56 protein-coding genes, 2 tRNA genes and 1 other annotated feature (2 of these 59 cut by a window edge) are annotated in these 57,671 nt (G+C 44.5%); of the genes, 8 read left to right on the forward strand and 50 right to left on the reverse strand.

Annotation, left to right across the window (positions count from 1 at the left end; translation table 11 throughout):
* The 17 genes from ACV3PA_RS14110 to ACV3PA_RS14190 all read right to left on the reverse strand — a co-directional run.
* Positions 1 to 72, reverse strand: the 5' portion of a protein-coding gene (locus ACV3PA_RS14110; protein WP_053452782.1) for an L-lactate dehydrogenase. The gene continues 885 nt to the left of window position 1, outside the view; 72 of the gene's 957 nt are visible here — the first part of the coding sequence; its start codon is at positions 70 to 72; its stop codon lies off the left edge, out of view.
* A gap of 165 nt (positions 73 to 237) precedes the next feature.
* The gene (locus ACV3PA_RS14115; RefSeq protein ID WP_456125113.1) at positions 238 to 1,017 is read right to left on the reverse strand and encodes a DUF92 domain-containing protein; all 780 of its coding nucleotides are present in this window, start codon (positions 1,015 to 1,017) and stop codon (positions 238 to 240) included.
* Entirely contained in the window at positions 1,011 to 1,556 is a 546-nt protein-coding gene (locus tag ACV3PA_RS14120) for a 5-formyltetrahydrofolate cyclo-ligase (protein ID WP_053452780.1), read from the reverse strand. The genes ACV3PA_RS14115 and ACV3PA_RS14120 overlap by 7 nt, the downstream gene beginning before the upstream one ends.
* Positions 1,557 to 1,621: 65 nt before the next feature.
* On the reverse strand, positions 1,622 to 1,771 hold the full coding sequence (rpmG, locus tag ACV3PA_RS14125) for a 50S ribosomal protein L33 (RefSeq protein WP_012369771.1): 150 nt from the start codon (positions 1,769 to 1,771) through the stop codon (positions 1,622 to 1,624).
* A 104-nt stretch (positions 1,772 to 1,875) separates the two neighbouring features.
* Positions 1,876 to 4,059, reverse strand: coding sequence for a 1,4-alpha-glucan branching protein domain-containing protein (locus ACV3PA_RS14130; RefSeq protein WP_053452779.1), 2,184 nt, complete (start codon positions 4,057 to 4,059; stop codon positions 1,876 to 1,878).
* Between the two features lie 32 nt (positions 4,060 to 4,091).
* Complete coding sequence (locus ACV3PA_RS14135) at positions 4,092 to 4,817, reverse strand: DUF4912 domain-containing protein (RefSeq protein WP_456125114.1); 726 nt, start codon at positions 4,815 to 4,817, stop codon at positions 4,092 to 4,094.
* Between the two features lie 107 nt (positions 4,818 to 4,924).
* On the reverse strand, positions 4,925 to 5,587 hold the full coding sequence (phoU, locus tag ACV3PA_RS14140) for a phosphate signaling complex protein PhoU (protein WP_050678392.1): 663 nt from the start codon (positions 5,585 to 5,587) through the stop codon (positions 4,925 to 4,927).
* Positions 5,588 to 5,605: 18 nt separating this feature from the next.
* Complete coding sequence (gene pstB / locus ACV3PA_RS14145; protein ID WP_456125979.1) at positions 5,606 to 6,382, reverse strand: phosphate ABC transporter ATP-binding protein PstB; 777 nt, start codon at positions 6,380 to 6,382, stop codon at positions 5,606 to 5,608.
* Positions 6,383 to 6,477: 95 nt separating this feature from the next.
* Positions 6,478 to 7,386, reverse strand: coding sequence for a phosphate ABC transporter permease PstA (pstA, locus tag ACV3PA_RS14150; RefSeq protein WP_053452777.1), 909 nt, complete (start codon positions 7,384 to 7,386; stop codon positions 6,478 to 6,480).
* Between the two features lies 1 nt (position 7,387).
* The gene (gene pstC, locus ACV3PA_RS14155) at positions 7,388 to 8,329 is read right to left on the reverse strand and encodes a phosphate ABC transporter permease subunit PstC (protein WP_053452776.1); all 942 of its coding nucleotides are present in this window, start codon (positions 8,327 to 8,329) and stop codon (positions 7,388 to 7,390) included.
* 89 nt (positions 8,330 to 8,418) lie between these two features.
* Positions 8,419 to 9,363 (reverse strand): PstS family phosphate ABC transporter substrate-binding protein, encoded by a 945-nt coding sequence (locus ACV3PA_RS14160; protein ID WP_456125115.1) that lies wholly within the window; start codon positions 9,361 to 9,363, stop codon positions 8,419 to 8,421.
* 225 nt (positions 9,364 to 9,588) lie between these two features.
* Entirely contained in the window at positions 9,589 to 11,661 is a 2,073-nt protein-coding gene (locus ACV3PA_RS14165) for a peptidoglycan D,D-transpeptidase FtsI family protein (protein ID WP_053452774.1), read from the reverse strand.
* Positions 11,662 to 11,795: 134 nt separating this feature from the next.
* A complete protein-coding gene (locus ACV3PA_RS14170) occupies positions 11,796 to 12,404 on the reverse strand; it encodes a superoxide dismutase (RefSeq protein WP_053452773.1) in 609 nt (202 codons plus the stop codon).
* Positions 12,405 to 12,497: 93 nt separating this feature from the next.
* The gene (locus tag ACV3PA_RS14175; RefSeq protein WP_053452772.1) at positions 12,498 to 13,958 is read right to left on the reverse strand and encodes an alpha-amylase; all 1,461 of its coding nucleotides are present in this window, start codon (positions 13,956 to 13,958) and stop codon (positions 12,498 to 12,500) included.
* A 116-nt stretch (positions 13,959 to 14,074) separates the two neighbouring features.
* Positions 14,075 to 14,148: transfer RNA gene (locus ACV3PA_RS14180), tRNA-Ile, on the reverse strand.
* A gap of 11 nt (positions 14,149 to 14,159) precedes the next feature.
* A tRNA-Met gene (locus ACV3PA_RS14185) sits at positions 14,160 to 14,233 on the reverse strand.
* 128 nt (positions 14,234 to 14,361) lie between these two features.
* Positions 14,362 to 16,005 (reverse strand): Na/Pi cotransporter family protein, encoded by a 1,644-nt coding sequence (locus tag ACV3PA_RS14190; protein WP_053452771.1) that lies wholly within the window; start codon positions 16,003 to 16,005, stop codon positions 14,362 to 14,364.
* 208 nt (positions 16,006 to 16,213) lie between these two features.
* Between ACV3PA_RS14190 and ACV3PA_RS14195 the strand changes: the two genes are divergently transcribed.
* From ACV3PA_RS14195 to ACV3PA_RS14210, 4 genes are all read left to right on the forward strand, one after another.
* Positions 16,214 to 16,696: a hypothetical protein gene (locus ACV3PA_RS14195; protein WP_053452770.1), complete on the forward strand. Its 483-nt coding sequence runs from the start codon at positions 16,214 to 16,216 to the stop codon at positions 16,694 to 16,696.
* A gap of 170 nt (positions 16,697 to 16,866) precedes the next feature.
* Positions 16,867 to 17,976: a flavodoxin-dependent (E)-4-hydroxy-3-methylbut-2-enyl-diphosphate synthase gene (gene ispG, locus ACV3PA_RS14200; RefSeq protein ID WP_023467533.1), complete on the forward strand. Its 1,110-nt coding sequence runs from the start codon at positions 16,867 to 16,869 to the stop codon at positions 17,974 to 17,976.
* A 98-nt stretch (positions 17,977 to 18,074) separates the two neighbouring features.
* On the forward strand, positions 18,075 to 18,644 hold the full coding sequence (locus tag ACV3PA_RS14205; RefSeq protein WP_456125116.1) for a hypothetical protein: 570 nt from the start codon (positions 18,075 to 18,077) through the stop codon (positions 18,642 to 18,644).
* 209 nt (positions 18,645 to 18,853) lie between these two features.
* Positions 18,854 to 19,822 carry a GGDEF domain-containing protein gene (locus ACV3PA_RS14210; protein ID WP_456125980.1) on the forward strand — a complete coding sequence of 323 codons (969 nt, stop codon included), beginning with the start codon at positions 18,854 to 18,856 and terminating at the stop codon, positions 19,820 to 19,822.
* Positions 19,823 to 19,900: 78 nt separating this feature from the next.
* Here ACV3PA_RS14210 and ACV3PA_RS14215 read toward each other — a convergent pair whose 3' ends face one another.
* From ACV3PA_RS14215 to ACV3PA_RS14235, 5 genes are all read right to left on the reverse strand, one after another.
* The gene (locus ACV3PA_RS14215; RefSeq protein WP_456125117.1) at positions 19,901 to 21,724 is read right to left on the reverse strand and encodes a bifunctional diguanylate cyclase/phosphodiesterase; all 1,824 of its coding nucleotides are present in this window, start codon (positions 21,722 to 21,724) and stop codon (positions 19,901 to 19,903) included.
* Positions 21,725 to 21,869: 145 nt separating this feature from the next.
* Positions 21,870 to 23,300: an NAD(P)H-hydrate dehydratase gene (locus ACV3PA_RS14220; RefSeq protein ID WP_456125118.1), complete on the reverse strand. Its 1,431-nt coding sequence runs from the start codon at positions 23,298 to 23,300 to the stop codon at positions 21,870 to 21,872.
* 94 nt (positions 23,301 to 23,394) lie between these two features.
* A complete protein-coding gene (locus tag ACV3PA_RS14225) occupies positions 23,395 to 23,826 on the reverse strand; it encodes a Fur family transcriptional regulator (RefSeq protein WP_053452766.1) in 432 nt (143 codons plus the stop codon).
* The gene (locus ACV3PA_RS14230) at positions 23,798 to 24,667 is read right to left on the reverse strand and encodes a metal ABC transporter permease (RefSeq protein ID WP_053452765.1); all 870 of its coding nucleotides are present in this window, start codon (positions 24,665 to 24,667) and stop codon (positions 23,798 to 23,800) included. Before ACV3PA_RS14230 ends, ACV3PA_RS14225 begins: the two co-directional genes overlap by 29 nt.
* Positions 24,664 to 25,431, reverse strand: a complete 768-nt coding sequence (locus ACV3PA_RS14235; RefSeq protein ID WP_053452764.1) for a metal ABC transporter ATP-binding protein — start codon at positions 25,429 to 25,431, stop codon at positions 24,664 to 24,666. Before ACV3PA_RS14235 ends, ACV3PA_RS14230 begins: the two co-directional genes overlap by 4 nt.
* A gap of 215 nt (positions 25,432 to 25,646) precedes the next feature.
* Between ACV3PA_RS14235 and ACV3PA_RS14240 the strand changes: the two genes are divergently transcribed.
* From ACV3PA_RS14240 to ACV3PA_RS14250, 3 genes are all read left to right on the forward strand, one after another.
* On the forward strand, positions 25,647 to 27,185 hold the full coding sequence (locus ACV3PA_RS14240; RefSeq protein WP_053452763.1) for a Ppx/GppA family phosphatase: 1,539 nt from the start codon (positions 25,647 to 25,649) through the stop codon (positions 27,183 to 27,185).
* Positions 27,182 to 29,335, forward strand: coding sequence for an RNA degradosome polyphosphate kinase (locus tag ACV3PA_RS14245; protein ID WP_456125119.1), 2,154 nt, complete (start codon positions 27,182 to 27,184; stop codon positions 29,333 to 29,335). Before ACV3PA_RS14240 ends, ACV3PA_RS14245 begins: the two co-directional genes overlap by 4 nt.
* A gap of 65 nt (positions 29,336 to 29,400) precedes the next feature.
* Positions 29,401 to 29,571 (forward strand): XapX domain-containing protein, encoded by a 171-nt coding sequence (locus ACV3PA_RS14250; RefSeq protein WP_034785920.1) that lies wholly within the window; start codon positions 29,401 to 29,403, stop codon positions 29,569 to 29,571.
* Positions 29,572 to 29,625: 54 nt separating this feature from the next.
* Here ACV3PA_RS14250 and ACV3PA_RS14255 read toward each other — a convergent pair whose 3' ends face one another.
* The 8 genes from ACV3PA_RS14255 to ACV3PA_RS14290 all read right to left on the reverse strand — a co-directional run bounded on the left by ACV3PA_RS14255 (position 29,626) and on the right by ACV3PA_RS14290 (position 37,959).
* The gene (locus ACV3PA_RS14255) at positions 29,626 to 29,808 is read right to left on the reverse strand and encodes a FeoB-associated Cys-rich membrane protein (protein WP_053452761.1); all 183 of its coding nucleotides are present in this window, start codon (positions 29,806 to 29,808) and stop codon (positions 29,626 to 29,628) included.
* Between the two features lie 13 nt (positions 29,809 to 29,821).
* Positions 29,822 to 31,801 carry a ferrous iron transport protein B gene (gene feoB, locus ACV3PA_RS14260; RefSeq protein WP_053452760.1) on the reverse strand — a complete coding sequence of 660 codons (1,980 nt, stop codon included), beginning with the start codon at positions 31,799 to 31,801 and terminating at the stop codon, positions 29,822 to 29,824.
* Positions 31,798 to 32,034, reverse strand: coding sequence for a FeoA family protein (locus ACV3PA_RS14265; RefSeq protein WP_053452759.1), 237 nt, complete (start codon positions 32,032 to 32,034; stop codon positions 31,798 to 31,800). The genes feoB and ACV3PA_RS14265 overlap by 4 nt, the downstream gene beginning before the upstream one ends.
* A gap of 171 nt (positions 32,035 to 32,205) precedes the next feature.
* A complete protein-coding gene (locus ACV3PA_RS14270) occupies positions 32,206 to 32,823 on the reverse strand; it encodes a hypothetical protein (RefSeq protein ID WP_053452758.1) in 618 nt (205 codons plus the stop codon).
* A 21-nt stretch (positions 32,824 to 32,844) separates the two neighbouring features.
* The gene (locus ACV3PA_RS14275) at positions 32,845 to 33,747 is read right to left on the reverse strand and encodes a deoxyribonuclease IV (protein ID WP_053452757.1); all 903 of its coding nucleotides are present in this window, start codon (positions 33,745 to 33,747) and stop codon (positions 32,845 to 32,847) included.
* 98 nt (positions 33,748 to 33,845) lie between these two features.
* Positions 33,846 to 35,198 carry a DEAD/DEAH box helicase gene (locus tag ACV3PA_RS14280; RefSeq protein ID WP_053452756.1) on the reverse strand — a complete coding sequence of 451 codons (1,353 nt, stop codon included), beginning with the start codon at positions 35,196 to 35,198 and terminating at the stop codon, positions 33,846 to 33,848.
* Positions 35,199 to 35,245: 47 nt separating this feature from the next.
* Positions 35,246 to 36,199: a sugar ABC transporter substrate-binding protein gene (locus ACV3PA_RS14285; protein ID WP_053452755.1), complete on the reverse strand. Its 954-nt coding sequence runs from the start codon at positions 36,197 to 36,199 to the stop codon at positions 35,246 to 35,248.
* The gene (locus ACV3PA_RS14290; RefSeq protein ID WP_456125120.1) at positions 36,196 to 37,959 is read right to left on the reverse strand and encodes an ATP-binding protein; all 1,764 of its coding nucleotides are present in this window, start codon (positions 37,957 to 37,959) and stop codon (positions 36,196 to 36,198) included. The genes ACV3PA_RS14285 and ACV3PA_RS14290 overlap by 4 nt, the downstream gene beginning before the upstream one ends.
* Before the next feature lie 144 nt (positions 37,960 to 38,103).
* Here ACV3PA_RS14290 and ACV3PA_RS14295 point away from each other — a divergent pair, with 144 nt between their 5' ends.
* Positions 38,104 to 39,051: a 4-hydroxy-3-methylbut-2-enyl diphosphate reductase gene (locus ACV3PA_RS14295; RefSeq protein ID WP_053452753.1), complete on the forward strand. Its 948-nt coding sequence runs from the start codon at positions 38,104 to 38,106 to the stop codon at positions 39,049 to 39,051.
* 95 nt (positions 39,052 to 39,146) lie between these two features.
* On the opposite strand, the gene ACV3PA_RS14300 is transcribed toward ACV3PA_RS14295, so the two are convergent.
* From ACV3PA_RS14300 to ACV3PA_RS14395, 20 genes are all read right to left on the reverse strand, one after another.
* Complete coding sequence (locus tag ACV3PA_RS14300; RefSeq protein WP_456125121.1) at positions 39,147 to 40,259, reverse strand: Nif3-like dinuclear metal center hexameric protein; 1,113 nt, start codon at positions 40,257 to 40,259, stop codon at positions 39,147 to 39,149.
* The gene (locus ACV3PA_RS14305; protein ID WP_326933864.1) at positions 40,259 to 40,978 is read right to left on the reverse strand and encodes a tRNA (adenine(22)-N(1))-methyltransferase; all 720 of its coding nucleotides are present in this window, start codon (positions 40,976 to 40,978) and stop codon (positions 40,259 to 40,261) included. Before ACV3PA_RS14305 ends, ACV3PA_RS14300 begins: the two co-directional genes overlap by 1 nt.
* A 117-nt stretch (positions 40,979 to 41,095) precedes the next feature.
* Positions 41,096 to 41,437, reverse strand: coding sequence for a cytochrome c550 (gene cccA / locus ACV3PA_RS14310; protein WP_053452751.1), 342 nt, complete (start codon positions 41,435 to 41,437; stop codon positions 41,096 to 41,098).
* A gap of 153 nt (positions 41,438 to 41,590) precedes the next feature.
* Entirely contained in the window at positions 41,591 to 42,676 is a 1,086-nt protein-coding gene (rpoD, locus tag ACV3PA_RS14315; RefSeq protein WP_023467512.1) for an RNA polymerase sigma factor RpoD, read from the reverse strand.
* Positions 42,677 to 42,710: 34 nt separating this feature from the next.
* Positions 42,711 to 44,507, reverse strand: coding sequence for a DNA primase (dnaG, locus tag ACV3PA_RS14320; protein ID WP_053452750.1), 1,797 nt, complete (start codon positions 44,505 to 44,507; stop codon positions 42,711 to 42,713).
* Between the two features lie 146 nt (positions 44,508 to 44,653).
* The gene (locus ACV3PA_RS14325; protein ID WP_053452749.1) at positions 44,654 to 45,463 is read right to left on the reverse strand and encodes a pyruvate, water dikinase regulatory protein; all 810 of its coding nucleotides are present in this window, start codon (positions 45,461 to 45,463) and stop codon (positions 44,654 to 44,656) included.
* A gap of 12 nt (positions 45,464 to 45,475) precedes the next feature.
* The gene (locus tag ACV3PA_RS14330; protein ID WP_029341036.1) at positions 45,476 to 46,105 is read right to left on the reverse strand and encodes a transcriptional regulator CcpN; all 630 of its coding nucleotides are present in this window, start codon (positions 46,103 to 46,105) and stop codon (positions 45,476 to 45,478) included.
* Between the two features lie 21 nt (positions 46,106 to 46,126).
* Positions 46,127 to 48,187 (reverse strand): glycine--tRNA ligase subunit beta, encoded by a 2,061-nt coding sequence (glyS, locus tag ACV3PA_RS14335; protein WP_053452748.1) that lies wholly within the window; start codon positions 48,185 to 48,187, stop codon positions 46,127 to 46,129.
* Positions 48,180 to 49,070, reverse strand: coding sequence for a glycine--tRNA ligase subunit alpha (gene glyQ, locus ACV3PA_RS14340; protein WP_029341034.1), 891 nt, complete (start codon positions 49,068 to 49,070; stop codon positions 48,180 to 48,182). The genes glyS and glyQ overlap by 8 nt, the downstream gene beginning before the upstream one ends.
* Positions 49,071 to 49,139: 69 nt before the next feature.
* Positions 49,140 to 49,312 (reverse strand) — a binding site (T-box leader).
* A gap of 46 nt (positions 49,313 to 49,358) precedes the next feature.
* Positions 49,359 to 50,108: a DNA repair protein RecO gene (gene recO, locus ACV3PA_RS14345; protein ID WP_053452747.1), complete on the reverse strand. Its 750-nt coding sequence runs from the start codon at positions 50,106 to 50,108 to the stop codon at positions 49,359 to 49,361.
* Between the two features lie 3 nt (positions 50,109 to 50,111).
* A complete protein-coding gene (era, locus tag ACV3PA_RS14350; protein ID WP_053452746.1) occupies positions 50,112 to 51,020 on the reverse strand; it encodes a GTPase Era in 909 nt (302 codons plus the stop codon).
* Complete coding sequence (locus ACV3PA_RS14355) at positions 51,013 to 51,411, reverse strand: cytidine deaminase (RefSeq protein WP_023467498.1); 399 nt, start codon at positions 51,409 to 51,411, stop codon at positions 51,013 to 51,015. Before ACV3PA_RS14355 ends, era begins: the two co-directional genes overlap by 8 nt.
* 48 nt (positions 51,412 to 51,459) lie before the next feature.
* The gene (locus tag ACV3PA_RS14360) at positions 51,460 to 51,810 is read right to left on the reverse strand and encodes a diacylglycerol kinase family protein (protein ID WP_053452745.1); all 351 of its coding nucleotides are present in this window, start codon (positions 51,808 to 51,810) and stop codon (positions 51,460 to 51,462) included.
* Complete coding sequence (ybeY, locus tag ACV3PA_RS14365) at positions 51,807 to 52,283, reverse strand: rRNA maturation RNase YbeY (RefSeq protein WP_053452744.1); 477 nt, start codon at positions 52,281 to 52,283, stop codon at positions 51,807 to 51,809. Before ybeY ends, ACV3PA_RS14360 begins: the two co-directional genes overlap by 4 nt.
* Complete coding sequence (locus tag ACV3PA_RS14370; protein ID WP_053452743.1) at positions 52,280 to 54,337, reverse strand: HD family phosphohydrolase; 2,058 nt, start codon at positions 54,335 to 54,337, stop codon at positions 52,280 to 52,282. The genes ybeY and ACV3PA_RS14370 overlap by 4 nt, the downstream gene beginning before the upstream one ends.
* Positions 54,338 to 54,373: 36 nt before the next feature.
* A complete protein-coding gene (locus tag ACV3PA_RS14375; protein WP_053452742.1) occupies positions 54,374 to 55,336 on the reverse strand; it encodes a PhoH family protein in 963 nt (320 codons plus the stop codon).
* Between the two features lie 170 nt (positions 55,337 to 55,506).
* Positions 55,507 to 55,977, reverse strand: a complete 471-nt coding sequence (locus tag ACV3PA_RS14380; protein ID WP_053452741.1) for a hypothetical protein — start codon at positions 55,975 to 55,977, stop codon at positions 55,507 to 55,509.
* A 13-nt stretch (positions 55,978 to 55,990) separates the two neighbouring features.
* Entirely contained in the window at positions 55,991 to 56,974 is a 984-nt protein-coding gene (floA, locus tag ACV3PA_RS14385) for a flotillin-like protein FloA (RefSeq protein WP_053452740.1), read from the reverse strand.
* A complete protein-coding gene (locus ACV3PA_RS14390; RefSeq protein ID WP_053452739.1) occupies positions 56,971 to 57,480 on the reverse strand; it encodes an NfeD family protein in 510 nt (169 codons plus the stop codon). The genes floA and ACV3PA_RS14390 overlap by 4 nt, the downstream gene beginning before the upstream one ends.
* A gap of 182 nt (positions 57,481 to 57,662) precedes the next feature.
* Positions 57,663 to 57,671, reverse strand: partial view of a GatB/YqeY domain-containing protein gene (locus ACV3PA_RS14395; protein WP_035409225.1) — the 3' end only. 438 nt of this gene lie beyond the right edge of the window; 9 of the gene's 447 nt are visible here — the last part of the coding sequence; the start codon falls outside the window, past its right edge — the gene reads right to left on this strand; it ends in the stop codon at positions 57,663 to 57,665.

The raw sequence follows: 57,671 nt of genomic DNA on the forward strand, positions 1-57,671 counted from the left end.
ATAGGCAAAGCTTGAACCGACTGCTCCGGCTCCAATAAGTGCTACCCGTGTCACTTTCGCATGTAATTCCATATCGTTATGTCCACCCTTTCATTCGTCCTAAGAGTTTGTTAACTATCTCACAAATAAATTGTAACATTTTTCACATTCTTTGTAACATGTGAAATTAATCACATTTGTCCATTTTGTGTCATTGATATCCTAACATAAGGAATTACAGCTTCGTATACCTTCCAGTTACCAGAATCGGACGATGATAAACCCGATTCCACTTGCAAGACCGCTCGTCATGACGTTCACGGCATCATTTCCAAGAAATCGAATACCTGAGACGTACGTTGTCGGTTGTCCATGATGCTCTCTTTTTTCGGTGCGTTCTCCACAAACCGGACATCGATAAACACGTTGCCACACGGCGCCAAACATCGTATCGAGTAGACTTCCTAGTATACCGATGCCGATCACAAGTAAGACATGTGTCACAGTAAGAGAAAATATCCACTGCGCCGCTAATGCGATGAAAGCAGCTCCAGCAATTGTACCGATCGTTCCGATAAGTGACATCGCTCCACTCGTTCCCGCTGGTACCCGTCGAAATGTTTTTAAAGACCATGGATCGCGCCTAGAAAGTGGACCAATTTCAGAAGCCCACGTATCGGAATTAGATGCCGCGATGACGAATAAAAATAATAACTGATACGCCGTGTCCATCGTTATCGCATACGCTAGTGCAGCGACGAAGGCTACCCCACCATTCGCAAGTACTTGCCATCCGTCACGCGCACCGTCTTTTTCAACGATTGAGTCGACGGATCGTTTTTTAGATTGTCCGACCTTCGATAAAAGACTCGAGCTCCCAAAAAAGAGCAAGAGTACCACTAGTCCCTTCCAACCGAATCCAAATGAGACACCAGTTCCGACGACCATCGTCATGACGGCACCACTTGTCGTCAATAAACGAAAATATCGTCCGACCAAGGCAAGGGCGAGGCAAAATAAGATCGTGACGCTTAACATCGAATGACCTCTTGGTCAGTGACGATGAGGTTGACTGGGATATCGAAAGCTTCCACTTCAAAATCAGGAAGGAGCTGTTCTGAGAAGGCCATTGACACTTTACACCCTGTATAGGTCACGAGTGCTCGATCGTAATAGCCACCGCCCCATCCTAATCGATAACCATCCCGGCGATAGGCACGTCCCGGAACAAGGCAAAATTCTGCTTGATCAAGTGAAGCACGACGTGCCGAGTCAGTCGGTTCAGCAATCCCCATCTGATTTTGTTGTAATTGATCTTCTGGTCTATATTCATAAAAGACCATCTCATCTCCAACTACTTTCGGAATCAAGACGATCTTGTCCTCTTGCCATGCTTGTTCAATCAACATTCTCGTATCACATTCATTTCGAAAAGCTAACGTGATTGCCACACACGTCGCTTGTTGCCATTCAGGTAACAATAAGACATGTTCGTGGATAGATCGCTCCTTCTCCGCGCGATCCTCGATCTGATCGAGCCGTTCTTTGATCAGACGGCGTATTTCTTTTTTATTCATGACTGTCTTCCTTTCTAAAAATCCACAAAAAAAGCCATCACACGAAGTGACGGCTTCCATCTCAATTATTTCACTTCACGGTGAAGTGTGTGCTTACGGAGACGTGGGTTGTATTTCTTCAACTCAAGACGCTCTGGGTTGTTACGCTTGTTCTTTTTAGTGATATAAGTACGGTCACCAGTTTCAGTGCAAGCTAATGTGATTTTAACGCGCATGGGATTCCCTCCTATCTAGCTCTCGATGTATCAAGTGATTTTGCTTTACATAAGGTTAAGCATACTCAAGTATCGTACCAAGAAAGGAAAGGAATTGCAACTGTTCATCCGTTCTTTTTCGGATTCGTCACGTGTTGATATGGTTTTTCAAGGTTCTCTTCAAAACGAAGGGGTTTCTTTTCGACATGATACTCTTGTTCCACCCCGTGGCGTGACTCTTCTCGTTCTAAATAAACAACGGAAGAATGACGTAAAGCATCTCCCTCAAGACGTTTAATGGCGACGACAAGACCACCCGAACGATCTGGTGAGCGCTCACTCTCTAAATCATAGACATTACTGACGAGAGGGATGTTTTTTACTTTCGAAAAAGCTTGCGCGGCTGACGCAGTATCCATATTGAAGTTATGAACGACTTGGAAATCAACGATTTTACTTAATGCTTGAGCCTGACGTAAAAATGCTAGATTTAATGCCGCAAGTTGATTGTACGTCTGAACGAGCGGTAATCCACTTACTTGAACTCCGTAAACATGCACACCATCTTGTAGGCGGTACGCCTCTGCGTGTTCTGTAACGACGTAGACATTTTCTCCAGCAGCTGCGAGTCGTTTAGCGAGATTTTCAGCTGGTCGTTCTGACGTGTCATACTGTCGCACAAACAATAAGATGGCGTCTGTATTCCAAGATTTTTCGCGTTTGACCGCTACATAGTAATCATGCGCCGTCAAGAAGACATCCGGTTCGATATCTGTATCTTGAAGGAATGGATATTCTCGATAACGATCATCCAACCACTCCATCGTCAGCTCTTCCGCATCGAGACGTCGCTCTGTCTCTTCGAAACGAAGAACATGTTCTCGGAAACGATTTGCCGCATATTGTGCCGTCGTCTGACCGTCTAAAATGAACGGCCAGTCGCTTGAGACTGCAAGCAAATATTCTCGAATGAGTTGACGCTTTGCTTTGACAGTCAATGCATCTTGATGACGATTTCGCGCCACGACGCCCGCCAATCTTTTTTCAAGTTGATGAAGATGACGAATCATCCAGTCATTTCGTTCATTAATCCAGACTTCCGCATATCCTTTACGTCCCCATGTTCCCATTGCAACATGAACAGTATCGATATCTTGGAAGTGACGTTCAAGGAAAGTAGCAGGTGAGATCGATTCAATTTCTTGATCTTCTAAACGCTCCATCGCTTTACCGAGGAAGTCAGGTCCTTCAAACCACCAGTGACCAAACAGTTCCGCATCGAATGGTGCTGTTACAAGAAACGGTGGAAAATCTTGTGCTTGATACGTATCTAAATGTTCGCCGAGTGCTTGTGCGAAATCTGCTGCGTGCTCACTCGTCCGTTGCCACGCCCAATCGCGAACGTAGTAGTCTTTTTGATCCGTTTCACCGGTTACACGATGCAACTTCAACCCGGTATCGTATCGTAATCCTTCCGGATGCATGAATTCGGCGATTTGATCCCATTCACGATCATATGCAAGGTCCCGATAAAATTCACGGTAATCCGGGTGACCTGGGTATCCGATGACGGAACTCCAAATCTTTCCTGAGATGATTTGATCGCGAGGGAAAAGTGCTACGCCGTGCGGAGAATAGACGGGAGCTCCGATTCCGTGTGCTGGTGACGGATCCGCGTTTAAAATCGAATGTTCGTCAACAAACGTGTAACGAATACCTTCCTCATACAAAATACGATCAAGGCCAGGCGTATACGCACACTCTGGCATCCAAAGACCAGATGGACGGAATCCGTAATGGCGTTCGAAACAATTCAACCCTGTCTGAATTTCAGATCGTGCCGCTTGTTCAGATAACATGTGTGGACTGAAACCGTGTGTCGCTGTACAGGTAATCAAGTCAAGGTAACCTTGTTCTTTGTAATGACGGAAGGCACGATTCAAGTCCTTTTCCCAGTGAAGGAACGTATTTAATAGATCATGATACCGATCTTGATAGAACATAAGAGCATCTCTTTCTTTTTGATCGAGGTCTCGCTCTAGTTCTTGATTGATCAATCGCAATGTATCCTCGATATGCTCAATATAACGCTCTTGAATCAATGGGTCTGCCAACATCTCGATGACAGGTGGTGAAATACTGACTGTCCATCCGAGCGGACGTGACAAACGATCGACTTCCCAGAGCAACGGGATATAAGTTTCTGATATCGCTTCGTACATCCATCGTTCTTCTAGACGATGTGCCTCTTCGTGACGGATATATGGTAAGTGTGCATGTAAGACGAGTGAAAAATATCCTTTTCGCATAGCTTCTCTTCCTTTCCCTCTCTCTAATTCCATTACCGGACGCGATCGAAATAGGAATACGGACGTAATACTTCGACCCATTCCGGTTGTTCGACCTCTCCATATTGCCAATGTTGGACGACTTCAGCGAAACGTCCATCTGTGACTGCTTCGTCGCGCGGTGTCTCAACGGGTTTCGAACGCAATACTGGAACGAAGTCCCCATCAATCGTTTGAATGCCCCATTCAATGATGTATGTAGTATTCGGGGTTACCGGTCGTACGAACCAAGCGTTCGTCATCTCCGGTAGTTCAAACTGGTACGTTCGGTTCGCTTGTCCTTGTTCGTAATCAACGAGAGTGACATCAATGACGCGTAACTCTTTTCGGAACGAATCGAACGATGTATGGTAATGCGTCTCGAGTAACTGTTTCGACAGTTCAGACAATTCCCAGTAGACGTATAAAGCTGTCGGTGACTGAACGATAGCATGAAGAATATCATCTTCATAGTGCGTCGCCATTCCAAATGCGTCGCGCTCTAGTGATGGCATCACTTGTACAGACGGTACGACATCAAGTACTGGTGCCGTCGATTTTTTCGTCTGCTTGACCGTTTTTGATTTTACTTTTGGTGCTTCTGCAGAAGGTTGTTCTGTTAGTGATTTACGGTATTTAGTCCAAGCATATTTGATCTTTCCTTCAGTCGTATCTAATTGAGCTGCGATTTGTTTTATTGTCAGCCCTTGTTCTTTCATTTTAATGATTTGCTCAAGCATTCCCAATCACCTCTCTGTCATTATTCACTTCTTTCCTATTCTACAAACGTGTTTCGAATCCCTTTACAAAAAAAGTAGGCAGAGGAAATTCCTCCTGCCTACTTGGTTCATCCGTTTAAATCATAGTGTTTTCCTTTTTCGAGATAGATCAGATGCTCACCGACGTTCGTCAAGTGGTCACCCATCCGCTCGATGTAGCGACAAATATTCGTAAACTGCATGACTTCATCGACGACGATCGGTTGCAGGGACATATGACGCATATACTGACGAAGCGCCTTATATGTCGTCTCATCGATGACGTTATCAAGATCAGACAACGCTTTTGCCTTTTCGACGTCTCCGTCACGATAGGCGACGATTGCTGTTTCCGTCATGTCTAGTAATGTCTCGAACGCTTCCTTCAATAAGGAGATATCAATGACGTATGGGAATGTCTCGACGCGAAGAACCGCTTTTGAGATATTACCTGCATAGTCAGCAATCCGTTCAAGATCCGACGAAATTTTCATCGCCGTGATGATTCGTCGTAAATCCGTTGCAACCGGTTGTTGCTTCGCGATTAAGAGAATCGCATCATCATTGATTTCGAGTTCAAGATCATCGAGTTCATTATCGTTCTCGATGACACCTCGCGCGATGTCCTGATCGTATTTTTCGAGAGCTTCTGCCGTCGTTGCGATTTGTTGCATCGTCTTACGTGCGAGTAAAAAGACTTTTTGATCAAGTATTGCAAGGTTTTCTCCAAAAATCGTACGGTTCGCTGCCATTCGTCTCGTCTCCCCTTCTTATCCGAATCGTCCTGAAATATAGTCTTCTGTCCGTTTGTCACTCGGATTTCCAAAGATCCGATCTGTTTGATCGAACTCAACAACTTCACCATTCAAGAAGAATGCCGTTTTGTCCGACACACGTGCAGCTTGTTGCATGTTGTGCGTCACGATGATGATTGAGTAATCTGATTTCAACTCTTGAACGAGTTCTTCTACTTTTAATGTAGAAATTGGGTCAAGTGCCGATGTCGGTTCATCCATTAGGATGACGTCCGGTTCGATTGCGAGACAACGGGCGATGCAAAGACGTTGTTGCTGACCACCAGAAAGGCCATAGGCATTTTCGTTCAAGCGATCTTTAACCTCGTCCCAGATTGCCGCACGGCGTAAACTACGTTCAACGATCTCGTCGAGGATTTTTTTGTTTTTGACACCATGGACACGAGGACCATAGGCGATATTATCATAAATCGATTTTGGGAACGGGTTCGGTTGCTGGAAGACCATTCCGACAGACGTTCGTAATTCTTCGACACCGTACTCTTTATCAAAGATATTACGGCTGTGATACTCGATCGCACCATTCGTCCGTACGATTGGAACAAGTTCAACCATCCGATTCAACGTTTTGATGAACGTTGATTTACCACAACCCGAAGGTCCGATGATTGCCGTGACTTCATTTTTCTTGATATCTAGATTGACATCTTTTAACGCATGGTCATCTCCGTACCATAAGTTCAAGTCTTTCACGTTATAGACGCTTTCGCGTGCTGCTACTGGCTGGTTCATGCGCTCCGCCCCTTCTGTAACGACTGATTTCGTGTTCAGCTTCATATCCATCATCTGTCTTCCTCCTTAAAAGAAATCCCTTCTATCTAGTTCGATTAGTAACGTTTTGAGAATCGGTTCCGGATCCAGATTGCAATCGAGTTCATCGTCAAGAGGATGACCATCAAGATGATGATTCCTGCCGCTGCAAGACCTTGGAAATCTGCTTGCGGACGACTTGTCCAGTTATAGATTTGGATCGGCAGTGCTGTGAACTCTGAGAAAATACTTTCTGGCGCACGAGCAATAAAAATCGCAGCTCCCACCATGATAAGTGGTGCTGTCTCACCGATTGCTCGAGATACAGCTAAGATAATCCCAGTAATGACACCCGGTAACGAAGCCGGAAGGACGACTTTGAACGTCGTTTGCCATTTCGATGCACCGAGTGCGAGTGATGCATGACGCATCGCTTGTGGAACAGCACGAATCGCTTCTTGTGACGATACGATGACGACTGGAAGACTCATTAACGCAAGCGTCAATGCTCCAGCAATCAGTGTTGAACCGAAGCCCATGTTTCGAACGAAGAACGTCAATCCAAGTAAACCGAAGACGATCGATGGAACACCAGCAAGGTTCGAGATGTTGACTTCAATAAACGAAGTCATTCGACTCTTTTTCGCGTACTCTTCTAAATAAATCGCAGCTCCGACACCAATGATGAAAATCATCGGAATAATTAAGAGCATCAAGAAGATTGATCCCATCAATGCCGGATAAATCCCAGCACGTTCAGCACGACGAGATGGTGCATTTTGAAGAAATTCAAGTGATAACCATGAAGCACCGTCACGGATGACACCGAACAGGAGAATACCTAGGACGACGAGACCGAAGAACAGTCCAGCAAGGAAAATGACTTTTGTGACGTTATTGACGACGAGTCGCTGGCTAATTGATTTCTTGACCGCGACTGGATCGATGAATTTTTTCGAGACAGGTTGCTTTTCTGGTAAGGCCATCTTAGTACTCCTCTCTGAAGCGGCGTGTGATCCAGTTCGCAAGTAAGTTCATCACTAATGTGAAGACGAACAAGAGTGTACCGACCGCATAGATACTGTAATATTCGACTGTTCCAAATCCAGCATCACCCAAGGCGACCTGAACGATATATGCTGTCATTGTCTGGACTGGCTCAAGTGGATCAACTGCTGCTGTTGGATTCGAACCACCAGCGATCGTCACGATCATCGTTTCACCGATTGCACGTGACATTCCGAGAACGATTGATGCAATGATACCTGACAAGGCAGCTGGAACGACAACTTTCAATGCAACTTCAAGGCGGGTCGAACCGAGGGCGAGCGCACCGTCACGAATTTTCTTCGGTACAGAGCTCATCGCATCCTCAGAAATCGAAGCAATCATCGGAATGATCATGATCCCGACGACAATCCCCGGGCTGAGCGCATTATAGATTTGCAGACCTGGAATCAACTTGACGAGTAATGGTGTAACGAACGTCAATGCGAAGAATCCGAAGACGATTGTTGGAACACCTGCTAATACTTCAAGAATTGGTTTTAAGATACGGCGTGCGCGGTCTGACGCGTACTCACTTAAATAAATCGCAGACGTGAGGCCGATCGGCACGGCAACTAGCATCGCAATCACGGTAATCTCAAGCGTTCCGACGACAAGTGGCCAAATTCCATACTCAGGTTGTGAGTTGAGTGGATACCAGCTCGTACTACCGAAGAATTCCTTAAACGGAACAACTTCGAAGAAATGCTCTGTTTCAATGACTAACGTGAGAATGATGCCGATGGTCGTAACGACCGAGACGAACGCACAAAGGAATAACACGATCGGCATGACGCGTTCCATGACGTTTTTCATACTGTATTTTTGTTGTCGGTTCTGTTGAATCAGCTCGCGAACCGATTTGTTTTGTGTTGAACTCATCCTTCTTCACTCCCTACTCTTCTTGACATGAGAATGTGACCCAACCGGTACAGACTTCCCCGGTTGGGCCATCTTCATGACTCAATGATTTATTTCATTGCATCTTCAATTGCTTTTGCGTTTTCATCGTAACGATCTTGCGGCATTTTGATGTATCCGACTTCTTCAGCAAGATCACCAGCGTTTTCGTTCGTGAATTTCACGAAATCTGCGACTTGTTTTTTATCTTTCATTGATTTGTTATTGACGTACGTGTAAATTTCACGTGCCAGTGGATACGAAAGATCTTTGATTGTTTCTGGTGTTGGATCAACTGCATCTTTTCCTTCAGCAGAAAGTGGAACTTCTTTCAACTTATCTTTATTCTCTGCGTAGTATGCATATCCGAAGTAACCAATAGCACCTTTCGTTCCTTCGACACCCTTAACAAGAACGTTATCGTCCTCAGATAATTGAACGTCTTTTCGCATGTCCTTCTTCTCAAGTACTTTTTCCGAGAAGAAGTCGAACGTTCCTGAATCTTTCCCTGGGCTGAAGAATTTCAATGGTTCAGCCGGATAAGAAGAATCAACATCTTTCCACGTCTTGACGTTTGGATCGAGCCAGATTTTTTCAAGTTGGTCCATCGTAAGTTCTTTTACCCATGTGTTTTCTTTACTGACTGCGACAGTCAAACCATCATATGCGAGTGCAAGTTTTGTATATTCAATGTTATTCTTTTTTGCTTCAGCTGCTTCTTCTTCTTTGATTTCACGCGAAGCATTTGAAAGATCTGTTTCACCAACGACGAATCGTTTGAATCCACCACCTGTACCAGAAACACCGACTGTAACGTCAACATCAGGTTGCTCAGTCGAATATTCTTCACCGACAGCTTCCATGATCGGGAAGACTGTAGAAGAACCGTCGATTGCGATTTTTCCTTTTAAATCAGATGAACTAGCAGAACCGCCTTTATCGTTACCACATGCTGCCCCCACTACTGCGATTGATGCTACCGTTGTGATGAGTGCTGTTTTTTTCATCCAAGACATGATTAATTTTCCTCCTCGAAAGTATGTCGCTGACGATGCTACGACTTTTTATCCGTTTTCCTTACAAGACTTATACTACGGATGAACTATTAAAACGAAATGAATCCAACGTAAAAGAATTGTAAAGGTGTGTTTTTTAGTGTTTACAATTCGAAATCCATTAGAAAAAAAGGTCAATACAAACAAAAAAACGAGAGTGAATAATCACTCTCGTCTTCCATCTAGTTAATTTGGCTTAGTTTGCCACGGTACGTCCTTGACATTGAAATATGCTTTGACAAGGTCATGACCGATTTTCGAGTTGACTGTTTCCTGTTCCATATAAGGAAGGAACACGGCCCATGCCATCTCTGGATTATCATACGGTGCCCAGCCAACGAGATTCGAGTTCAATGAACGAACTGGTTGTCCGCTTCCGTCACGTAAGGCGATTCCGTCATCACCATAGACACTAACCTGTGCTGTACCCGTTTTCGCGGCAGCATCGATTCCTGTTTGCGCGATGACTTTCGCCGTACCACGCTCACCTTTAACGACACGATGTAATCCTTCACGGACGTGGTCGATATTATCTTGACTCACTTCAATCCGGTTCAAATAATTCGTCTTAAAGCTGTAATCGACTTTTTTAGTTCCTTTTTCAATTGAATTTGAAGCCAGTACTTCTTTTAGGAAGTGTGGCTGAACACGATAACCACCATTCGCAAGCGTTGAGATGTATTGCGCGACTTGTAGAGGTGTAAAGGCGTCATACTGTCCGATGACTCGGTCCATGAGTAAAGTAACACGGTCCGGTGTCCCTTGAACACCTTTTGCTTCATACGGTAAGTCAACACCCGTCGTCACACCAAGCCCGAACTGACTGTAGTAGTTCTGCATGATTGCAGCAGCTCCATCGACACTAGCTCCGGCAATACCGTTACTTGGATACTTGGCCATTCGCATCGCAATATTGAACATGTAGACGTTGGACGATCGTTCAAGTGCAGTTAAATCTGTGATCGGACCCATATTGACATACGATCCTTTTTTAGTACCACCAATTGTAATTGGAGCATCGTTGATGACTTCATTTTGACGAATGACACCTTCTTCGAGTCCCATCGCAACCGTTGCACCTTTGATCGTCGAACCGATTTGAAGTGAAGTCAATACGTTGTTGATCGCTACATCCGAAAACTTACCGGTTGCAGGATCCAACTTTTGACCAGACATCGCTAAAATCTCACCTGTCTGCGGATTCATGACGACAGCATATCCTTCTTTTAAATAACGACTGCCCATTCCACGACCCATTTTGATTGCTTGTTGCATGATTTTGTCGACTTGTTTATTGTATTCCGCGTCAACAGTCAGAACGAGATCTTTACCAGACTCGCCTTCCTCGCGTTTTGGATCACCGACCGGTTCTCCATTGAACGTTTCATACACATCGTATGCCGGTTTCCCGCGTAGCAGGTCTTCGTATTGTTGCTCGAGGAATGATGTTCCGACACGGTCATTCAAGCTATAGCCTTTTGCTTTGAACTCGGCTTGTTGTTCTGCTGGAATCTTCGAGTATTTACCGAAGATGTTCCGGAGTGTTCCTTCATACGGATAAGACCGTTCATAAAACGGTTCGACTGATACACCCTTCAGATCTTCTAGGTTCTCATCAATAATCGCCATCTCTTTTGCAGACGCACCGAGTTTGACGAGCTGCGGATCAAGCGCATAACCAACTTCCATATTGTGTTTGATCGCGATGACTTCCATCGTTTGATCATCGTAATCGATATCCTCTTTTGTGATAGCATCTAAACGAATTTGATCTTGCTCCGGAATCGAAAGCTTACTTTGCGCTTCTACTGAAGGATACTTCTTTTTGACGGCTGCTTGGTAACGACGATCGGACTCCTTCGTATTCGTCGCTACCCAGAAGTCTTTCACATCTCGTTCCGTAACTTTCCAGTCTTTTTTCGGTAAATCAATGATTGCCGCAAGACGTTGCGCAATTTCAATTCGTTCATCGACTTTCGTCGTTTGTGCCCGGCGATAGACGATTGAGTATTTAGAAATCGTATCAACAAGAAGACGACCGTCTCGGTCATAAATCTTTCCGCGCGGTACTTCATATTTCGATGCGATCATTTCTGTTTTTTGGACTTCCCTCGAAATTTTCTCACCATTAACGATTTGTACGACTCCTAGACGGAAAATCAAAATCGCAAACAATAAAAAAACGACGAAGAACATTAAATTCAGACGAAGCGGCAGATGATTACGCCGTCTTCCTCGTACAGTGATTCGTTTAGCCATGGCGTACTCCCCTATCGTTCAAAAGTCATCTTGTTTCATTATATAGAAGGAAACTTTCCATAACAACCTATCCCATGATTTTCCGCATTAAAAAAAGCGTATCGTTCACAATTGAACGATACGCCATTTTCAGATTACTTCGCGTCAGCGTAAAGCTTCGCTACATGATCCCAATCAACAACGTTGAAGAACGCATTGATGTAATCAGGACGACGGTTTTGATAGTTGAGGTAATACGCATGTTCCCAAACATCAAGACCGAGGATTGGTGTTTTACCTTCCATGACCGGTGTATCTTGGTTTGGTGTCGAAACGACTTCCAGTTTTCCACCGTCAACGATTAGCCAAGCCCAACCTGAACCAAAGCGAGTTGTTGCTGCTTTTGCAAACGCATCTTTGAACGCATCGAATGATCCGAATGCTTCGTCGATTGCTGTTGCGAGTTCCCCTGTTGGAGCAGCTCCATCGTTCTTCTTCAACAATTTCCAGAAGAATGAATGGTTCCAGTGACCGCCACCGTTGTTACGGACTGCCGTTTGAATGTTTGCTGGGAGAGCATCCAAGTTTTGAAGAAGTTCTTCAAGTGACTTTCCTTCATGTTCTGTACCCTCAAGCGCCGCATTCACGTTCGTGACATACGTGTTGTGGTGTTTCGTGTGGTGAATCTCCATCGTACGAGCATCGATATGTGGCTCAAGCGCATCATAAGCGTAGCCGAGTTCTGGTAATTCAAATTTTGACATGTTCATGTCCCCCTTTGTACTATTTTCGAAAACTTCAATACCCTTTAAGACTAGCAAAAGAACATGTGTTGACGCAAGTCAAGACCCTCGGATTTACTCGACTTCTCGTGGAGCAAAAACTGAGACGCCACCACCCGGAACCGGGAAGACACCGAATCCTTCTTCATCGATCACGACAGGGTGATCTTGATGATTCGTATAGTCAAACCATTCTTGTCCCGCACGTTCTTCACCGACGAACATGCGCTTTTCACACATATCAGCATTCGATAGCAAGACAGCACAGCCAGAGTTCTCGATTTCTTCAACGCCTCGACGAACCCATCCGACGCAATGCGGATCATCAAGATAATCCTCTTGGTCACCATATGCTTTGTGATAACGCGCATACAATAAAGCATCGATCATTTCTTTTTTACCTTCTACTGGGTGTGGTCCTTGAACACCATAATAATCACCATAGAAGACACATGGATAGCCGTCTTTACGAAGTAAAATCGATGCATAAGCATGCTGTTTGAACCAGTCATCTACCCATGATTCGAGTGATTCACCTGGTTGTGAATCATGATTGTCGACAAACGTGACGGCGTTCGTCGGATGTGATTCAACAAGTGTGTCAGCAAATAATGTCGTTAAATCAAAGTCTTGTCCCTGATTCGAAGCTTCATGGAACTTATAATGAAGTGGAACATCGAACAAATCGATCGTGTAGTCGACACTATCGAGGAAATGACGGCAATCATCGAGATCGGATTTCCAGAACTCGCCGACCATATAGAAGTCACCTTCACTTTTTTCAATCATCGATTTTGCGAATTCATGAACGAATTCATAGTTGATGTGTTTAATCGCATCAAGTCGAAAACCTTGGCAATCAATTGTTTCCTGGAACCAATGACCCCATCGAATCATTTCTTCGCGGACTTCCGGGTGATTATAATCAATGTTCGCAAACATCAAATAGTCATAGTTTCCAAACTCATCATCGACTTGATCGTTCCAGTCTTTATTTTTTCCGGAAATTTTAAAGACACCGGTTTTTTCCTCACGGGCATCAAAATCTGTTCCATTAAAGAATTCATGTGTCCAGATGAAATCTGAATATTTACCGTTACGACCTGGGAACGTAAACTTTGTCCATGCTTCGATTTCAAATTCTTCTGAAATTTCTTTAGAACGATCTTCTGGATGGACTTCTACGACATTGATTGTCTCGAGTTCATCGGCTGCTGCTTTATGATTCATGACGACATCCGCATAGACGGCGATATCGTTCTCACGAGCAACTTGAATCGCTTCGACGAGTTCGTCCTTCGTACCGTATTTCGTACGGACTGTTCCTTTTTGATCAAATTCACCTAAATCATAAACGTCATAGATGCCATATCCTGTATCTTCATCTGATTGACCCTTTGACGCCGGTGGAATCCACACGGACGTGATGCCGGCAGCACGTAACTCAGGCGCCCGCTCTTTCAAGCGTTGCCAGTGCTTCCCATCATTCTCTACATGCCACTCAAAAAACTGCATCATCGTATGGTTACGTTCCATCTCTCTTCGCTCTCCCTTAGTTACTATAGTATGAATATTATTACAATATCTTTACTATTCCCCGGAGGAACAAAAATAAACGCTCCTCGTTTCATGACGAGGAGCGTTCTACTGAATGGACCCTGCAGGACTCGAACCTGCGACCGGACGGTTATGAGCCGTCAGCTCTAACCAGCTGAGCTAAGGGTCCTTAAGTAATAGTAGCGGCGGAGGGAGTCGAACCCACGACCTCACGGGTATGAACCGTACGCTCTAGCCAGCTGAGCTACACCGCCATGATGTATGTTGCTTTACTCTTACTAGATTACGAGATGTGACGATTCTTGTCAATATGCTATTTCAAAAAAATAAACAGCTGATTTCATTTTTTGAAATCAGCTGTCATAGATAAATCGTATTTTGCTTAATTCGTTAATGCTGTCCGCTGTTCAAGGACGAGATCCGTGATGTTGACAGCGTGATCGCCGATTCGTTCGAGGTTCGACAAGAGATCGACGAAGATCATTCCCGCTTGTCCCGTACATTCGCCAGCGTTAACACGAAGGACGTGATGCTTACGGAATGAACGTTCGAGTGCATCGAGTTTGCCTTCGAGTTCCAGAACTTTCCGAGCTCGTGTGACATCATCCTCTTCGACGGCGCGAACGGCACAATCGACGATTTCTTGTGTCAAGGCATACATATCATCTAGCTCTTGCTTCGCAGCATCCGTGAATTGGATCCGGTTGACGATTTGGAAGTCGACCAATTCGACGATGTTCTCAACGTGATCACCGATTCGCTCAAAATCATTAACCGCATGCATCAGTAACGAATGATCGTTTGATTCACGTTCTGATAAATCATGTGCTGCTACTTTAACAAGATAGTTCGTGACTTCTGTGTTCAAGTGGTTGATTGCATATTCAATCTGCTGTGATTCTGCTACATCTTTCTTATCATGCGATTGCGTGTATCGGTGCGCTTTCGCAAGGGCGTCTTTCGAGAATTCTCCCATACGTAAGACTTCAAGCTTCGCATGATTCAAAGCAAGTGAAGAAGACTGGTTCAAAATGTTTTGATCAAGATGACGTGGTTTTGAATCGATCGTCGTATCCGTACCCGGAACGATTTTTTGAACGAGCCATGCGATTTGCGCGATGAACCAGCACTGAATCAATGTGTTAACGACATTGAATGTTCCGTGTGCGAAGGCAATTTGCATCTTCGGACCTAAGCCAAGTGCACCTGTAATCCACGTGATAAAACTCGAGAAAATTGGTAAGGCAATTAAGAACAATATCGTTCCGATAATGTTGAAGATGACATGCGCCGCTGCTGTTCGCTTAGCTGCAATTGACGCTCCAAGCGCTGCGAGAACCGCCGTAATCGTTGTTCCGATATTATCACCGAACAAGACCGGTAGTGCTGCTTTGATATCGATCATGCCACCTGAGTACAACTCTTGTAAAATACCGATTGTTGCAGACGACGACTGAACAAGCACGGTAAAGATTGTTCCGACGAAGACACCAAGTAATGGATTATCCGACATCGAAACAGTCAACTCACGGAACCAAACGCTCGTTTCGAGCGGTGCCATCCCGTCACCCATCAATGTCAAACCGTAGAAAAGTGCACCGAAGCCAAAGAAAATCTGTCCGATATACTGAACACGTTCTTTATTGAAGAAGAAGATCAAGAACGCACCAATCGCGATTGCCGGAAGTGCTGCTTCCTTGACGTTAAAGCCGATGATGAAGGCAGTGATCGTCGTACCAATGTTTGCCCCCATGACGACTCCGATTGCCTGTCTTAAATTCATCAGACCCGCACTAACAAGTCCGACGACGATGACGGTCGTACCGGATGACGATTGAATTAAAATCGTTACGACGATACCTGCTAAGATACCTAAGAATGGATTCGTCGTGTATTTATCAAGGATATAACGTAATCGGTCTCCTGCTGTTTTTTGGAGCCCATCTCCCATATACTTAATACCGAAAAGGAAAATCCCGAGTCCACCAATGAAGGTGAATATCATTTCCTGCAAATCATAGTTCATCTTGCCAGCTCCTTTATTTGATGTGGATTGATGTGTTTGTAAAGTTTATTTTTTCGACTCCCCTATTATGTAAAGGTCTAGTGAACTTGTAAACAGTTTTTTAAACATCCATTTGTTAAGGTTTTATTAATCTGTACTAAAACAAAAAAAACCTTTATTTATCAACGTTAAATCCATTTAAAAAATCTGTTATAAAACAATAGAAAGAGTGATATTATTGTCTTTTTTACGTCAACTGATTAATTACTTACAAACTTCGCTAATTCCAAATCGCTCGTTTTTACGTCTTCGCTTAGCGGATGTTTCCCTTTATTTCTGTGGATTATCTTGGATTTCACTTTGGACGACGATTATCGATTCCTTCTTTTTACAAAAAAATATCCCGATCGTTATCTGGTTCATTCTTCATTTCATCTTCATCGCGATTGCCGTATTACTTTATCTGCTTTTCATGGCCTATCTGACGAAGGGGTTTGTTCGACTGCTACTTCCTCGTCCATGGGCATATCGTCAGACGTTTCCTTATACAATCGCAACGAATCTGTGGTCTTTCCCACTCGGTATGCTTCTTTATCAACTTGGTTATCAACGTTCCGGGATCGGATTACTCGTGATTGGTCACTTCGTCTATACATTGGTACCGTTGTGGATCGCCCGTTCCTCAAAGCCTCGTTCTTCACGCAGAGCTTAATGTATACAAAAATCAGGCGTCCGACGGATTGACGGACACCTTTCTTTCATTAAACAATTGTAAATGTTCGATTTTCGTTCTTGTTTCTCGATTTTTAGGGAATAGTTCGATATGATAGAAAAGGTAAACATAAACAATATGGCGGTATGCCACAAAAGGAGATTTTCGATATGCCGAAAATGGTCCATCGCTCTAAGACTCGTCCCGTTCGTGTAGGGGACCTTGTCATTGGTGGAAATAATGAAGTCATCATCCAAAGTATGACGACAACTAAAACACACGACGTCGAAGCGACAGTCGCTGAAATCCTACGTCTTGAAGAAGCTGGTTGCCAAATCGTCCGTGTCGCTTGTCCAGAAGAACGTGATGCGCTCGCACTTGCAGAAATCAAAAGCCGAATCAACATTCCGCTTGTCGTAGACATCCACTTCAACTATAAACTTGCGCTCATGGCAATCGAAGCCGGCGTCGATAAAATCCGGATTAACCCAGGTAATATCGGTCGTCGTGAAAAAGTCGAAGCTGTCGTTACAGCAGCAAAAGCGAAAAACATTCCGATTCGCATTGGAGTAAACGCTGGTTCCCTTGAAAAGCATATTCTTGAAAAATACGGCTACCCGACAGCACGTGGTATGGTCGAGAGTGCCTTGCACCACATTAAGATTCTTGAAGATCTTGATTTCCACGATATCATCGTTTCGCTCAAAGCATCTGACGTACAGTTGGCGCTTGAAGCATATCAACTCGCTTCTGAGTCGTTCGACTATCCTCTTCACGTCGGGATTACAGAATCCGGTCCACTTCGTTCTGGTTCATTGAAATCAGCAGCTGGACTTGGCGCGATCCTATCACGCGGAATCGGAAATACGGTTCGTGTCTCTCTTTCAGCAGACCCTGTCGAAGAAGTAAAGGTTGCAAAAGAAGTCTTGAAATCATTCGGTCTTGCGGCGAACGCAGCGACATTGATTTCATGTCCGACATGTGGTCGAATCGAAATCGATTTAATGTCGATCGCTGCAGAGATCGAAGACTACATCGAAAACATCCAAGCCAATATCAAAGTTGCTGTTCTCGGATGTGCGGTTAACGGTCCTGGGGAAGCACGCGAAGCCGATATCGGGATTGCTGGAGCACGTAACGAAGGCTTGTTGTTCCGTCACGGAGAAATCATCCGTAAAGTACCGGAAGCAACAATGGTCGAAGAATTGAAAAAAGAAATCGATGCCATCGTTCTCGAAAAACAGGCTGAAAAAGAAGCTGAAAAAGCAAACCACGCATAAAATGAAGGCTCCTCTCTCATGAGGAGTCTTTTTTCGTATCTCGATTTCGACTATGTTATACTAAGTGAAGAAAATTCTTAGAACGTGGGTGACTGTAAATGAAAATTGGAATCGACATCGATGGAACAATCACACATCCATCCTCTTGCTTCACTTACATGAATAAATATCTCGGCACTTCGATTGATTTCAATCAAGCGTCTGAATACGAACTGCATACGTATACCGATATGAATCAAATTGAATTTTGGGACTACATGGTCAACTCCGGTCATGAGACAGGTATTTATCGGGAATCAATCCCTCAAGAACATGTCCGCCACCATTTATGGAATTTGCGGAAACAATATGATTTACACTACGTGACAGCACGATCAGAGCTCGTTCGTCCCGTAACAGAAGAATGGATCAAGCAACACGAACTTCCTCTTGATTCTTTGATCATGACGGGATCACACGACAAGGTTCAAGTCGTACGTGATCTATCACTTGATCTGTTCATGGAAGATCGCTTAGAGAATGCGGTTCAAATTGCGGAAGATACCTCTATTCCTGTTATCTTGTTTGACGCTCCTTATAACCGTAAAGCCTTACCGAGTAATGTCATCCGTGTAGCCTCATGGAATGAAGCCGTTAAAGAGATTCATAAATTCGCACCAATCCGATAAAACAGCCGATTAGGCTGTTTTTTCCATTTTCAATGTTATTGGATGATTAGATATCGTACAATGGCATTAGATTTAGATTTCAAAAAAGAAAGGGCTTCATAATGCTTGCTACCGTGAATATCTTTTTTATTAATATCTGTATTATCTTTCTTATTTCTACGTTTACTTTCTATCTACTGCGTGATCGTTTACCGATTCAACCTGACTCGATGATTTCTACTCGTCTCTATTTCGGACTGGCCAATGGAGTAACAGGTATTCTACTTATGCATCATGCAATCGATTTAAATGGAGCATTAATTGATTTACGATTGTTGCCACTCGCTTTATCTGCGTTATTCGGTGGGAATGTCAGTATTGCAGTGACCGGATTGATGCTCTTGATCTATCGATTTTTGATTGATAACGGAGATTCACTAAACGCTCTGTTTAGTTCCGTCATCACTCTACTTGGATTTTTAGTACTTTCTTTTATTTGCAGACGTTTCATTAAGCGACAGGGTTACTTCTTTTCTACCATCGTCACATTCGGTTCTTTACTTGTCCTATGGCGCTTGATTATGAGTAACTCTCCAGCGGATGCCTGGGAAACGATTTATATTCCGTATTTCATTTTAACGATTGGTGGAGCCGTTTTGTTTTATCGTTTGTCTTCGCTCCTTCAGCAACATTTTGTTCTATACTCCTATCAATCCTACCTTGCTTCGACCGATCAATTGACACGGCTTGCGAATCGACATGTCATTTTAGAAAAAGTCACGACACTTGAAAAGAGTACGGCTTCTTGGGGGGTCATCTTGTTCGACTTGGATCACTTCAAGACAATAAACGATACGCATGGTCACGCCGTCGGAGACGCTGTCTTGCGTCACTTTTCGATTGTATTGAATGAACATTGCCCAGCACCGGTGACAGTCGGTCGATACGGTGGTGAAGAATTCATCGTCATCGTTCCAGATATTGAATTACATCCTCCTGGTGCTCTAGCTGAGACGATCGTAGTAGCTGTTCAGCAAACACCATTCGTCATGCAAGATCATGCCGTATCCATTACGGTGTCCGCTGGAATTGCTTTTGCTCATCAACAGCCTACTGAAATAGTCTTTAAACAGGCAGATACCGCCCTGTACGAAGCAAAAGCGCAAGGTCGAAATCAATATCGACTCTATTCATCTTAAATAGTTACTAAAAAAGCCACTTCTCTTCCGAACATGCGTCGGACTGAAGCGGCTTTGCTTTATTAACAAATCATTTCCTTATTCGTTTTTTGTGGCTTTTTGTAATAGACATATGATTTCTTCAAGTGGGACCGGTTTAGCAAAGAAATAGCCTTGGAATAGATGAATGCCAATGTCCTTCGCAATGCGTACTTCTTCTCCTGTCTCTACACCCTCAACGATACACTCGACATGCATCGATTGGCTCAATTGAAAAATGGATTCGAGAATAGACTGCCGCTTCTCCGATTCACCAATTTGTTCGATGAATTGCTTCGGAATCTTTAATTGACGTAACGGTAATAAACGTTCAAGAACGTGATAGGATGCATGACCGGTCCCAAAATCATCGAGTGACACTGGGAAATCAAGCGTTTTGATTCGTTTCAGTGCACGATGAATCGACTGACTCTCAAAATCAAGTGATTGACTCTCTGTAATTTCAATCTTAATCTGTTGCGGCTTTAATGCATACTTAAGTAACGTTCGTTCGATGAATGGCATGAACGACTCACTTGTTAATTGTCGCGGTGATACGTTAACGGACAATGTAAACTGATCAGGAACAAGACCCACCAATGCTTTGCGTGTTTTACAGCTTTCCTCAAAAATCCATTCTCCTAGCCGAATGATCAAATCACTTTTTTCAGCAATCGGGATGAACACGGATGGTCGGTCGGCTCCCTCTAGCTCCGTCTTCCATCGGACCAATGCCTCAAGACCAATGAATTGCTCTGATTGAACATCATACTGTAATTGATAGACCAGATGAAAGTCTGTTTCGATATTTGCCTGTGCTAACGATTGAGCAGCCTTAACACGTAATTCTTGATCCATGCGCCATGCTTGGTCGATACACATCAGTCGCTCATTTTGTTGCGCTGCTTCTTGTAATGCAGTTAACAATTGCTGTACCCGACGCTTCCGATTGCCAGTCACTCCTTCTCCGTTATCGATAACAATGGAAATGTTGACGTAAACATGATGTCCCTCGATTTCATATGGAACAGAAATTTCTTGGCTTAACTCCTCCATTGCTTCCTTACACGCGACCTCGTCCGGCTTTTCCATGACAATCAATAATGTCCCTGCTTCAATCCGAGCAAATGCTTGGTGAGGAGGTAGTTTTTGCTTGAGCCGATCGATGCAAGCACGCAAAACTTGTGACTGCATGTCTTCTCCGAAATACCGTGCTAACTCATAATAGTTTTCTAAATGAATACCGACAAAAATAAGCTGTTGTTCGGATCTTGGAAAATCAATTTCATTTAAACCTTGGCGATTCAAGACACCTGTTTCTTCATCACGGCGCGCTGTATCGTGTAATTGCGTCGCGAGATCGTTCAACCGATTTAAGTTCCGAATATGCAGGTGGTTGATGACAAGGGCAATCGTTACACCGATCACGATCATTCCAATCCGTCCGTAATGGTCGGTTGGATCAATTTCTACCGTTACCGCCTGTACATTCCACATGACATACAAACTGGTTGCAATGGTAACAAAAATCGCATACCACATCATGATGCGTTGATAGGAGATTAAAGCAATCATTAAAAATAAGAAGCTACTTGCCCAAACTGTAACTGCCCCATACGGTAAAAAGCTAATCGATGTAATGGGAACGACGAGCAGCATTAAAGACAGTAAGTGTGTTTGAAGAACTAATCCCATTTTGCGACGACTGATATAAAAAATGAATAAACCCATGATGACTAAAAATGAAATAATGACAGAACGACTTAAATATGCATTCTTAATTGTCTCTTCCGTCGTCGTATAAATAATCAGGGCACCAACAGCCATCATGAACAATGCAAAATTTCCAATCCACCATTGTTGTTTTCGAACGATTTCCTCCAAATTCTTGCCTCCTTTCCGTCAGAATTTTCGTATATAGGTTTCGACATCGCTTGATGATACTCCTGTCAAATAGAATGTGTCAATTATTTCCTAAAAAGAAAAGTCTCCCCTCATTCGTGCAACGGAAGACTTTTCTGTCTATATTCTACAACCCTAGTCGTCCTAACTCTTCAATGACATCTGTCGCAAGCAAGCTACTTGGATGTAAGCGTCGTTCGACTTGTTTTGAGGCCTCTGCATACCACTGTGCTCCCTGTGCTAGTATTTTTTCGATATTGCCTTTTGGATGTTGAGCAAGAAGACTCGTCAGTATGCCGAATAAGGTATCGCCGCTCCCCCCTTTAGCAAGTCCACTTGATGCACCAGAGACGACAAACCCACCCCCATCCGGTTTTGCGATTATGATGACATGTGACTTCAAGACGACGGTCACTTGATGCAAAACGGCATAGTCTGTTGCTTGACCAAATAGATCGTCTTGAATAATCGTTACATTTTGATTCGTCATTCGAGCAAACTCGCCAATATGCGGTGTGACAATGATAGGAGCGGTCCGTTCAGGGTAACTATTTTTCACTAATGCTCCGGCATCTAAAATCACCGGAAGATCACTTTCAAGCAAATGGTCTACCCAAGTCTCAACTGATTCCTGCGACAAACCGGGACCAATCCCAACTGCTGATACAGAAGGTAACATGTCTTCAATCGCTGGTAACGTTTGATCAATGACCATCGCTTCTGGCGCCTGAACGATAATTCCCTGTTTGGCAAGTGCTGTCGTTGCAACTTGAAGTTTTCCGACACCCGTTCGTAAGGCTGCCCTTGTCGAGAGTTGAATCGATCCTGGCATCGTATCGCTTCCACCAATCAATAATGCCGTCCCATACGTCCCTTTATGACCGTACCGTTCCCTCTTGAACAATGCCGTCAAATCCGCTGTGGATAAATGCCACTCGCCAAACGTCGGTAATCCGATGTCAATCGTTTCTAACTTTCCATAAAAGGGAGCGGTCCGTAATAAAAAAGCAGATCGTTTCGCTGCATGCAGTTGAAACGTCACATCGGACTGAATCGCGATGTCCTTGAATTCCTTCGCATGATCGGTCGGAACACCGCTCGGAACGTCTACCGCATAAACGTATGCCCCTTGCCGTTTTTGTTCCGATACGTATTCACATTGCGTTATAAAAACTTGATTCATGCGCTCTGGATCAAATCCAGTTCCATACAACGCATCTAAAATAACGTCATACTGACCGCATGGCTGTTCCGTTACGAGTCCGAATGCTTCTGCATAACGGACATGGATAGTTGAAGTATCAGAACGACTCTCTCCAAATGGTGCGAATAGCGTGACATCAAAACCGTCGCGTAAAAGTTCGCGACCGATTACATAACCGTCCCCACCGTTATTGCCTGTTCCACTTAAAATCAAGATTCGATCTGTCTTCGTATGACGGTCCTTGATACGTGTTGCGATTTGAGTTCCCGCTCGTTCCATCAACACTTCAAGTGGCAGTCCAGATGTCCGCGCCCACTCATCGATTTGTCGGGCTTCCTGCGCATCATAAATCATTTTCTCATCACCTCTGTTCGACTATTCCCGTTTTGAACAGGACTAGTCTTACAAAACGAAAAAAGAGAACGCCCGAGTGGACATTCTCTTCTAGTTAAGACGTCATACGTTGACAATTCGCACAGCGTCCATAGATTTCAAATTTATGATCTTCAACTTCAAAACCAGTCTCTTGGACTGGAGAAATCCACTCCATTGGACAAACATTCAATGTCTCCGTTTTACCACAGATTCGACAAATCAAGTGGTGATGATGGTGTCCTGAAGCACAGGCTGCTCGGTATTTCATTTCTCCATCTAATTCCGTTACTTCTAATAGATCGATCCCCGAAAAATCATTCAAGTTTCGATAAATCGTATCATAACTTAATGAAGGATGAGATGTCCGGAGCGCTTCCGCCACTTCCCGAGCACTGACATAACGATTCACTTCAAACAGATACGATAACAAATCGAGACGCTTCGGTGTCATTTTAAACCCGGAAGCCTTCATTCGCTCACGCGCTTGTTCGATGTTCGTCTTCATGTGTTTTCCCTCCTATCCAAAAACGTTCCAAAAGCATGACGATAATCAGTTCAAATACTGCCAGCAAGACGATCATTCCACCTGGTGCTAAATCAAACTGATAGGCCAGAATGAGTCCAAGTACGGTCGCAACTTCACCGAAGACGATAGCCAAAAAGATTGTCGTCTTAAAACTTTTGGCGATTCGAAGTGCTGCTGCAACTGGCAACGTAATTAAGCTCGAAACAAGTAAAATCCCAACAATCCGCATACTAATCGCAATGACAAGTGCAACGACGATCATGAAGAGAATATGCACCAATCGGAGACGGATCCCGGAGACTCGTGCCTGCTCCTCGTCAAATGATAGAAACAACAACTCCTTATAAAAGGCGAAGACGAAGATAACGACTACGATTGTCACAGCTAGGATTGTGTAGACATCCGTCAAAGCAACAGCCGAGACCGTACCGAATAAGAATGAGACAAGGTCCATTGAAAATCCATTCGCGAGACTGATGAACGTCGCACCAAGCCCCATCCCTGTTGCCATGATGATTGGAATCGCAAGTTCTTGAAAGTGCTTATATTTCGCACGTAACCAATCGATCGTCAATGCCGCGATGACAGACGTGACGATCCCTAGATACAGTGGATTTAAATCTGCTAGTTGCGCGACCATTCCAGAGATCAATAGACTGAGCGCAATCCCTGCTAACGTGACGTGCGACAACGCGTCTGCGATCAAGCTCATTCGTCGGACGACGACGAATGACCCGATCAATGGTGCCGTAAATCCGATCAGAATAGCAGCCACTAAGGCATATTGTAAAAACTTTAAGGTCATGAATGCTTCAATCATTGGACACTCTTCCCTTCATGAACGAGAACGCGTCCCGGAACCGGATAGAGTGATCGAATCGTCTGTTCATCCAGTTCCCAGTATTCTTTAATCCCACAGTTACAACCCAAGCGTCCATCAACTAAATGGATCACATCCGTAACGAGTTTACTGACGAAGTGGATATCGTGCGTAACAAGAACGAATGTCCGACGTTTATCCCGACGGAGTTCTTCTAGAATTTCATAGAATTCTTTTACGTATCGTTGATCGACACCAACAGTTGGTTCATCTAAGATCATTAAATCGGGGTCATTGACGAGTGCTCGCGCGATGAAGACCCGTTGCTGTTGTCCACCAGATAGATCGCCGACTTTCGAATCCCGACGTTCCCACATCCCGACTGTTTCCAGGGCAGTCCGTACTTTGTCTCGATCATCACGAGACAAGCGGCGAAAGAGTCCTTTTTTTGCGTAAAGTCCCATTTCGACGACTTCTGCGACAGTTACTGGAAAACCCGAGTTGAACGATGCCGCTTTTTGTGAGACATAGCTAATTCGCCACCATTCATTAAATTGCGATTGGGATTGTCCGAACAAACGAATCGTTCCTTTCGGTTGCAATAAGCCTAAGATACATTTAATCAGCGTCGATTTCCCTGATCCATTTTCCCCTACGATGGCCAAAAATTGCCCTTGCTGGACCTGAAACGAGACTTGATTCAAAACTCGACGATCCGGATAGTCATAACTGACTTGATCGATCTCGATGATTGGTGTTTCCATTTATTTTCACTCCTTCCGTTTTCGTAAAACGGAATAATTACGTCTTAATCAACTGTCTTATTATAGCGTTCGCTAATTATCGGTGCAACTCTGACAACTTCCTATCCTCCTATGAAAAAAATCAAGGTACAATAAAGAAAGAAGCTAGCTGTTTTTAGCTTGTTCAGAGAGGGAATTCTTTTAATGCACGCATCGCAGAGAGGAGTCGGAGTCATTTGAAACAAGAACTTGCAGTCATCGATATCGGTTCCAACTCGATTCGTTATGTCATCTTCCATCCGATCGCTTCTGGTCGTTACATCGAGAAGATTAATATTAAAGTCGTCGCTCGATTATCCGCTCATATCAATGAAGATGGAGCACTCGACGATGAAGGCATCAGGTTACTCGAAGAAACGTTAAAACGATTTTACGAGGTCGGTGTCACACATGAAGTTGAAGAAACGATCTGTGTCGCAACAGCAGCAATCCGTAATGCGACGAATCGTGAAACAATCGTTGCTGCTGTTACGGACAATACACCCTTCTCTATTCAAGTTTTAACAGATGAACAAGAAGCATACTATGGCTACTTTGCCATTATTAACTCGACCTTCTTGACGGATGGTTTTTCTGTTGATATCGGTGGTGGTTCCATGGAAGTCACCTTAATCGAGAATCGCGAAATGGTTGCCTATCACAGCTTTCCGTTTGGCGCTGTCACCTTAACACGGCAATTTGTTTCGGATGAGACACTAAGCGGTAGTGATAAGAAAAAGTTGGTGAAATTTTTACGTGAACAATTCGAATCGATTCCTTGGCTGAGTGATAAAAAACTACCATTAGTCGGTGTCGGTGGTTCTGCCCGAAACTTCGTCCGGATTCATCAGTCGAATCAGGACTATCCACTTCGCAGCGTTCACCAATATCAAATCAAAGCAAAGGAACTGGCGAAGATGGTCGACGACCTTGAAGGAAAATCGGCAAAACAGCTATCGAAAATTGAAGGGCTATCGAAGGATCGAATTGATATTTTTCTTCCTGCACTCATTGCGATCCAAGAGTTATCCCATCATATCGAGGCTGAAGAATTCGTCATGAGCAATCTTGGTCTTCGCGAAGGTCTCCTCTATGAATTCGATGTTCAGGATGAAGCCTATCGTCGAATCGAGAATGTACGTGAACAGAGTCTATATCAACTTGAGAGCGATTATAAGGTCAATCGAGATCGCGCAACATATATTGGTACGCTTGCAAAGTCAATGTATCGACAACTTGTTACGTTAGATCTGATTTCAGAACGTGCGTCCGATCTACGATTACTCGATTCAGCAAGCCGCTTGTTTTATTGTGGGCAATACATTAATCCAGATACGCGATCGGACCAGACGTTCTACCTTTTGACGAATACCGAATTAAACGGCATGACGCATAAAGACCGCGTTGCCTTGTCGCTCGTCAGCTCTTATTCTTCAGCAAAACGTATGCAACAACTAGCGAAGCCATTTAAGGACTGGTTTACCGAAAAGACACTGGACCGCTTCGACTTACTGGGCTCTTTACTCAAATTAAGTCATGCGCTTGATGTGACGGAGCGAAAAGCCGTCGATCACCTGGAACTTTTCGTTGAGAAGGATCATCTCCGATTCGTCCTCGATACAGGTGATCATGATTATGGATTCGAAGTCGAAAAAGCTGAAAAACAAAAGAAGCACCTAGAGCGAATCATTGATCAGACGATTACTTTCGAAACGAAAGGAGATCTTCCTTCATGAAACTCGACATACCAGAGCATTTCAATAATCGTGAGCTCAGCTGGCTTCAATTTAATAAACGTGTACTAGACGAAGCCTTTGATACCCGAAATCCGTTGATGGAGCGCTTTAAGTTTCTCGGGATCTTCAGCTCTAATTTAGACGAATTCTATATGGTTCGCGTAGGAGGCTTGAAGGACGAAGTACTTGCCGGATTCAATAAACCAGAAAACAAACAACAGATGACACCAAAACAACAATTACGAGCAATTGCTACGAAAACGAAAGAACTCGTCGATCGACAATACGAAGCGTTCCAAGCGATCAATCAGACGTTAGCAGACGAGGGCATTACATTCTTGAAATATAACGCTCTCACTTCGGAACAGACAACGTATGTGAAATCTTTTTTCCGAGAACAGGTCTTTCCTGTTCTCACACCTGTTGCTGTCGATGCCTATCGCCCGTTCCCGATGCTTTCTTCAAAGTCACTCAACATCGCAACGGTTCTTGAAGCAGAAGATGGGACGAGACGAAATTTAGCACTTGTACAAGTTCCGGGTGTGTTGCCACGGTTCGTTGATCTGCCGGTTGAAGATGAAGAGACAACTGCTGTCATCCTGCTTGAAGACGTCATTATCGCGTTCATCGACAGTTTATTTAAAGGTTATCGTGTCTTATCTGCCATGCCGTTTCGGATCACCCGTAATGCCGACCTTCCGTTTCACGAGGAAGGAACGCACGATTTATTGAAGTTGATTGAAAAGGAATTAAAAAAACGACGTTGGGGCGTTGGGATTCGCCTCGAAGTCCAAAAAGCGGCCATCAATACCGAATTGCTAAATATGTTACGGGATGTGCTTGATCTACAGGAGCGCGACATTTTTGCTGTTGATGGTCCAATCGATTTGACGTTCTCCTTTGCCTTCTACAGTCAAATCGGAATTGAATATGATCATTTGATTTATCAGACCATCATGCCAGTCGATCCACCAGCACTTGATAGTTCAAAAAATCTGTTCAATCAATTACTAGAACGTGACTATCTGCTTCATCACCCTTACCATACGTTTGATCCAATCGTCCGGTTTATCGTCCAAGCAGCGAATGACCCGAATGTCCTTGCCATCAAACAAACATTGTACCGTGTTTCCGGTGACTCACCGATTATTAAAGCCTTGAAAACAGCAGCAGAAAACGGCAAACAAGTTACTGTTCTCGTTGAACTTAAGGCACGATTTGATGAGGCGAAAAACATCGAATGGGCGAAACAATTGGAAAAGGTCGGAGCACACGTCATTTATGGATACAGTGACTTAAAGACACACTCGAAGATTACGCTTGTCGTCCGACTGCACGAAGGTAAAATTCAACGCTTTGTCCATCTTGGTACTGGTAACTATAATGATTCGACTGCCAAACTGTATACAGACGTCGGGTTATTAACAGCACGAGAAGAAATTGCCGAAGATGCGACGAATTTCTTTAACTGGTTATCTGGATACGGAGAACAACCAGAATGGAATGTCATTCAAACTTCTCCAAATGCAATGCTTGAGAAATTTTTATCTTTGATCGATGAAGAGATCCATCATCATAAAAAACACGGAAACGGTCGAATCGTCGCGAAAATGAATAGCTTAACGGAAAAGGACATTATTTTACGTCTCTACAAAGCATCTCGCGCCGGTGTGCAAGTTGAATTGATCGTTCGTGGTGTCTGTTGCCTGCGCCCTGGTATTCCAGATGTTTCGGAAAACATTCGTGTCATCTCGATTGTTGATCGTTACTTGGAGCACTCGCGTATTTTCTACTTCCACCACAATGGACAGGATTTGATGTATGGGTCAAGTGCTGACTGGATGACACGCAATATGCGAAAACGGATTGAAATTTTGTTCCCAATCATGGATGAAGAACATAAAGAGTATCTAAAAGATTGTCTCGCAATCGCCCTTGCTGATAACGTCAAGTCGCGTGAACAAGCAGCGGACGGATCCTATCATTACGTGAAGGATGGAAAACAGAGCTGTGAATCACAGTTGCTGATTCAAGACTATACAAGTAGCAAACTAAAACAGAAGCCAAGTTTTGCAGCACCATTGACGCAAAAATGGATCACAATCGAAAAGAAGGATGATAAAATCATTCTGGATCAAAATGCCAAATGACTTTTGTCATGTTTTAATATGTATTTTACTTCAAATGCTGATTTACAGCAGAAAGGACGGCATGTATGCTTCAGCAAATCTTATTATCTCTTCTAGCAGGCGTTATCTGCGGCGTCGTTTTCACCGCACTGAAATTACCGATTCCTGCCCCACCTGTTTTCCCAGCCATCGTCGGGATTTTTGGTGTATTTCTCGGGATGAAAATTTATCTATTTCTCGTGGAACGTTTTTTCTAATCCAAAGGAAAACCGTTCTCTGACTGCTTCATGCAGAAAGAGAACGGTTTTTGATTATTTTTTTAAGGCTTCTGCGATCACACGATCCCAGTTGACCTCATCGCATGCTGTCTCGCATGTCGGCTCTACTTCACACGTCGCACATTTCCCTTTTTTCGCTTTTTTCGTAAAGCGAATAAGTGAAAATCCAGCATATCCGAATACGATCAGTCCGATAAGTATATCAATGAAATGCATCTGTTCTCCCCCCTTAAGCGAATCCCAACCAATGCCCTGTTTGATAAATGATGAACGCTACCCCATAGGCAACGAATAAGCCATATAAGCTAGCAATCCACGTCCATTTCGCGCTCCCGACTTCGCGTCGGATGACAGCGACAGTCGCTAAGCACGGTACATAGAGTAAGACGAAAACCATGAAACTATACGCACTGAGTGGTGTGAACTGTTGCGCGATATGCCGACCAAGCTCCGATTCATTGACAGCGTATATGATGGCCATGGTTGAGACGACGACTTCCTTCGCGAGAAACCCGGTAATGAGGGCAGCACCCGCCTGCCATGTTCCAAACCCAAGCGGTACAAGAACGGTCGCAATCACACCACCAATCATCGCTAGGAAACTATCATTCATATTGACGTCTAATCCACCTGGTCCTGTATAAGCAAGTAACCAAATGACGACCGAACCACCAAAGATGAACGTTCCTGCTTTTCGAACAAACCCTTTTCCCTTTTGCCATGTACTCCGCCATAAGGTTAAGCCTTGTGGAATCCGGTAAGGAGGTTGTTCCACTAAGAACAAGCTTGTTGCATCTTCTGCTGCTAAGACTTTCGAAAAAACCTTTGCTGCAATCAGTGCCAATACAATCCCAAGGATATAGAGCGACAAGACAACCAGTGCCTGATTCGTAGCAAAGAAGCTACCCGCAAAGACAGCGTAAATGGGTAAGCGAGCGGAACAAGACATAAACGGTGAGATGAAGATCGTCACTAAGCGCTCTCGCTCTTCTTCTACTGAACGTGCTGCCATGATTCCTGGTACATTACAACCGAACCCAATGATCATTGGAATAAAACTTTTCCCATTCAAGCCGACCATTTGCATGAATCGGTCCATGACGATTGCGACACGTGCCATATAACCAGAGTCCTCTAAAAACGAAATGAAGAAGAAAAGGACGAAGATTTGTGGGACGAACACAAGAACACCGCCGACTCCAGCAACTACGCCTTCAACAAGCAAATCTTGAATGAACTGTGATGCACCAAGCGTACTCAACAGACTGACAAGACCTTTTGACAATGGTCCAGCGATGAATCCATCTAATAAGTCCGACATCGGAGACCCAATCCAGTTAAATGTCACATGAAACAAGAGATAGAGAATTGCAAAGAAGATCGGTAATCCTAAGACTGGATGTGTGACGATAGCGTCAATCCGCTCTGTCCAGTTCGTTTTTGCCGACTGTTCTTCTGTGACAACAGCAGCTCTCGTCGCCACCGCCCAGTGCCGGCGACATTCTGTGATGTGGGCATGAACGAACCGACCTAATTGTTGTTCTAACTGTTTACGAATCACCGCAATCTGTGGTGTCCGTTGTTCGAGCACGTCTACAAAAACTCGATTTCCCGCTAAATATTGAACAGCCATCCATCGTTCAATTTCTGGCATGTCGACGATTTCGAGGATATCCTCAATCGCCTGTTCGGTGTCAGAACCATAGTCGATATGAAGGAATGGCTGTGGTTTTTGTTGTAAGGAAGACAATAATACATCACATCCGTCACCTGTTCGAGCAACGATCGGAAAAACATCGACTTGTAAGACGTTTGCTAACCGCACTGGATCAACTTTCATTCCGCGATGATCCGCTACATCCATCATATTTAGACCAATTTGCAGCGGCTTCCCGATTTCAAGTAATTGCGCGGTCAATTGTAAATTACGCTCGAGCTGTGAAGCATCGATGATATTAATCATGGAGTCAAAGGAATCCTCCATTAAAAATCGGGCAACGACTGCTTCATCTGCCGACAATGGATCTAAATCATACACACCAGGTAGATCGATCAATTGTCCACGATTTCCTCGAAGTTGTCCGATTTTTTTATCCACCGTGACACCTGACCAGTTACCGACGTGTGCATAGGAATTCGTCAGCCGATTGAACAAAGACGTTTTTCCGGTATTCGGATTTCCGAGCAAGGCAATGCGTTGCGTCGTCATGGCATATACACCTCAATTCGTTTCGCATCACTCCGACGGATAGCAACCATTTGGTGATGATCCTGCTGTTCGATTGTCATAGGACCTTGAAATATGGCTTTTCGTCGAACGATGATTGGACATCCTTCATAAAAACCAAGCGCAAGTAGTCGCCGACGCAATCGATCGTCGATTTGATTCATATTGGTCATTACGACAGGTTGGTTCATTGGAACCGTAGCTAAATCCAGCATAGCTGCTCCCCCATTTATCTTTCCATTCATTGATAACAATTATCATTCCTGATTATAACACCATCGATTCCTCAGTTACATAGGAATTCAACAAATGAATCACTTCAATGTGCACGTCTCAATAAAAAAGCTCTGCTTTTTCCTGAACGAGATCAGGAAAAAGCAGAGCTTCTATTCATTTTCTTCCGTCGCTGCAGCGGTATCCACCGCATGTAGCATTTGTTGATGCAACCATCGATGACACGTCGGACAAACGGTCTGATATCCTTCTGGTGTCAAATGCCATTCGAGTAACGACTGTCGCGTCTCTTCACAATGAATGCATTGATCCGCCACTTGTTCTAGATGATTCCGTTCCTTGAATCGCTCGTTCCGACGTTGTTTTGCTTGTTCAAGTGTCAAAACATCCGTTTCAAAATAACCATACTGCCACGAATCGAGCAGACGTGTCCGAAACACCCCTTCTACAGATCCTGATTTAAGATTAAGTTGATTGAGTGGTCGTCCGAGTAAAGGATGACGTAAATCCACACTAATGAGGTCAAGGCACACATATGATCCTTCTGAATCGTCAGCAGCCGTCAACCAAAACGGATCTTCTGGACGTGTCGTGTACTCCGTAAACAAGGCTTCTGCATACGCAATGATTCCATCGTTCGTCGCAAGAAACACCTCTTCTCCCTCTGCCAGTTCTCCCGGCAAGTAAAACGGTTCCTTTGTTTCATAATAGTGGACAACAGCTTGTCGTATCGCGAAACTTGTCTCATCGACGACGAGGATATGACACATCACAGACACCCCTTTATGAGTTTATTCGGCCGGTGCACCTAGAATCGGTAAACGCCAATCCGCATCAAACGCACCAGAACGTAGCATATCGATTTCTTCTTTATATGGCGCGACTTTTTTCTTTGGATCGAGACCAATATAAGGTGTTTCTAAAATTTTTGGCAAATGGGCAAGTGCAGGATGATGTACGACACGGTGTAATGTATCAAATCCAATCTCACCAAATCCGATGTTTTCATGACGGTCCTTCCGTGCGCCGCGGACATTCTTCGAGTCGTTTACGTGAATGACACCAAGGCGATCAAGTCCGACGATCCGGTCAAATTGTTCGAGGACACCATCTAAGTCATGCACGATGTCATATCCTGCATCATGAATGTGACAGGTATCGAGACAAACAGATAGACGATCTTGATGCGTGACACCTTCGATAATTTGAGCAAGCTCCTCGAATGTCTTTCCAATCTCAGAACCTTTTCCAGCCATCGTCTCAAGCGCAATCTTGACCTTCTCTTCACCAGTCAATACCTCATTGAGTCCTTCAATGATGCGTTTGATTCCAACATCTTCTCCAGCACCTACGTGAGCTCCTGGATGTAACACGATATGCTGCGCTTTTTCTAAGGCTTCCGCTCGTTTGATCTCAGCTGCTAAAAACGAAACCGCTAGTTCGAACGTTTCTGGTTTCGTCGTATTTCCTAAGTTGATGATATACGGCGCGTGTACGACGATTTCTTCAATTCCGTTCGCACTCATATGTTGAAGTGCTTCCGGAATCCGCAACTCCTCCATCGGCTTACGGCGTGTGTTTTGAGGAGCTCCTGTATAGACCATCATTGTCGTTGCACCATAAGAAGCTGCTTCCTCACTTGCACCTAACAGCATTTTTTTCCCCGAAACGGAGACGTGTGAACCTATTTTCATATCTTATTCCACCTTTCTCTTTTATCAGTGTACCAAATCTTGAAAACGACAAGACACCCGAAAAATGTTTTTTCATTTCACGGGTGTCATCGACGATGTTATTTTGATTTACGTGCGTTTTCTTTACGTTGCGCGCGACCGACACCACGTTGTTCTTTGATGCGTTCACGTTTTGCTGTTTCTTTTAACTTATATTGATGTTTCTTCTTATAACCTGGTTTAACGCGTTTTTTCGCTTTTGCTGCTTCACCAGACAGACGACTATGCGCTGTCTTCGAGACAGCAGTCTTCATATGCGGTTTCGCACGGCGACGTTCTTTAACTTCCATGATCTGAGTCCCTTTGACGTCAACATTCGTGAATTGAATGCCACGGTCTTCTAAACGATTGATCATACCGTTCTCGTGATCTTCAAACAGTGTATATGCCAATCCATCCTGATCGACACGACCTGTCCGACCGACACGGTGGACGTAGAAGTCTAAATCTTTCGGAATACCGTGGTTGATGACGTGTGAGACACCTGAAATATCAATTCCACGTGCAGCAAGGTCCGTCACGATGACATATTGATACTTCGCATCATTAATTTCTTTGATTGCTTGTTTACGACGACGAGCCGGAAGATCTCCGTGAAGAGAACCAACGTTCAATCCTGCTTCTAAGAACAAAGCTTCGACTTCGATTGCTTCTGCTTTTGTGTTCGTAAAGATTAGACAGATATACGGATTTAGTGCTTTCGCGACTTTCAATGTTAGTTCTGAACGTTCACGGTGCTTGACTGGAATCGTATGATGAACGATTTTTTTCGCTGTCTGTTGTTTTGGATCCACATGAGCGTAACGCGGGTTGTTCATGTACTTTTTCAAAAACGGTTGCAATTTCTCAGGAATCGTTGCTGAGAAGACCATCATCTGAAGCTGTTCAGGAAGAGCTTGAGCAATCCGGTCAACTTCCGGCAAGAAGCCCATATCGAGCATTTGATCCGCTTCATCGATGATGTAGTGCTTCACGAAATGCGGCTTCAATGCTTGTTCTTTAAACAAATCTAAAATTCGTCCCGGTGTCCCGATAACGATTTGTGGTGAAACTTTTACACGACCAATTTGGCGTTCGCGGTCCATTCCACCTGTAATAAGACTTGTTTTGATGAAGTCTGGTTCCTTGACGAGTAATGATTTCAATTCCTCATGAATTTGCCAAGCGAGTTCACGTGTTGGCGCAACAATAATCGCTTGTAATTCTTGAAGCTTTGGATCAACGTTCTGAACGATTGGAAGAAGAAACGATAACGTTTTTCCTGTTCCGGTTTGTGATTGACCGATAATGTCACGTCCCTTTAATGCAGCTGGGATAATCCGTGACTGGATATCGGTCGGTTTTGTGATGCGGGCGTCATCGAGTGCTTCGATGACGAACGGGTGTAATTGATAATGGCTGAATCCATTCATGAATTGACACCGTCCTTTCCTTATTTGCTGAGGCATCTGCCTCTCGATTAGTTCAACATGGTTATGGGTCTACTACCGTCATACAGATAGGAGTACGTATAAAAACGAGTTGGAATCTTTTTGTTTTTCGTATGAAGCTTCAATGCACTGAAGGCGACTTTCATCATCTCATCAGCACTCTGGACGACCGTCGCATCCATCGATTTCATGTCAACAGCTTCTAATATAGCACGATTCCCGTCAATGCCGACAACTATTTTTCCTTTAATGCCTGCTTTTTTCAATGCTTCAAGAACACCGAGTGCAATATCATCATTGTGACAATATACAGCGTCAAACGAAATACCTGACTCAATGACCTGTGTCATTACCCGTTCCGAAGTGACGGGATCGTAATCCCCGTTGACTGATTCAACGATTTTTAGATTCGGCTCCCGCTCAAGACCCGTCATGAATCCCCTGTGCCGTTCATTCGTTGTATTGACGTTTGTCGTACCTGCGACTTCAATGATGTTGGCGGTTGCCTGCCCTGTTTGTTTGATGCGTTCATGTTTGATGAAAGATGCGAGTTGTTCGCCGATCAATTGATTATTTGAAGTAATCGAACTGACGACTGCATCGGAATGAATCAAGCGATCGATAGCAAAAACAGGGATGTTTTCTTTAGCAGCTTTTTCCAACGATTCAGCGATGTAAACATCGTCAAGTGTGGTAACGAAGATTGCATCCACTTTCATTCGAATAAATTCTTCGATCTGCTCTCTTTCATTGATACGTGAATTATGTGAAGTCGCAACGACTGCATCATATTTGTTAACTTTGGCCTGTGCTTTGAACGCATCAACAAGACGTTGGGCAAATTCGTGTTTATCATTCACAATCGTAAAACCAATGAGATGACGACGCGGGCTCGAATCAGGATTCACAAACATATTTGATATAATGAGAACGGATGATATCCAAACGACTAAAATGAATAGCCATGCTTTATTGAATTTCATTCCGTTTGCTCCTTTCGAGGTAAGTGAACTTGAATCGTTGTGCCAACCCCAGGTTTGCTGTCAAAAATCATCTTTCCTTTGTGATCACGTACGATCTGCTTCGACATAAACAGTCCAAGGCCATTTCCATCTACTTTTGACGTCTTGAATGCTTGACCTACATGATCAATCTGCTCACCATCCATGCCGACACCATTATCTTGGATAATAAAGACCACCTCTTCTGGATAGACATGTACATGTAAATGACAAATCCCATCAGATCCTTTGAATGCTACAGCTTGAAGTGCATTTCGCAAACAGTTTGCTAAAATCTGCAAAATACCTTCTTCTGAAGCATGAATCTTCGGCATGAAAGATGGTGTGTAGATTTTACAATCTGCTTCATAAAGGTGTGCTTCTGCTTCGAGGATGTACGTCAACTTCTTCATCAATTCATTTAAATCAATTGTCGATTTTTGAAGAGCGTTGTTCTCTCCTTTTGATAAATCGAGCATCGTCTGGATCATACCATTCGCTCGATCAAGTTCAGATAAAGCAAGCATCAACATCTCTGTATCTCGATCTTTTTCTGCAGCTAATAACTGTAAGGTCATTTTGACTGGTGTCAATGGATTACGAATTTCATGAGCAATTCCAGCTGCTAATTGACCAAGTGACACTAGTTTTTCTTGCTGCAACATTGTTTGCTGTTGACTTAACTGCTCAAGTCGCGCATGTTCCATTCGCTGTGAATATTCATTATAAGCAGCGACCAATGTTTTAACTTCATTTGATCCGGCACGTTCGAGAACGATTGGTTTTGGGGAACTACTTCTCTCAATTTTATGAACAAGCTCAAGTAAAGGAGATGTCAATTGTCTTGACATTAAATAGCCAACAATCAAGCTCAAAACAAGTGTTAACGCTGCAATGATTAAGTATTGTTGTCGGGTCGTATAAACAGGTTCATAAAAAACATTTCGTGGCGTTCGAACGAGAATTTTCCAATCCGTTACCTTTAAATCCTTTGCAAAGTAATACATATCTTGATTCGTACTAAAAATTTCAGATGGTTCGACGGATCGAAAGGCACGATCAATCACGCTTCTCGATAATAATCGTTCTTCGTCTGTCACAAGATTACTCGACGTTGCTAGCAATTCTTTTTTACTATTAAATAAATAGGCAATCGTTTGATCATCAAAAGATTCTAGTGATTTCCTGAAAATGATCGAATTCATAGCACTTAATCCGCCACCAAACACACCTACACGTTCGTTACCATCTCGAACTGGCACGAACATATATGTGACGGCATCGGATTCCATTGTGTACAACTTACTCATATGGAAATCTGTACTTGTTAGAGTTTGTAAAAAATCATCATCCTTTATTATCGTACTATCTGGAACACGACGATCTTCACTTGAGAACCAAGTAATCTGCTTCGTCTTTCTGTCAAAATAAAAAAGACTTTTAAATCCAGTATCAATATCAAGAAGATTTGATTCTTCAATTTTTTGACTTAGCTTATCAGGATTTTTGACGTTTAACTGCAAACCCATGATTTCTTCATGTAAATTTCCAATGTTATCACGAATCGCATTTCCTGAGACCTCGACACTTTTTTCACTCTGTTTTTCCGTTTGCTGTTCGACTCGAGAAATCGTGACACGATCTGCTGTGAAGGCAAGCGCTGAAATGACAAGACATAACAGGATGAATAAGATAGCGGTGATTTGAAAAAAATACGACCGCATCATTTTCTTAGACTCCATCCTTTCGCCCCCCTATTGAATAATTGCAACTTCATTAGTATACCATGTTCTGTTTCTGAAACAGACTCCTCTATTTTCATTCACATCTAATCAATGGTACACTCTAACTAATCATTCTTTTTCACAAAGGGAGAATCTACAACTATGCTAGTAAAAAAAATCAGCCCCCGCGGCTATTGTTATGGTGTCGTCGATGCAATGAAACTTGCACAACAAGCGGCATTGAATAAAGACCTGCCACGTCCGATTCATATTCTTGGTATGATCGTTCATAATGCACACGTAACTCGCGAATTCGAGAGTATGGGTGTGATTACGGTCGATGGTCCTGACCGACTCGAAGCACTTGAGACGATTCAAGAAGGAACGGTCATCTTCACAGCACATGGTATCTCACCTGCTGTGTATGCTCGTGCTGCTGAAAAGAACCTACACGTGGTCGATGCAACATGTCCTGACGTAACACGCACTCACGATTTAATCCGTCAAGTCGTTGCAGACGATTACGAAGTCATTTATGTTGGTAAACACGGACATCCAGAACCTGAAGGAGCCGTCGGCGTAGCACCAGAGCACGTCCACCTCATCGAAAAAGTCGAAGATATCGATGAACTTCCACCTCAGCTTGCTCACAAGAAAATCATCGTCACGAACCAGACGACGATGAGTCAGTGGGATGTTCAAGCTTTGATGGAACATGTTCGTAAAAAGTATCCACATGTTGAAGTACACAATGAAATCTGTAACGCTACACAAGTTCGACAAGAAGCAGTTGCCGATCAAGCAGGAGACTGTGATCTCGTCATCGTCGTTGGGGATCCGCGTTCAAACAACTCGAACCGTTTGGCACAAGTATCTTTCGATATCGCAGGTACTCCGGCACATCGAATCGGTGATTTAACGGAACTTGACTTAAATTGGCTTGAGGGTGTCACGCAAGTTGGTGTCACGTCTGGTGCATCGACTCCGACACCGATCACGAAAAAGGTCATTGATTTCCTACAGCAATATGATCCCGCTGATATTAGTACGCATGACAAAACACCGTTCCTTGAACTACGACGGATTTTACCAAAAGTAAAAATTCTTTAATCAGAATATAGCAGAAGCAATAACAAACACCGGACAGCGAATCTTCGCCGTCCGGTGTTTTATCGTGATTTTTATTTATTCAACTACTTCATATATCATAAAAATTGAAAAGGATTCGTATTCGCTGTCGAGACAATGAGCTCTACGTCGATCTTCTTCTCCTTGAATCGTCTACTTAATTCGTTGACGACGCCTTCTTTCATGACTGATTCAACGTGGTGTCCCGGGTCGACGACAGCTAACCCGAGTGCCATTGCGTCATGAGCAACATGGAAATAGAGATCGCCCGTCACTAGGACATCCGCTCCAGCAAAAGCAGCAGTAGAGACGTACTTATTCCCGTCACCTCCAAGAACGGCTACTTTCTTAATCGGACGTGATTCGTCCCCGACGAAGCGTAAGTTCTGTACATCAAACGCCTTGCGAACATGTTCTGCAAATGCCCGTAATGTCATCGCTTCTGGCAATCGTCCAATCCGACCAAGACCGAGCTGTGCTGCCGCACGTTCTTGGCGAATGAGGTCATAAGCGACCTCTTCATATGGATGGGCTTGTTTCATTGCTCGAATAACTTGTTTCTGATTCAGTTCCGTCACGATTGTCTCGATCCGAACTTCCGGAACCTGCTCGATTTGTCCCGCTTCTCCAATATACGGGGTAGCCTCCGTCGAAGGTCGGAATTGACCCGTTCCGTTGACATGGAATTGACAATCACTATACTCACCGTCTTTCCCTGCTCCCGCCTGTGCAAGTGCTGTTGAAACACGTTCTACAGCTTCAGTCGGTACGAATACGCTTAATTTATATTGCGTATCTTCAAACGTTGGCGCTAACACTTCACAAGACTCAAGACCAAGGGCTTCCGCCATCCAGTCATTGACCCCTCCTGGTGTGACGTCAAGATTTGTATGCGCAGCGTACACCGCAATATCATGCTTAATACATTTTGAGACAATCCGTCCCGTCACGGAACGATCCGTCACATTCGCTAACTTACTAAAAATCGGCGGATGATGTGCGATGATGAGATCAATCTTCTTTTCGATCGCTTCATCGACAACAGACTCCAAGACATCAAGTGTCACAAGTACACGCTTGATTTCCTTATTTAATGTTCCAATTTGTAGACCGATTGGATCTCCCTCGAGGGCGAATTTTTTCGGAGCAAATGCTTCAAACTGCTCAATGACATAGTTACCGTTCGCCATCAGTTCGTCACCTCTTCCATCTTTTGAATCAATTGTTCGATTGCTTCGATTTTCTCAGATAAAATCTCAGTTGCTTGCCCTTGTTTCATCTGAGCTAAAATATACTCTCGCTTTTGTTTTTCAAGCTGCCATTTTTGGACGAACTCAGGTGCCCGTTCCCGCATCAACTGCGGTCCAAAGAATAATTCCCACTGACGTATTGTATCGTCCTCTGAATACAGTGTTTCTTCTCCACGTTCCGCAACGAGGATCTCGTAAATCTTTCCGTTCTCCTCAACGATTGCTTCTGATAACAACGCATACGAGTTTGTAAGTAACCAGTTCCGAACATCGACTGCATCAACATTTGGTTGAAGAATCAATCGTTCCTTACCAGATAATCGATCTTTTCCTTCTTCAAGGATAGAGGCAATCAGTGTTCCACCCATTCCAGCAATCGTAATCGCTGTTGCTTCTCCCGGATTCAAAACGGATAAGCCACTTCCTAAACGGACATCGATCTGTGATTCGAGGCCGACAAGCGCCACTTGTCCTTTTGCCGCTTCCATCGGTCCTTCATTGACCTCTCCTGCAATCGCACGCTCGATTTTCTTTTGTTGTACGCAAAAACAAGGTACGAATGCATGATCTGATCCAATATCTGCGAGGATGGCTCCTTGTGGAATATACGACACGACTTTTTGGAGTCGTTGATCCAATACGACGTTCATTTGCATCATCTTCATCCTTCCTATTTTCCGAAAAACTCTCTTTTAAAAATAGCGGATTTACGGTAAAAAAGATACCATACACCACAAAAAAACATCCATCTCGCAATGAGATAGATGCTCTTGTTCTTATTTCTTAGCAGCTAACCACTTGGCTAGAGCAGCTGCCTCTTCGTCATTCGCAAGACCGCCAGGCATTTGCCCTTTACCGTTCATTGCGATGTTCTTGATTTCATCTTCTTTCAGCTTCGCGCCGATCTTTGTTAAGTTCGGACCTACTCCGCCTTCTAAGTTTCCACCGTGACAACCTGTACATCCTTTAGATGCAAACAAATCTTCTGGCTTCATTTCTGCAGTTGACGGCCCTTTGCGAGCTTCCTTCACCTGATCGACCCCAAAGTAAGACAATGAAATCATAGCGATGATGGCGATGACTGCGATCGCCGCGAACGGTACTAATGGATTACGCATTTGGATTCCCCCCATATTCTATACCCAACCAAGTTGGTGACTGAATGGTATTCCCCGTTACTATTCTACTGTAAAAAAAACAGGGAAGGAAGAAAAAAACGAAACTTTTTTCTTCCTTCCCACTAAAATTTCATATATTCTTCACACTTTGAATTAATCGAGGAAATCTTTTAAGCGTTTTGAACGGCTGGGATGGCGAAGTTTCCGAAGTGCTTTTGCTTCGATTTGGCGAATCCGCTCACGCGTAACGCCAAATACTTTCCCGACTTCTTCAAGTGTCCGTGTCCGACCATCGTCAAGTCCGAAACGAAGACGAAGAACGTTTTCTTCACGATCCGTCAACGTATCGAGGACATCTTCGAGTTGCTCTTTTAAGAGCTCGTATGCAGCGGCGTCTTGTGGTGCCGTCGCATCTTGATCCTCGATGAAATCTCCGAGATGTGAATCGTCCTCTTCTCCAATTGGTGTTTCAAGAGAAACCGGTTCTTGAGCAATTTTCAGGATTTCTCGGACTTTTTCTGGCGTGATTTCCATCTCTTTTGAAATCTCTTCCGGTGATGGTTCACGTCCGAGATCTTGCAAGAGTTGACGCTGAACACGAATCAATTTATTGATCGTTTCAACCATATGAACTGGAATTCGGATCGTCCGCGCTTGGTCGGCAATCGCACGTGTAATTGCTTGACGAATCCACCACGTAGCATACGTCGAGAATTTATATCCCTTCGTGTAGTCGAATTTCTCGACCGCTTTAATCAGACCCATGTTTCCTTCTTGGATCAAGTCCAGGAATAACATACCGCGTCCGACATAGCGCTTCGCAATCGAAACAACGAGACGTAAGTTCGCTTCTGCTAAACGTTTTTTCGCTTCCTCATCGTTTTGTTCGATTCGTTTCGCGAGTTCAACTTCGTCTTCTGCATTCAACAAATCCACGCGTCCGATTTCTTTTAGATACATCCGGACAGGGTCATTGATCTTGACACCAGGAGGAACTGACAAATCGTTTAGATCCGCTTCTTCTTTCTCATCGCCTGTACCGTCATTGTTGACCTTAATGCCTTCTGTTTCAAGCAACTGTAGGAATTCCTCAAATTGCTGAGCATCCATCGATTCGAACGAACTCAGTTTGTCTTCGATTTTCTGGTGTGACAATTCACCATTCTTATGTCCGAGCGCGATGAGTTCCTCTTTCGCGAGACGGAGTAATTCAGCTTCTGATCTTGCTTTTTCTGCCATCGAACCATACACTCCTTCCACATCATGCAGCAGGTTACCGATCTTTTAAACGACGTTTCCGTTCTATGATCGCCTGCATCAGTTCCGCTTGAGCACGGATATCTGTTTGTTGATTCAATCGTGACTTTTCTTCTTCTAACAACCGACGTTGCTGTTCATTTTGGACGGCACGAATATAATGACTGAGCAAATCAGGATCGTATTCAGGCATCAACATGAACTCTAAATCTGCTACGATTCGTTGCAAGGAGGCATCGTGCAACATCGTCAAAAAACGATCTGGACTTCCTTGCGTACCTGTTCCATAAAATTCATATAGCTTGCCGGCAATCAATTGGTGTGCCGGATCATTGAATTGGACACCTAGTTGCTCTCGCACTTCAAGACAGACTTCTTCTGAACGGATCATGTAGGCAAGCAAGAAGCGTTCTGCCTTTTTCCAGTTCGCAAAAGTTCGATCAGGAGGTGCTATCGGTGCAGCAGCTGGGCGATCGAAAACGATTTGTTCTCTCTTCGGTTGTTGAACGGTTGGACGCACTTGTGCGATCAAGGAGTCTTTCGAAAGTTTGAATTCCTCGGAAAGCTTCCCTAAATAAATATCCCGTAACAACGGATTGGATGTTCGACCAATCTCTTCAAGCATAGTTTCAATATATCGAACGCGTTCTCCTTCTAATCGCAAGTTTTTTCCTTGTCGAAAATAAAAAGATTTGAATTCAAGACTTGAAACTCGTTCTTGTTCGATCCAGTGTAAAAACATCTCTTCTCCCTGATTTCCAATGAAGGAGTCAGGGTCTTCATCATCCGGTAAACGGATGACGGAACAGTCGACGGCAACTGCTTCGAGTAGTTGTAAGGCTTTTAACGTCGCAGCGCGTCCTGCTTTGTCTCCGTCATAACAAATAATGACTTCATCGACGATGCGCGCTAAATTTTGTGCGTGAACAGGTGTTAAGGCAGTTCCTAAAGAAGCCACCGTATAAGGTATACCCGCTTGAGCGACACGCACAACATCAAGATTTCCCTCAACAAGAACAACTTGTTTGATTTTACGCATCGCCCCTCGTGCTTGGGCGAATCCAAATAACAGTTCACTTTTATTAAACAAAGGTGTTTCTGCTGTATTGACATATTTCGGATCACGACCATCAATCGATCGTCCACTAAATCCGACAATCGTGCCATCACGATCGGAAATAGGAAATACGACTCGACCGTTGAATCGATCTCGATAATCGCCATCGCGTCCGATTGAAATCAATCCCGCTTCGACCATCTCATCTAGATCAAACCCCCGGCGCGCCAACGAATCTACAGTAAAGCGGTCTTGATCCGGTGCATATCCCAGTCGAAACTCACGCATCGCACCTTCCCGGATACCGCGATTCTCTAAATAGACACGTCCAGCGTCGCCCGCTTCCGTTTGAATCAACACTTCATGGTATAACTCAGTGACGATCCGGTGTGCTTCGCGCATCCGAAACTTCTTTTCCTGTTCTGGCGTCGATTCCGATTGTTCAAATCGATCCGGCTCCAGTTTTGGAAGTGTGACGTCGCTACGGTCTGCTAATTTGGAGACGGCTTCTTTGAAACTCATTCCTTCTGTTTCCATGACGAAAGTGATGGCATTTCCTCCTGCACCACATCCAAAACAGTAGTACATTCCTTTATCAGGAGAAACAGAAAAGGAAGGTGATTTCTCAGAATGAAACGGGCAAAGCCCTGAATATCGATTCCCTTGTTTTTTTAATTCTACACGTTCTGAAATCAATTCGACGATGTCCGTTGCTTGGCGGACCTGATCGACGACCTCATCAGGAATTCGCTTCATTCCGTCCTCTCCCCTTTCCTTGAGAACTTATCCTTACATGACCATACCCGCAATGAAACGGAACGATGACTCGTTCCGTTTCATTAGAAAAAGGGCATTATCTCATTTATCAGCTAAACAAGTATACTATGTTCCTGACTACTTGACTAGTCATGCGCCTTCCCAGAAATTCCGGTCAATATCAGGTTTGCCGTTTCCTCGACTGCTTTATTCGTCACGTCGATAACCTGGCATCCAATCCGTTCGTATAAGTTACGTGCATATTCGAGTTCACGGTTAATCCGGTCCATCTGCGCATAGGCCGCTTCTGGCTTGAGTCCTAAAGAACGCAATCGCTCCATTCGAATATCAATTAACTTTTCCGGAGAGATGAGTAATCCAAAACACTTTTCTTTTGGAATATCGAACAACTCTTCCGGTGGAATCGATTCGGGTACGAGTGGCACATTTGCTACTTTATATCGTTTCAAGGCCAAATACTGCGAGAGTGGTGTTTTTGATGTACGTGACACCCCAATTAAGACGATATCTGCCCGTTTGATGCCTTTTGGGTCACGTCCATCGTCATATTTAACAGCAAATTCGACCGCTTCGATTTTCCGGAAATATTCCTCATCTAAGCGATAGATCAATCCTGGTTCTTCCTTAGGCTGCATCTGCAAACGATCTTCCATCGTATCGAGCAATGGACCAAGAAGATCGATTGCCTTTACACCGTGCGCACGCGCTGTATCTGCAAGTAGACGCCGATGCGTCGCATGGACGATCGTAAACGCGATCGTCGCTTGCTCTTCCTTTGCGTGGAGGACCAAGTCATAAATGACTTGATCATCATCGACAAACGGGACTCGGACCGTTTCGATAGCTTGTTCCGGGAACTGGATAGCGGCTGCGCGGACGACGAGCTCACACGTCTCTCCGACAGAGTCACTCACGACATAAATCCGTTGACGCATCAGGAACCCTCCTTAAATTTCTTCATCACGTGCTAACGCGACCAATACTTTCGTCATATTCGTTTTCGTCATTCGACCAACGACTTTTAAGACTCCGTTCTCTTCTTCGACGACAGGCATCGAATCAATCTGCTTTTCAATCAATTTCATACCGGCACCAATCAACGTCTCAGACTTTTCACACACCGTTAAATTCGGCATCCGTGTCATGATGATATTAACAGGTAACGAGTCTAATTCTTGATTACCGATTGCCGCACGTAGAAAATCCTTACGTGACAAGACACCGACTAACGCGTGATCCTTACTGACAACGAACAGAGAACCGACATCTTCCAAAAATAAGTGGACGATCGCATCGTACACGGTCATCCCTTCGTGAATGACCTTTGCCGATGACATGAATTCACCTACGGTCAAGGTGTCGAGTTTCTCGTGAAGCATGGAAGCATTTTTCTTCCCGACGTACATATAGCCGACGCGCGGACGTGCTTCTAACATGCCGGTCATCGTTAAAATAGATAAATCGGGTCGGAGCGTCGCCCGCGTCAGGGAGAGCGCTGCCGCAATCTGCTCTCCCGTGATCGGACCGTTCTCTTTGACGATTTGGAGTATCTTTTTTTGCCGTTCATTTAACTTCATCGGCTCATCCGTCCTTTTTCTTTACGCTAAAGTAAGTGCATTGAACCGAGCGACTGATTCGATGGCTTCCGCAAATCGTTTCATTTCGCTGAGGCGGTTCGTACGGACCGTTTCGTCATCCGTCATGATCATCGTACCGTCAAAATATGCCGTGATCGACGGAACAGTTGCCTCGAGTGCTGTCAGTGCTCGTTCATAGTCGAGTACAGCAATCGCTTGTTCAACTTCTGGTAACGTCTTCTCGATTGCCTCATGCAATGCGCGTTCCGCATCATTTTCAAAGAGTGTTGGATCAACAGCTGTTACCTGTTCTGCCTTCTTCGAAATGTTCAAGACACGACTCAATTGTTCGACCGTTTTCTTAAATGACTCTTTCTTCGTTGCACCTTCAAGCATCGTAGCACGCTGTTCATTCGCTTCAACCGTCAATGTATGATCAAGAGCGGCTTCAACGACATCATGACGGAAGTTCATTTCCGATAGACGGTACTTCAAGCGTTGTGCAAAGAAATCTTGTAATGCAGCTTGAACTTCTTCGGCATCCTTCGTATAAAGACCTTCTACCACTTGTTCCGAAACGACGAAGGCAATCAGTTCTGTTAATGTCAGGCTCAACTTACGATCCGATAAAATCTGAACGATCCCTTGCGCTTGACGACGTAATGCATATGGATCCGCTGACCCACTTGGAATCATGCCAACACCAAAGAATCCAGCGACGCTATCCATCTTATCGAGAATCGCATAAAGCGTTCCTGTCGGCGTTTCCGGACTTGCATCTCCCGCAAAGCGCGGCATGTAGTGTTCGCGAATCGCAGCCGCGACTTCTGCATCTTCATTTTTCATGTTTGCATATCGTTCACCCATCAGACCCTGTAATTCAGTGAATTCATAGACCATTTGACTGACGAGATCGAATTTATAGATTTGTCCTGCTCGTTCGACACGTGTTTTATCTGCTCCAACACGATCGGCAAGTGCGAGTGCCATTTGGCGAACACGACGGACTTTTTCTCCTGTCGTTCCTAATTTTTCATGGAAGACGATTTTATCGAGACGTTTCGCTTGTTCATCGATATCTGCTTTTTTATCTTCTTCATAGAAAAATTGCGCATCTGCCAAACGGGCACGGATGACTTTTTCATTTCCGCGTGCCACGTTTTCAATGTGTGTGGCGTTTCCGTTTCGTACCGTCACGAAGTAATGAAGCAACGTATCGTTACGTTTAACTGGGAAGTAGCGTTGGTGTTCTTTCATCGTCGTGATCAAGACTTCTTCTGGTAACTCAAGGTACGCTTCATCGAACGCACCAAACAGAGCAGTCGGATACTCGACAAGGTTCGTGACTTCTTCAAGTAATGTAGCATCGATTGGTACTTCGAATTGTTCACGTGCCGCGAGTGCTTTAATTTGTTCTTCAATTAACTGGCGACGTTCTTCGTAACTAACAATGACGTGTTCGCCAGCAAGTGCTTCGACATAGGCATTTGGACGCAAGATCGTGATATCTTGTCCGAGGAAACGATGTCCACGTGACGTCCGACCTGTTTCGACAGATGCAACTTCAAACGGGATGACTTGATCATCAAGCAAAGCGATCAACCAACGAATCGGACGCATATAACGCAATGATTGTGTACTCCAACGCATGTTTTTCGGGAATGTCATTGCTTCAACGACTTGTTTTAAGCCAGGAAGCAGATCTGCTGTCGCTTGTCCGACTTCCTTACGCGTCGCATATAGGTACTCGACTCCTTTTTCTTCACCAAGGAAGAGATCATCCGTCGTTAATCCTTTACCGCGCGCAAATCCTTCTGCTGCTTTCGTCCAGTTCCCTGCTTCGTCCATCGCGATGCGTTTTGCTGGTCCTTTTAATGTTTCTTCGAGGTCACTCTGACGCGCTGCGAGACCCTTGACATACACTGCTAGACGGCGTGGCGTCGAGAATGATTCGACGCTTGCAAACTCAATCCGTGCTTCTTCGAGGAAACGCGTCACGCGCTCCTTAAGTTGTGTTTCCGATTGAAGGACGAATCGAGCCGGCATCTCTTCTAAACCGATTTCAAGTAATAATTCATGCATGTGACTCACCTGCTTTCGACTTGATCAATGGGAAGCCAAGACGTTCCCGTTCTTCGATGAAACTTTGCGCACAACGGCGCGACATGTTCCGAACACGATGAATGAATCCTGTTCGTTCCGTGACAGAGATCGCTCCTTTTGCATCGAGGAGGTTAAAGGTATGTGAACACTTCAAGATGTAATCATATGCCGGGAAAACGAGGTTCTCATCCAAAGCACGATTTGCTTCTTTTTCGTATTGATCGAACAACGTAAAGAGCAATGCGACATCTGATGTTTCAAACGTATACTTCGAGTGTTCAAATTCTGGTTGATAGAAGATGTCACCGTATTTGAAGCCATCTGTCCAAACGAGATCAAACACGCTTTCGACATCTTGAATGTACGAAGCGAGACGCTCGATTCCGTAAGTGATTTCTACTGCGATCGGATTACACTCGATTCCTCCGACTTGTTGGAAGTACGTGAACTGCGTGATTTCCATTCCGTTCAGCCATACTTCCCAACCGAGACCAGCAGCACCAAACGTCGGGTTCTCCCAGTTATCTTCTACGAAACGAATATCGTGTTCGAGTGGGTTGATGCCGAGTAATTCGAGACTTTGTAAGTATAATTCCTGAATGTTATCAGGCGATGGTTTCATGATGACTTGGAACTGATGGTGTTGGTATAGACGGTTTGGATTTTCTCCGTAACGACCATCTGCTGGACGACGTGATGGTTCTGTATAACAGACGTTCCATGGTTCTGGTCCGAGACTCCGTAAGAACGTCATCGGATTCATCGTACCGGCTCCTTTTTCTACGTCGTATGCTTGCATCGTCAAGCAGCCTTGTTCTGCCCAAAATTTTTGTAATGTCAAGATCATGTCTTGTACTGTCATCTTCACGACTTTCACCTCCGAAATGATTAGGGAACGCAAAAAACGCCCCTATGTACAACAATCGTTGCACATAGGGACGAGACAAGCCCGCGGTTCCACCCTACTTGCATGCATCGCATGCCACTCTTTTTGACAAAGAACACTCCGAAACGCCGTTCGCGCCCCTCTCACTTCCAGCTCACACCACCCTGGAATCGCTTAATTGAGAAAAAGACGGTACTCCTTTTCGTCATCGTGTTCATTTAGTTGCTTCTTCCGCATTCATTCTACCGAACCCGCTTGTTGCTGTCAATCGTTGCCGAAATCAATCAACTGGTCGAGAACGCGTTTTGACCGCAGACGCAACCCGCTGTAGCGTTCCATATAAGCATCCATGATTTGACGCAACAAACGCTTCGTTTCCGGCTTTACCGTCACGGTACCGATCCGTGAAAAATCGTAAACGGAAAATACGTACAACATCTTCGCGACCGCTTCCGTCATGAAGACAGCATGTTCATCCTCGTGGCGATGACGACGACATAACAGACCTCCATGGTGCAGCGAAAAAGCAAATGGTGCTTCTGTACTTCCGCAAATCGTACATCCATTCAAGTGCGGTGCAATCCCTAAGTGGCGCAATAGACGTAACTCGATGATGAAGGAGACAACGTCTGGATCGAGTCCGTCATCCATCGCCTCAAGTCCTTCAACGAATAAATCATACAGCGCCGGTTGTGGCACCCGTTCATCAAGCGCCTTATCCGCAAGCTCAAGCAAATACATCGCATATGCCATCAAGACAACATCTTGCCGGATATGCGCATGGCTCGTGATGACATCTGCCGATTTCAACTGACCGAGACCACGTGACCGTGGATAGATATAGACGGCTCGGACGAAAGGTTGGCTCGCCGCGTTAAAACGACTCCCAGGTTTCTTCGCTCCTCGCGCCATGACGGCGAGCTTGCCGAATTCACGTGTCAGTAGCGTGACGATCTTATTCGATTCACCATATACGACCGTTCGTAATACAAGCCCTTCCGCCTTATCAATCATCGCTTAATACTCGTCATCGCGGAAGCCAAGTTCACGCAATTGACCTGCCTTGTTCCGCCAATCCTTTTGGACTTTGACCCACAAGTTCAAGTAGACTTTCGTCCCAAGTAACATCTCGATGTCCGTTCGTGCTTCAGAACCGATTTCTTTTAGAAGTGCGCCACGCTTTCCGATGATGATTCCTTTTTGAGAATCCCGCTCAATTAAGATCGTCGCATGAACATCAACCATGTTCCCGTTCTCACGCGTCTTGATTTGATCAATCGCAACTGCAATCGAGTGTGGTACTTCGTCGCGTGTCTTTTGCAAGACTTTCTCGCGGATCATTTCCGAGATGATGAAGCGTTCCGGGTGATCGGTGACTTGATCCGCAGGATAATACATCGGTCCTTCTGGTAGAATCTTCGCGATTTCTTCAAGCAATGGTTCAACATTATTGCCTTGAAGCGCAGAGATCGGAACGACTGCCGCAAACTCGAGTTCATTTTTGTATGACTCGATGATTGGCGGAATATCATTCGGATGAATCAAGTCGACCTTATTCATGACGAGAATGATTGGTGTATCGAGCTCCTTCAATTTTTCAATGATGAAGTCGTCACCTTTTCCTTTTGGTTCCGTCACGTTGACCATGAATAAAATCGCATCGACTTCACGCAAAGCGTTCGTCGCGACCTTCATCATGAAATCGCCGAGTTTATGTTTTGGTTTGTGAATCCCTGGTGTATCGATGAAGATCGTTTGAACATCTTCTGTCGTATAGACACCTTGAATCTTATTACGCGTCGTTTGCGGTTTATCAGACATGATGGCAATCTTTTGTCCAATGACGCGATTGAGGAATGTCGATTTTCCGACGTTCGGGCGTCCGATGATCGAGACAAAGCCCGATTTGAATCCTTCTTTAAACATGTAAATCCCCTTTCGTGAATGCTCCTGGTAACAAGGCACCCACTGTTGTTTCAGTGACGTCTCCTTTGAGGTTCGTCAAATAGATTGGCATATCAGCGTCACACATTTCAGATAACACTTGACGGCATTGTCCGCATGGTGCAACCGGTCCTTCTGTGTCTGCAACGACAGCCATAGCTGCATATTCGCGCGCATCTTGTGCCCATGCAGAGAAGATGGCTGTCCGTTCTGCGCAGTTACAAAGACCATATGCAGCGTTTTCAATGTTACAGCCGTGGAAAACTTGTCCGTCCTTCGTTAATAGAGCAGCACCAACTTGAAATTTCGAATATGGAACATACGCTTTTTCGCGTGCACGTTTAGCTTGTTCGAGTAATTGTTCTGTTTTCATGTGAATATCCCCTTTTTAGGAACGGTATTGGCCAAAAAGGCCGGATTCTTATTGTACCAAATATGGGATGAAGATGCATAGTGCAATTGCAACAGATGTAAGCGCCAACACAAGAACTGCTCCACTTGCGATGTCTTTGACTGCTTTTGCGAGCGGATGCCACTCCTGCGTCACGAGATCAACGATACGCTCAAACGCTGTATTGAACATCTCAGCACTAATGACCATGCCGACCGTCAAGAATAGAATTGCCCTCTCGACAGACGTCAACGGTAACAAAAAGGCGACTAGTAACACGATACCGCCAATGATGACATGAACTTTCATATGTCGTTCTTCTCGAATCGATTGGCGCAATCCGTTCATTGCATGTCGAAACGGTTGCCACCAACTATTCACAATGTGCCCCGGAATAACTCGAAGTGATGCAGGATTTCCTCCTGTCGCTTCGTCATGACTTCTTCGTCTGCTTTTTCAATATGATCGTAACCGAGTAAATGTAGGAACCCATGAACGGCAAGGAATCCGAGTTCTCGCTCGAAATGATTTCCATACTCTGCCGCTTGTTCGCGACACCGTTCAACCGAGATGATCAAGTCACCAAGAACGATTGGTTCATCTTCAAGTAATCCAAAGTCAATTTCATCTTCTCCAAGTTCTTCCATTGCAAAAGAGATGACGTCTGTTGCCTGATCTTTCCCACGCCATTCACGGTTGATTTCTTGAATCTCATCGTTTGAGACGAAGGTTACGGACAACTCACTATTCGAATCGACTTCTTCTTGTTCTGCTGTATAGATTAAAATCGATTCGACAAGTTGTTGTTGTTCTTCCGTTAGACGATTGTTTTCGTCTGTCATATAAATATTCATGTCGTTGCCTCTTTCTTTAATTCTGGATACTCGATTCGTTCATGGAACAAACCGGATAAGGTATGGCACGCACTCTCACCGACACGATAAATCTCACGCGTCGTGATATCACATTCCGCAAATTGATCATCCATCATCTTTTCACGAATGATTTTCGCGACCAAGTCCCGAATTCCTTCTTCCGAAGGAGCTTTCATCGAACGAACGGCCGCTTCAATCGAGTCAACGATCATGATAACTGCTGCTTCACGCGTTTGTGGTTTCGGTCCTGTATAACGGAATGTCTCTTCATCGACCTCACCTTGTTCTGCTGCCTTGACATAGAAGTACCGCAGTAGAGAGGTTCCGTGATGCTGACGACAAATATCGATGATGGCTGCAGGAAGTTTTGCGTCTTCAAGCAGTTCAACACCGTCCTCCGTATGTGCCAAGATGACTCGCGCTGACTCTTCGGGCTGAAGTCGATCATGCGGATTACGTCCATGCTGATTTTCAATGAAATAGAGCGGGCGTCGCGTTTTCCCTAAGTCATGATAATAAGCTCCGACTCGTGCAAGCAATCCATCTGCCCCGATTGCTTCGCAAGCCGTTTCCGCTAAATTTGCGACCATCATACTGTGATGATATGTTCCAGGTGCTTCGACCAATAGCTTTTTCAACAGTGGATGCGTTGGATTGAGCAGTTCAAGTAATCGTGTTGGTGCTAAAATACCGAATGTCATTTCAAGGAATGGTAATAACCCAATTGCAAGAACGGCACTCAAGATACCACTAGCAATCGCAAAGCCGATTAAAACCAGTGTTTCTCGCAGTTCAAACGTACCACTTCGTAACAGAACGAACGCTAAGAAAATCGCGATATTTGCTCCAGCAATCGAGATACTACTCATGAAAATACGACGTCGTGATAGACTAGACCGCAGGAAAAATGTTGCGACTAAACCACCGACTAATAAATAAATTGCAATATTAAAGCTGAAGTTTTGATTTGTACTATAGAAAAATGTTCCAGCAAGTGCAGTAAAGAGCGAACTCGATAATGCAATCCGTTCATTCAACAAATTTCGTAAAACAAGCGCAGCAAAAGCAGTCGGCGTGAGTAAGTAGAAAGCTGGATTGATGTCGTCCGCTAAAAAGGCAATACCATACATGACGAGTAATTGGAGACTGACGACGAGATAGACCAGTCCGAACAATCGAATCCGTCCCATCTGAGCGTAACGTAGTTTCGAACGATGAATGAACCCAAACAAAAAGGCAGTCATCAACGCACTTACAAGCATCGCTCCTAATAATGGCTTCAGCGACTGACGGTCAGAAATCAAGCCAACGAGTTGGAGCTGACGATAGGCATCTTGTGAAATGACCTCTCCCCGTTTGACGATCACTTCTCCTTCAGAAATAATGACTGGTTCGACTTTATCACTCGTCTGTTTGCGAAGCTGCTCCGTCTTTTCCGGATCATAAACGTAGTTCGTTACGATCAGTTGATCGGTCAACGCTTTGGCAACCGCTTTTAAAGAAAAGGACAACGGTGAACGTTCAATATCGGTTCTAGCGTTCTCACGTGCTTCAGCCACTTCACCACCGTCGGACGAGATGCGTTGACGCATTGCTTCTTCAATCGCTGTGATGACGACATCCCGTGTCGTATCACGGAGTGCTGTGGTTGATGACACGAGCAAACGTAACTCATCATCCTTTAAAAGAGTTGCCGCCTCCGTTCCGCGGAGACGCTGTTTGATTTTGCTAATCTCATCCGCTTTTTTTATACCAGATAAACTGGCAAAAAGTTGTTCCACTTTATCAATTTGCTGTGCTGCATACTCTTGCTTAATCGTATACTGACTCTCGATTGCAGCAATCGAATTTTCTTTGATTTGATTTGTCGCGGTCCGGTCTTCTATCGTTAAAGGTGACCGGATATCTTCTTCTGCAATTGAGAATGGTTCTGCGGACAAGGCTTCTGGTCGAACACTGACATACATCATCGTTGATACGACGAGATAGAATACTACTGTCAAAAGACCGACCCAGACCCCAACCTTGCGCATATCATCTCCCCCTTTTCCCTCTATTTCCGTAACGGCTTAGGTCAAATCTTGACTGTAAGCATCAACGATTTTTCGGACAAGTGGGTGACGCACGACATCAGCTGAACCAAAGTGTTCAAAATGAATCCCTTTGACATTTCCAAGCAGATGCAAAGCTTCCTGTAGACCAGATGTTTTTCCACGCGGGAGATCAACTTGTGTTAAATCGCCCGTAACGATCATCTTCGAATGGAATCCGAGACGCGTCAAGAACATCTTCATTTGTTCCCGTGTCGTGTTTTGTGCTTCATCAAGAATGACAAAGGCGTGTTCAAGCGTCCGCCCCCGCATATAAGCGAGTGGCGCAATTTCAATGACACCACGTTCGAGCAAGCGAGCCGTGTGCTCGACACCAAGTACGTCATGTAACGCATCGTACAAAGGACGTAGGTAGGGATCCACTTTTTCTTTTAAATCCCCAGGAAGAAACCCAAGATTTTCTCCTGCTTCTACGGCCGGCCGGGTCAAGACGAGTCGTTTAACGTGCCCTTCCTTCAGTGCTTTTGCTGCCATCACGACTGCGAGGTACGTTTTACCGGTTCCTGCCGGTCCAATACCGAATGTTAAATCACAGCGATCAATTCCTCGAACATAGCGCGCTTGACCAAGCGTCTTTGCACGAAGTGGTTTTCCTTTATGATTCGTATGAATGACCGTGTCGTAAAGTTCTAGAAGTTCATCTACCCGATCTTGACGAGCGAGTTGAATGGCACTCGTCGCGTCACGTTCTGTTAAAACAGCTCCACGATTAACAAGTTGTTTCAAGACACCAACGACTTGTCCTGCTAAGATCACAGACTGTTCCTGTTCGGATTGTGCCAACAGCTCATCTCCACGATGCGTAAGCTGAACTTCAAGTTCTGCTTCCATCGTACGTAAGACTGCGTCATTCGGACCGACAAATGCTTGAATCTGTTCTGAATTCGAAAATGCAAATGGGATTCTTTCATTGAATATCACGTTGTGAATGGCCTCCTAGTCATGGATAACAAGTTGTCATCGCTTCATATCTAATCTCTTCCACTTTAGCACTTCCGTCGAAAAGATGGAAAGAAAAACCCGTTTCCACCATTTAGGAAATAAAAAGAGTCGATCCTCTTGGTTTTTAGGATCGACTCACTGTACAATTATTAGCGTTTGCGCTTGGAAACAGGTGCTCCAAGAACTTCACTCCAAACGATGGCACGTCGCATTTCATCTTGGGAAATCGCCGTTGCTGACGCTGAACGACTAGACGATCCAATGGCACCATCTGCTACGCTATCTTTGATTTCACCAATCGTCGAAGAGGGCATTCCTTTTTTCGAATGTTTCTTTTGACGTTGATCGAGCTGCTTTTGTAAATCTGTTCGTTCATGAACCGGCCGAACTTTCGTCTGAGTCACTCCTGGTTGCTTCTTCGCAGGTGCTTTTTTTCGAACGACCGGCGGAGGTGTCGCTTCTTGTCGTACTGTATCCACCTGTTCGACCATTTGTTTCACGTATTCACCAAACTCCTTTGAAGGAGTCCGATTCGTCTGCTTCGGTTTTTTATCTGCTGCTTTTGAGATGACAGAGATGACACCGAATGCGATCATCAATCCGACCCATATGATATCCATACCGTCTCACCCTTTACTGCGAGTCATTTGATGATGATTGTCCACCGATCGCTTGGCGCATTTTCGTATCTGCCGTCACGTTCAAGTAGTTCGCATAATCCATGACACCAAAGTTACCATCACGCATTGCTTCCGCAATCGCAAGCGGTACTTCAGCTTCAGCAGCGACGACTTTCGCACGCATCTCTTCAACACGTGATTTCATCTCTTGTTCGCTTGCAATCGCCATCGCACGACGTTCTTCCGCTTTCGCTTGAGCAATGTTCTTATCTGCTTCTGCTTGGTCCGTTTGCAGAACCGCACCGATATTTTTACCGATATCGATGTCTGCAATATCAATCGAGAGAATCTCAAACGCTGTACCCGAATCGAGTCCTTTTGCAAGAACCGTCCGAGAGATCATCTCCGGGTTTTCAAGCACTTCTTTTTGGTCATTACACGAACCGATCGTTGAGATGACACCCTCACCAACACGCGCAATGACGGTTTCTTCCCCAGCACCACCGACGAGACGATCGATGTTCGCACGCACCGTAATCCGGGCTTTTGCCTTCACTTCAATCCCGTTCATCGCAACACCGGCAATGAATGGTGTTTCGATGACTTTCGGGTTAACTGACATCTGAACAGCTTCAAGCACATTACGACCAGCAAGATCAATCGCTGCTGCGCGTTCAAAACTCAGTTCGATATTCGCACGATGTGCTGCAATCAAGGCATTGACAACGCGGTCAACGTTACCACCGGCGAGGAAGTGACTTTCTAACTGGTTCGTATTCAAGTTCAGTCCCGCTTTTACTGCCTTAATCAACGGATTGACGATTTTAGATGGTGTAACTCGACGTAGTCGCATCCCGACTAATGTAAAAATCGATACACGTACGCCTGCTGCGAGCGAACTAATCCATAGTGGGATCGGAACGAGCGTGAAGAAGATGGCGAGGAAAATCAAAATTCCTCCAGATATGAGTAATACGGTCAATAGTTCAGGTGTCATGTGTGGGACTCCTCCTTCGTATGTTGGACTCTAACAATAACGCGTCCATGCGTCACTTCTTTAACGACGATTGTTTCCCCCGCTTGAATGAAGGTCCCTTCCGTTACGGCATCGATTCGGTTTCCATCGATTTCAATCGTTCCTGATGGACGCAGAGGCGTCAAACTGACTCCTTCTTGCCCTAACAGTTGTACTTTTTCTTGATGAGAAAGATACCCTTTCTCAGACGATGTCGAATCCGTCAAAATCAAACCTCTCCACAGTAGTGACTGATTTGATTTGATTCTACGATACGCCCAGAATCCGGCCGCAAGTGAGAGAAACACAGCAAGTCCGATCGCTAGACCGACTTGTCCAACGGTCGCTCCTGCCATGATCAAACTAGCAAGGACAGAACCGATTCCGAGGACTCCAAAGATTCCGAACCCCGTGACGAATATTTCGACCAGTAACATGAGGACCCCGATCATGAAGACCGCCAAAATCATCCCTAAGCTAAACGTCATGCGTACGTTCACCCCTTTTCATTCGTGTCAGAAGCTACTTCTTTTGCACTTTGATTCGTTACTATAATTATATACGCTTTCAAAACAAAAAGGTTTCATGACTATTCTGAATTCATGAAGAAACTTTAAAAGTGTGACAGGAACGACAAAAAAAGGTGCCCCAAGGGACACCTTTTCATGTATTAAGCGAG

The sequence above is a fragment of the Exiguobacterium sp. EA-TM-5 genome, from assembly GCF_053878415.1.

Bases quoted from the DNA above. Each gene is read 5' to 3' on its own strand.
- ACV3PA_RS14230 (WP_053452765.1), bottom strand. From the start codon at position 24,667: ATGATTGAAGCATTCATGACCTTAAAGTTTTTACAATATGCCTTAGTG.
- ACV3PA_RS14265 (WP_053452759.1), bottom strand. From the start codon at position 32,034: ATGCTGGATTTAGCTACGGTTCCAATGAACCAACCTGTCGTAATGACC.
- rpoD (WP_023467512.1), bottom strand. From the start codon at position 42,676: ATGGCAGAAAAAGCAAGATCAGAAGCTGAATTACTCCGTCTCGCGAAA.
- feoB (WP_053452760.1), bottom strand. From the start codon at position 31,801: ATGACGACGCAACGCATTGCCTTGCTCGGAAATCCGAATACCGGAAAA.
- pstB (WP_456125979.1), bottom strand. From the start codon at position 6,382: ATGAACCAGCCAGTAGCAGCACGCGAAAGCGTCTATAACGTGAAAGAC.
- pstC (WP_053452776.1), bottom strand. From the start codon at position 8,329: ATGAGTTCAACACAAAACAAATCGGTTCGCGAGCTGATTCAACAGAAC.
- ACV3PA_RS14225 (WP_053452766.1), bottom strand. From the start codon at position 23,826: ATGAAGACGAACATCGAACAAGCGCGTGAGCGAATGAAGGCTTCCGGG.
- ACV3PA_RS14300 (WP_456125121.1), bottom strand. From the start codon at position 40,259: ATGGCGAACGGTAACTATGTCATTGAGCAGTTTGAAGCATTTGCTCCG.
- ACV3PA_RS14245 (WP_456125119.1), top strand. From the start codon at position 27,182: ATGAAACTCGACATACCAGAGCATTTCAATAATCGTGAGCTCAGCTGG.
- ACV3PA_RS14115 (WP_456125113.1), bottom strand. From the start codon at position 1,017: ATGTTAAGCGTCACGATCTTATTTTGCCTCGCCCTTGCCTTGGTCGGA.
- glyS (WP_053452748.1), bottom strand. From the start codon at position 48,187: ATGCATGAATTATTACTTGAAATCGGTTTAGAAGAGATGCCGGCTCGA.
- ACV3PA_RS14275 (WP_053452757.1), bottom strand. From the start codon at position 33,747: ATGAAAATAGGTTCACACGTCTCCGTTTCGGGGAAAAAAATGCTGTTA.
- ACV3PA_RS14135 (WP_456125114.1), bottom strand. From the start codon at position 4,817: ATGCTTGAGCAAATCATTAAAATGAAAGAACAAGGGCTGACAATAAAA.
- ACV3PA_RS14370 (WP_053452743.1), bottom strand. From the start codon at position 54,337: ATGCGCAAGGTTGGGGTCTGGGTCGGTCTTTTGACAGTAGTATTCTAT.
- ACV3PA_RS14190 (WP_053452771.1), bottom strand. From the start codon at position 16,005: ATGAACTATGATTTGCAGGAAATGATATTCACCTTCATTGGTGGACTC.
- ACV3PA_RS14170 (WP_053452773.1), bottom strand. From the start codon at position 12,404: ATGTCAAAATTTGAATTACCAGAACTCGGCTACGCTTATGATGCGCTT.
- ybeY (WP_053452744.1), bottom strand. From the start codon at position 52,283: ATGAATATTTATATGACAGACGAAAACAATCGTCTAACGGAAGAACAA.
- ACV3PA_RS14330 (WP_029341036.1), bottom strand. From the start codon at position 46,105: ATGAAGTTAAATGAACGGCAAAAAAAGATACTCCAAATCGTCAAAGAG.
- glyQ (WP_029341034.1), bottom strand. From the start codon at position 49,070: ATGACAGTACAAGACATGATCTTGACATTACAAAAATTTTGGGCAGAA.
- ACV3PA_RS14175 (WP_053452772.1), bottom strand. From the start codon at position 13,958: ATGGAACGTAACCATACGATGATGCAGTTTTTTGAGTGGCATGTAGAG.
- recO (WP_053452747.1), bottom strand. From the start codon at position 50,108: ATGATTGATAAGGCGGAAGGGCTTGTATTACGAACGGTCGTATATGGT.
- ACV3PA_RS14285 (WP_053452755.1), bottom strand. From the start codon at position 36,199: ATGAAATTCAATAAAGCATGGCTATTCATTTTAGTCGTTTGGATATCA.
- cccA (WP_053452751.1), bottom strand. From the start codon at position 41,437: ATGCGTAATCCATTAGTACCGTTCGCGGCGATCGCAGTCATCGCCATC.
- ispG (WP_023467533.1), top strand. From the start codon at position 16,867: ATGCCGAAAATGGTCCATCGCTCTAAGACTCGTCCCGTTCGTGTAGGG.
- dnaG (WP_053452750.1), bottom strand. From the start codon at position 44,507: ATGAAGCGAATTCCTGATGAGGTCGTCGATCAGGTCCGCCAAGCAACG.
- era (WP_053452746.1), bottom strand. From the start codon at position 51,020: ATGTTTAAAGAAGGATTCAAATCGGGCTTTGTCTCGATCATCGGACGC.
- phoU (WP_050678392.1), bottom strand. From the start codon at position 5,587: ATGGCAGCGAACCGTACGATTTTTGGAGAAAACCTTGCAATACTTGAT.
- ACV3PA_RS14270 (WP_053452758.1), bottom strand. From the start codon at position 32,823: ATGTGTCATATCCTCGTCGTCGATGAGACAAGTTTCGCGATACGACAA.
- ACV3PA_RS14250 (WP_034785920.1), top strand. From the start codon at position 29,401: ATGCTTCAGCAAATCTTATTATCTCTTCTAGCAGGCGTTATCTGCGGC.
- pstA (WP_053452777.1), bottom strand. From the start codon at position 7,386: ATGGCCTTACCAGAAAAGCAACCTGTCTCGAAAAAATTCATCGATCCA.
- ACV3PA_RS14235 (WP_053452764.1), bottom strand. From the start codon at position 25,431: ATGGAAACACCAATCATCGAGATCGATCAAGTCAGTTATGACTATCCG.
- floA (WP_053452740.1), bottom strand. From the start codon at position 56,974: ATGACACCTGAACTATTGACCGTATTACTCATATCTGGAGGAATTTTG.
- ACV3PA_RS14280 (WP_053452756.1), bottom strand. From the start codon at position 35,198: ATGAATGGATTCAGCCATTATCAATTACACCCGTTCGTCATCGAAGCA.
- ACV3PA_RS14220 (WP_456125118.1), bottom strand. From the start codon at position 23,300: ATGATTTATGATGCGCAGGAAGCCCGACAAATCGATGAGTGGGCGCGG.
- ACV3PA_RS14325 (WP_053452749.1), bottom strand. From the start codon at position 45,463: ATGCGTCAACGGATTTATGTCGTGAGTGACTCTGTCGGAGAGACGTGT.
- ACV3PA_RS14160 (WP_456125115.1), bottom strand. From the start codon at position 9,363: ATGTCTTGGATGAAAAAAACAGCACTCATCACAACGGTAGCATCAATC.
- ACV3PA_RS14380 (WP_053452741.1), bottom strand. From the start codon at position 55,977: ATGGATATCATATGGGTCGGATTGATGATCGCATTCGGTGTCATCTCT.
- ACV3PA_RS14255 (WP_053452761.1), bottom strand. From the start codon at position 29,808: ATGCATTTCATTGATATACTTATCGGACTGATCGTATTCGGATATGCT.
- ACV3PA_RS14210 (WP_456125980.1), top strand. From the start codon at position 18,854: ATGATTTCTACTCGTCTCTATTTCGGACTGGCCAATGGAGTAACAGGT.
- ACV3PA_RS14295 (WP_053452753.1), top strand. From the start codon at position 38,104: ATGCTAGTAAAAAAAATCAGCCCCCGCGGCTATTGTTATGGTGTCGTC.
- ACV3PA_RS14130 (WP_053452779.1), bottom strand. From the start codon at position 4,059: ATGCGAAAAGGATATTTTTCACTCGTCTTACATGCACACTTACCATAT.
- ACV3PA_RS14120 (WP_053452780.1), bottom strand. From the start codon at position 1,556: ATGAATAAAAAAGAAATACGCCGTCTGATCAAAGAACGGCTCGATCAG.
- ACV3PA_RS14165 (WP_053452774.1), bottom strand. From the start codon at position 11,661: ATGGCTAAACGAATCACTGTACGAGGAAGACGGCGTAATCATCTGCCG.
- ACV3PA_RS14305 (WP_326933864.1), bottom strand. From the start codon at position 40,978: ATGATGCAAATGAACGTCGTATTGGATCAACGACTCCAAAAAGTCGTG.
- rpmG (WP_012369771.1), bottom strand. From the start codon at position 1,771: ATGCGCGTTAAAATCACATTAGCTTGCACTGAAACTGGTGACCGTACT.
- ACV3PA_RS14205 (WP_456125116.1), top strand. From the start codon at position 18,075: ATGAAAATTGGAATCGACATCGATGGAACAATCACACATCCATCCTCT.
- ACV3PA_RS14290 (WP_456125120.1), bottom strand. From the start codon at position 37,959: ATGGAGTCTAAGAAAATGATGCGGTCGTATTTTTTTCAAATCACCGCT.
- ACV3PA_RS14390 (WP_053452739.1), bottom strand. From the start codon at position 57,480: ATGACGTTTAGCTTAGGGATGATTTTGGCGGTCTTCATGATCGGGGTC.
- ACV3PA_RS14355 (WP_023467498.1), bottom strand. From the start codon at position 51,411: ATGAAAACAGAACAATTACTCGAACAAGCTAAACGTGCACGCGAAAAA.